Origin of the sequence: Paraburkholderia sediminicola, from assembly GCF_046030555.1 — a bacterium.
GTDB lineage: Bacteria > Pseudomonadota > Gammaproteobacteria > Burkholderiales > Burkholderiaceae > Paraburkholderia > Paraburkholderia sediminicola_E.
In genome coordinates, this window is sequence record NZ_JAQQCH010000029.1 from 1 (window position 1) to 56,609 (window position 56,609).

General features: G+C 62.3%; 52 protein-coding genes (1 of these 52 running past the window's edge). 22 read left to right on the forward strand and 30 right to left on the reverse strand.

The window, feature by feature from the left end; all coding sequences use genetic code 11:
* Nucleotides 1-331 precede the first annotated feature (331 nt).
* Nucleotides 332-2,146 carry an alpha,alpha-trehalase TreF gene (gene treF, locus PQQ52_RS29725; RefSeq protein ID WP_408219551.1) on the forward strand — a complete coding sequence of 605 codons (1,815 nt, stop codon included), beginning with the start codon at nucleotides 332-334 and terminating at the stop codon, nucleotides 2,144-2,146.
* A gap of 126 nt (nucleotides 2,147-2,272) precedes the next feature.
* Here treF and PQQ52_RS29730 read toward each other — a convergent pair whose 3' ends face one another.
* The 5 genes from PQQ52_RS29730 to PQQ52_RS29750 all read right to left on the reverse strand — a co-directional run bounded on the left by PQQ52_RS29730 (nucleotide 2,273) and on the right by PQQ52_RS29750 (nucleotide 6,956).
* Entirely contained in the window at nucleotides 2,273-3,169 is an 897-nt protein-coding gene (locus tag PQQ52_RS29730) for a MipA/OmpV family protein (protein ID WP_408219554.1), read from the reverse strand.
* Nucleotides 3,170-3,604: 435 nt separating this feature from the next.
* Nucleotides 3,605-4,348: a peptide-methionine (S)-S-oxide reductase MsrA gene (gene msrA, locus PQQ52_RS29735; protein WP_408219557.1), complete on the reverse strand. Its 744-nt coding sequence runs from the start codon at nucleotides 4,346-4,348 to the stop codon at nucleotides 3,605-3,607.
* Nucleotides 4,349-4,367: 19 nt separating this feature from the next.
* Nucleotides 4,368-4,880 carry a peptide-methionine (R)-S-oxide reductase MsrB gene (msrB, locus tag PQQ52_RS29740; RefSeq protein WP_408219560.1) on the reverse strand — a complete coding sequence of 171 codons (513 nt, stop codon included), beginning with the start codon at nucleotides 4,878-4,880 and terminating at the stop codon, nucleotides 4,368-4,370.
* Nucleotides 4,881-5,015: 135 nt separating this feature from the next.
* Entirely contained in the window at nucleotides 5,016-5,558 is a 543-nt protein-coding gene (locus tag PQQ52_RS29745; protein ID WP_408219563.1) for an Lrp/AsnC family transcriptional regulator, read from the reverse strand.
* Between the two features lie 519 nt (nucleotides 5,559-6,077).
* Entirely contained in the window at nucleotides 6,078-6,956 is an 879-nt protein-coding gene (locus PQQ52_RS29750) for a LysR family transcriptional regulator (protein WP_408219566.1), read from the reverse strand.
* 135 nt (nucleotides 6,957-7,091) lie between these two features.
* Between PQQ52_RS29750 and PQQ52_RS29755 the strand changes: the two genes are divergently transcribed.
* Both PQQ52_RS29755 and PQQ52_RS29760 read left to right on the forward strand, forming a co-directional pair.
* Entirely contained in the window at nucleotides 7,092-7,817 is a 726-nt protein-coding gene (locus tag PQQ52_RS29755; protein ID WP_408219569.1) for a pirin family protein, read from the forward strand.
* Nucleotides 7,818-7,906: 89 nt separating this feature from the next.
* A complete protein-coding gene (locus PQQ52_RS29760; protein ID WP_408219572.1) occupies nucleotides 7,907-8,320 on the forward strand; it encodes a DoxX family protein in 414 nt (137 codons plus the stop codon).
* A 91-nt stretch (nucleotides 8,321-8,411) separates the two neighbouring features.
* Here PQQ52_RS29760 and PQQ52_RS29765 read toward each other — a convergent pair whose 3' ends face one another.
* From PQQ52_RS29765 to ahpC, 3 genes are all read right to left on the reverse strand, one after another.
* Complete coding sequence (locus tag PQQ52_RS29765) at nucleotides 8,412-9,566, reverse strand: alkane 1-monooxygenase (protein WP_408219575.1); 1,155 nt, start codon at nucleotides 9,564-9,566, stop codon at nucleotides 8,412-8,414.
* 351 nt (nucleotides 9,567-9,917) lie between these two features.
* Nucleotides 9,918-11,513, reverse strand: a complete 1,596-nt coding sequence (ahpF, locus tag PQQ52_RS29770) for an alkyl hydroperoxide reductase subunit F (protein WP_408219578.1) — start codon at nucleotides 11,511-11,513, stop codon at nucleotides 9,918-9,920.
* A 150-nt stretch (nucleotides 11,514-11,663) separates the two neighbouring features.
* Nucleotides 11,664-12,227, reverse strand: coding sequence for an alkyl hydroperoxide reductase subunit C (gene ahpC, locus PQQ52_RS29775; protein WP_408219581.1), 564 nt, complete (start codon nucleotides 12,225-12,227; stop codon nucleotides 11,664-11,666).
* Between the two features lie 435 nt (nucleotides 12,228-12,662).
* On the opposite strand from ahpC, the gene PQQ52_RS29780 reads away from it, so the two are divergent.
* The 4 genes from PQQ52_RS29780 (at nucleotide 12,663) to PQQ52_RS29795 (ending at nucleotide 16,980) form a co-directional block, all read left to right on the forward strand.
* Nucleotides 12,663-13,544: an isocitrate lyase/PEP mutase family protein gene (locus tag PQQ52_RS29780; RefSeq protein WP_408219584.1), complete on the forward strand. Its 882-nt coding sequence runs from the start codon at nucleotides 12,663-12,665 to the stop codon at nucleotides 13,542-13,544.
* 490 nt (nucleotides 13,545-14,034) lie between these two features.
* The gene (locus PQQ52_RS29785; RefSeq protein ID WP_408219587.1) at nucleotides 14,035-15,471 is read left to right on the forward strand and encodes a DHA2 family efflux MFS transporter permease subunit; all 1,437 of its coding nucleotides are present in this window, start codon (nucleotides 14,035-14,037) and stop codon (nucleotides 15,469-15,471) included.
* Between the two features lie 119 nt (nucleotides 15,472-15,590).
* Complete coding sequence (locus tag PQQ52_RS29790) at nucleotides 15,591-16,025, forward strand: GNAT family N-acetyltransferase (RefSeq protein ID WP_408219589.1); 435 nt, start codon at nucleotides 15,591-15,593, stop codon at nucleotides 16,023-16,025.
* 310 nt (nucleotides 16,026-16,335) lie between these two features.
* Nucleotides 16,336-16,980 carry a cation diffusion facilitator family transporter gene (locus PQQ52_RS29795; protein ID WP_408219592.1) on the forward strand — a complete coding sequence of 215 codons (645 nt, stop codon included), beginning with the start codon at nucleotides 16,336-16,338 and terminating at the stop codon, nucleotides 16,978-16,980.
* 8 nt (nucleotides 16,981-16,988) lie between these two features.
* Here PQQ52_RS29795 and PQQ52_RS29800 read toward each other — a convergent pair whose 3' ends face one another.
* Nucleotides 16,989-17,867: a 2OG-Fe(II) oxygenase gene (locus PQQ52_RS29800; RefSeq protein WP_408219595.1), complete on the reverse strand. Its 879-nt coding sequence runs from the start codon at nucleotides 17,865-17,867 to the stop codon at nucleotides 16,989-16,991.
* An 86-nt stretch (nucleotides 17,868-17,953) separates the two neighbouring features.
* On the reverse strand, nucleotides 17,954-18,433 hold the full coding sequence (locus tag PQQ52_RS29805; RefSeq protein WP_408219598.1) for a nuclear transport factor 2 family protein: 480 nt from the start codon (nucleotides 18,431-18,433) through the stop codon (nucleotides 17,954-17,956).
* Between the two features lie 59 nt (nucleotides 18,434-18,492).
* Between PQQ52_RS29805 and PQQ52_RS29810 the strand changes: the two genes are divergently transcribed.
* Both PQQ52_RS29810 and PQQ52_RS29815 read left to right on the forward strand, forming a co-directional pair.
* A complete protein-coding gene (locus tag PQQ52_RS29810; protein WP_408219601.1) occupies nucleotides 18,493-19,401 on the forward strand; it encodes a hypothetical protein in 909 nt (302 codons plus the stop codon).
* Nucleotides 19,402-19,541: 140 nt separating this feature from the next.
* Nucleotides 19,542-20,891 (forward strand): DUF2325 domain-containing protein, encoded by a 1,350-nt coding sequence (locus PQQ52_RS29815; RefSeq protein WP_408219604.1) that lies wholly within the window; start codon nucleotides 19,542-19,544, stop codon nucleotides 20,889-20,891.
* Between the two features lie 11 nt (nucleotides 20,892-20,902).
* Here the strand turns inward: PQQ52_RS29815 and PQQ52_RS29820 are convergent, their stop codons facing one another.
* From PQQ52_RS29820 to PQQ52_RS29830, 3 genes are read right to left on the reverse strand one after another with little or no spacing between them, the layout of a single operon-like run.
* Nucleotides 20,903-21,313: a winged helix-turn-helix domain-containing protein gene (locus tag PQQ52_RS29820; RefSeq protein WP_408219607.1), complete on the reverse strand. Its 411-nt coding sequence runs from the start codon at nucleotides 21,311-21,313 to the stop codon at nucleotides 20,903-20,905.
* Nucleotides 21,314-21,353: 40 nt separating this feature from the next.
* Entirely contained in the window at nucleotides 21,354-21,989 is a 636-nt protein-coding gene (locus tag PQQ52_RS29825) for a nitrogen fixation protein NifQ (protein WP_408219610.1), read from the reverse strand.
* Nucleotides 21,990-22,043: 54 nt separating this feature from the next.
* Nucleotides 22,044-22,532: a molybdopterin-dependent oxidoreductase gene (locus PQQ52_RS29830; protein WP_408219613.1), complete on the reverse strand. Its 489-nt coding sequence runs from the start codon at nucleotides 22,530-22,532 to the stop codon at nucleotides 22,044-22,046.
* 226 nt (nucleotides 22,533-22,758) lie between these two features.
* Between PQQ52_RS29830 and PQQ52_RS29835 the strand changes: the two genes are divergently transcribed.
* The 3 genes from PQQ52_RS29835 to PQQ52_RS29845 all read left to right on the forward strand — a co-directional run bounded on the left by PQQ52_RS29835 (nucleotide 22,759) and on the right by PQQ52_RS29845 (nucleotide 26,511).
* Complete coding sequence (locus tag PQQ52_RS29835; protein WP_408219616.1) at nucleotides 22,759-23,697, forward strand: hypothetical protein; 939 nt, start codon at nucleotides 22,759-22,761, stop codon at nucleotides 23,695-23,697.
* 83 nt (nucleotides 23,698-23,780) lie between these two features.
* Nucleotides 23,781-24,656, forward strand: a complete 876-nt coding sequence (locus PQQ52_RS29840) for an extracellular solute-binding protein (protein ID WP_408219618.1) — start codon at nucleotides 23,781-23,783, stop codon at nucleotides 24,654-24,656.
* 16 nt (nucleotides 24,657-24,672) lie between these two features.
* Nucleotides 24,673-26,511 carry an ABC transporter ATP-binding protein/permease gene (locus PQQ52_RS29845; protein ID WP_408219621.1) on the forward strand — a complete coding sequence of 613 codons (1,839 nt, stop codon included), beginning with the start codon at nucleotides 24,673-24,675 and terminating at the stop codon, nucleotides 26,509-26,511.
* A 73-nt stretch (nucleotides 26,512-26,584) separates the two neighbouring features.
* On the opposite strand, the gene PQQ52_RS29850 is transcribed toward PQQ52_RS29845, so the two are convergent.
* Together PQQ52_RS29850 and PQQ52_RS29855 are read right to left on the reverse strand one after the other, a co-directional pair.
* The gene (locus PQQ52_RS29850) at nucleotides 26,585-28,027 is read right to left on the reverse strand and encodes a nicotinate phosphoribosyltransferase (RefSeq protein WP_408219624.1); all 1,443 of its coding nucleotides are present in this window, start codon (nucleotides 28,025-28,027) and stop codon (nucleotides 26,585-26,587) included.
* A 291-nt stretch (nucleotides 28,028-28,318) separates the two neighbouring features.
* Nucleotides 28,319-28,606, reverse strand: a complete 288-nt coding sequence (locus PQQ52_RS29855; RefSeq protein ID WP_408219626.1) for a hypothetical protein — start codon at nucleotides 28,604-28,606, stop codon at nucleotides 28,319-28,321.
* A gap of 1,235 nt (nucleotides 28,607-29,841) precedes the next feature.
* Here PQQ52_RS29855 and PQQ52_RS29860 point away from each other — a divergent pair.
* From PQQ52_RS29860 to PQQ52_RS29870, 3 genes are all read left to right on the forward strand, one after another.
* On the forward strand, nucleotides 29,842-31,272 hold the full coding sequence (locus tag PQQ52_RS29860; protein ID WP_408219629.1) for a sigma 54-interacting transcriptional regulator: 1,431 nt from the start codon (nucleotides 29,842-29,844) through the stop codon (nucleotides 31,270-31,272).
* 238 nt (nucleotides 31,273-31,510) lie between these two features.
* Complete coding sequence (locus tag PQQ52_RS29865) at nucleotides 31,511-31,861, forward strand: NIPSNAP family protein (RefSeq protein WP_408219632.1); 351 nt, start codon at nucleotides 31,511-31,513, stop codon at nucleotides 31,859-31,861.
* 304 nt (nucleotides 31,862-32,165) lie between these two features.
* Nucleotides 32,166-34,832, forward strand: coding sequence for a mechanosensitive ion channel family protein (locus PQQ52_RS29870; protein ID WP_408219635.1), 2,667 nt, complete (start codon nucleotides 32,166-32,168; stop codon nucleotides 34,830-34,832).
* Here PQQ52_RS29870 and PQQ52_RS29875 read toward each other — a convergent pair.
* From PQQ52_RS29875 to PQQ52_RS29885, 3 genes are all read right to left on the reverse strand, one after another.
* Nucleotides 34,771-35,622, reverse strand: coding sequence for an alpha/beta fold hydrolase (locus tag PQQ52_RS29875; protein WP_408219638.1), 852 nt, complete (start codon nucleotides 35,620-35,622; stop codon nucleotides 34,771-34,773). The genes PQQ52_RS29870 and PQQ52_RS29875 overlap by 62 nt on opposite strands.
* Before the next feature lie 199 nt (nucleotides 35,623-35,821).
* Entirely contained in the window at nucleotides 35,822-38,110 is a 2,289-nt protein-coding gene (locus PQQ52_RS29880; RefSeq protein WP_408219641.1) for an ATP-dependent DNA helicase, read from the reverse strand.
* Nucleotides 38,107-40,092: a VRR-NUC domain-containing protein gene (locus tag PQQ52_RS29885; protein WP_408219644.1), complete on the reverse strand. Its 1,986-nt coding sequence runs from the start codon at nucleotides 40,090-40,092 to the stop codon at nucleotides 38,107-38,109. The genes PQQ52_RS29880 and PQQ52_RS29885 overlap by 4 nt, the downstream gene beginning before the upstream one ends.
* A gap of 96 nt (nucleotides 40,093-40,188) precedes the next feature.
* Here PQQ52_RS29885 and PQQ52_RS29890 point away from each other — a divergent pair, with 96 nt between their 5' ends.
* Nucleotides 40,189-40,362, forward strand: coding sequence for a hypothetical protein (locus tag PQQ52_RS29890; protein WP_408219646.1), 174 nt, complete (start codon nucleotides 40,189-40,191; stop codon nucleotides 40,360-40,362).
* Nucleotides 40,363-40,676: 314 nt separating this feature from the next.
* On the opposite strand, the gene PQQ52_RS29895 is transcribed toward PQQ52_RS29890, so the two are convergent.
* The 5 genes from PQQ52_RS29895 to PQQ52_RS29915 all read right to left on the reverse strand — a co-directional run bounded on the left by PQQ52_RS29895 (nucleotide 40,677) and on the right by PQQ52_RS29915 (nucleotide 47,755).
* Nucleotides 40,677-41,996, reverse strand: coding sequence for a c-type cytochrome (locus tag PQQ52_RS29895; RefSeq protein WP_408219649.1), 1,320 nt, complete (start codon nucleotides 41,994-41,996; stop codon nucleotides 40,677-40,679).
* 2 nt (nucleotides 41,997-41,998) lie between these two features.
* A complete protein-coding gene (locus tag PQQ52_RS29900) occupies nucleotides 41,999-43,771 on the reverse strand; it encodes a GMC family oxidoreductase (RefSeq protein ID WP_408219652.1) in 1,773 nt (590 codons plus the stop codon).
* A 153-nt stretch (nucleotides 43,772-43,924) separates the two neighbouring features.
* Nucleotides 43,925-44,629, reverse strand: a complete 705-nt coding sequence (locus PQQ52_RS29905) for a gluconate 2-dehydrogenase subunit 3 family protein (protein WP_408219654.1) — start codon at nucleotides 44,627-44,629, stop codon at nucleotides 43,925-43,927.
* A gap of 313 nt (nucleotides 44,630-44,942) precedes the next feature.
* Nucleotides 44,943-46,142, reverse strand: coding sequence for a pyridoxal phosphate-dependent aminotransferase (locus PQQ52_RS29910; RefSeq protein WP_408219656.1), 1,200 nt, complete (start codon nucleotides 46,140-46,142; stop codon nucleotides 44,943-44,945).
* Between the two features lie 137 nt (nucleotides 46,143-46,279).
* On the reverse strand, nucleotides 46,280-47,755 hold the full coding sequence (locus PQQ52_RS29915; protein ID WP_408219659.1) for an RNA polymerase factor sigma-54: 1,476 nt from the start codon (nucleotides 47,753-47,755) through the stop codon (nucleotides 46,280-46,282).
* Between the two features lie 356 nt (nucleotides 47,756-48,111).
* On the opposite strand from PQQ52_RS29915, the gene PQQ52_RS29920 reads away from it, so the two are divergent.
* A complete protein-coding gene (locus tag PQQ52_RS29920) occupies nucleotides 48,112-48,450 on the forward strand; it encodes a BON domain-containing protein (RefSeq protein ID WP_408219662.1) in 339 nt (112 codons plus the stop codon).
* Nucleotides 48,451-48,521: 71 nt separating this feature from the next.
* Here the strand turns inward: PQQ52_RS29920 and PQQ52_RS29925 are convergent, their stop codons facing one another.
* From PQQ52_RS29925 to PQQ52_RS29945, 5 genes are all read right to left on the reverse strand, one after another.
* Nucleotides 48,522-48,974, reverse strand: a complete 453-nt coding sequence (locus tag PQQ52_RS29925) for a PA2169 family four-helix-bundle protein (RefSeq protein ID WP_408219664.1) — start codon at nucleotides 48,972-48,974, stop codon at nucleotides 48,522-48,524.
* Nucleotides 48,975-49,276: 302 nt separating this feature from the next.
* A complete protein-coding gene (locus PQQ52_RS29930) occupies nucleotides 49,277-49,858 on the reverse strand; it encodes a hypothetical protein (protein ID WP_408219667.1) in 582 nt (193 codons plus the stop codon).
* 96 nt (nucleotides 49,859-49,954) lie between these two features.
* Nucleotides 49,955-50,299: a DUF1488 family protein gene (locus PQQ52_RS29935; protein WP_408219670.1), complete on the reverse strand. Its 345-nt coding sequence runs from the start codon at nucleotides 50,297-50,299 to the stop codon at nucleotides 49,955-49,957.
* Complete coding sequence (locus PQQ52_RS29940) at nucleotides 50,296-50,859, reverse strand: DUF4142 domain-containing protein (protein WP_408219673.1); 564 nt, start codon at nucleotides 50,857-50,859, stop codon at nucleotides 50,296-50,298. Before PQQ52_RS29940 ends, PQQ52_RS29935 begins: the two co-directional genes overlap by 4 nt.
* Nucleotides 50,860-51,020: 161 nt before the next feature.
* Nucleotides 51,021-51,362, reverse strand: a complete 342-nt coding sequence (locus PQQ52_RS29945) for a chemotaxis protein (RefSeq protein WP_408219675.1) — start codon at nucleotides 51,360-51,362, stop codon at nucleotides 51,021-51,023.
* Nucleotides 51,363-51,538: 176 nt separating this feature from the next.
* On the opposite strand from PQQ52_RS29945, the gene PQQ52_RS29950 reads away from it, so the two are divergent.
* Entirely contained in the window at nucleotides 51,539-52,885 is a 1,347-nt protein-coding gene (locus PQQ52_RS29950) for a DNA topoisomerase IB (RefSeq protein WP_408219747.1), read from the forward strand.
* Nucleotides 52,886-52,987: 102 nt separating this feature from the next.
* On the opposite strand, the gene PQQ52_RS29955 is transcribed toward PQQ52_RS29950, so the two are convergent.
* Together PQQ52_RS29955 and PQQ52_RS29960 are read right to left on the reverse strand one after the other, a co-directional pair.
* Nucleotides 52,988-53,257: a hypothetical protein gene (locus tag PQQ52_RS29955; protein WP_408219678.1), complete on the reverse strand. Its 270-nt coding sequence runs from the start codon at nucleotides 53,255-53,257 to the stop codon at nucleotides 52,988-52,990.
* Between the two features lie 103 nt (nucleotides 53,258-53,360).
* Nucleotides 53,361-53,660: a hypothetical protein gene (locus PQQ52_RS29960; protein ID WP_408219681.1), complete on the reverse strand. Its 300-nt coding sequence runs from the start codon at nucleotides 53,658-53,660 to the stop codon at nucleotides 53,361-53,363.
* A 352-nt stretch (nucleotides 53,661-54,012) separates the two neighbouring features.
* On the opposite strand from PQQ52_RS29960, the gene PQQ52_RS29965 reads away from it, so the two are divergent.
* From PQQ52_RS29965 to PQQ52_RS29980, 4 genes are all read left to right on the forward strand, one after another.
* Nucleotides 54,013-54,540, forward strand: a complete 528-nt coding sequence (locus PQQ52_RS29965) for a PRC-barrel domain-containing protein (RefSeq protein ID WP_408219684.1) — start codon at nucleotides 54,013-54,015, stop codon at nucleotides 54,538-54,540.
* Nucleotides 54,541-54,575: 35 nt separating this feature from the next.
* Nucleotides 54,576-54,986, forward strand: coding sequence for a DUF3175 domain-containing protein (locus PQQ52_RS29970; protein WP_408219687.1), 411 nt, complete (start codon nucleotides 54,576-54,578; stop codon nucleotides 54,984-54,986).
* Nucleotides 54,987-55,079: 93 nt separating this feature from the next.
* Nucleotides 55,080-56,399, forward strand: a complete 1,320-nt coding sequence (locus PQQ52_RS29975; protein WP_408219690.1) for a cation:proton antiporter — start codon at nucleotides 55,080-55,082, stop codon at nucleotides 56,397-56,399.
* Nucleotides 56,400-56,441: 42 nt separating this feature from the next.
* Nucleotides 56,442-56,609: the start of an FUSC family protein gene (locus tag PQQ52_RS29980; RefSeq protein ID WP_408219693.1), read on the forward strand. Its footprint extends 402 nt past the window's final position; only the first 168 of its 570 coding nucleotides appear in the window; it begins with the start codon at nucleotides 56,442-56,444; the stop codon falls past the right edge of the window.

A 56,609-nucleotide genomic window follows, 5' to 3' on the forward strand; every position in this document is an offset into this window, starting at 1 on the left:
GCTTTACACCGCTAATTCTTAAGCGGGTCCCCCGCGCAGTTGCGGTAGTGGTGCATCTGGAATCTGTGCCCTCGCACATTCAGCCCTGGTGACAAGGGCGTCATGCTTCCGGCGGCGCTGCGCGCGCCGATGCGGTACTTCAAAAAGTCGCCGTGGCGGTATTTCATAAAACATTTGTTGGGCCCTGGTCGGGTATGCGGGTCGCTTAATCTGCTCGTAGTTTGCTTGCGGCGTGCGATCGCGCGCAACTTTGGCTGGCTAGTGCGAGTCAATCCTGAGAGGAATACAACTGCCCTGCCTCTTTCTTGCCCCCCGCTCTTGCCCATAGCCGATGACCTATCCCCCTCTCTGCGCGCTCTCTCGCACTCTTTCTCGCACTACCCTCGTCGCCGCACTGCTCTGGCACGCGTCTTTCGCGGGAGCAGTTCAGCCGCTTGACGTGCCTGCCGTCGACGGTGGCGTCCCGACCGCTGCCGTGCGCGTGGCGCCACCCACGCAGGCGTCGCCCGTTGTGGCCGTGCCGCCGTCGGAGCAGTACCCGACGCTGTATCGCGATGTCGAACTCGCGCATCTCTATCCGGACAGCAAAACCTTCGCGGATATGGTGCCGCTTTCACCGCCTGCGCAAATCGCCGCCGCTTATGAGGCCGCAAAGCAGCATCCCAATTTCAGTCTCGGCGACTTCGTGAAGCGTAACTTCATCCTGCCCACGCGCACGACGAAAGCATACGTCTCCGATCCGAATCAGGATGTGGTCGGTCATATCGATACGCTCTGGAATGTCCTGCGCCGTGAGCCGGACGCAACGGCAAACCCGTGGTCGTCGCTGTTGCCTCTGCCGTATGCGTACATCGTGCCGGGCGATCGCTTCGATGAAATCTACTACTGGGATTCGTACTTCATCATGCTCGGCCTGGAACACAGCGGGCAGCATGCACTGGTCGTCGACGAACTGAAGAACTTCGCGACCTTGATCGATCGTTACGGACACATCCCGAACGGTAATCGCACCTACTATCTGAGCCGCTCGCAGCCACCTTTCTTCGCGCAAATGGTGCGCCTCGTCGCCGAGAAGGACGGCGACAGCGTCTATACGCAGTACCTGCCTGAATTGCAGCGCGAATACGCCTACTGGATGAATGGCAGCGAGGGTCTCCCCGCAGGCGAGGCGAGCCGGCATGTGGTGCGCCTCGCGGACGGGACGCTGCTCAATCGCTACTGGGACGAACGCGCAGCCCCCCGCGACGAGTCGTATCGCGAAGACGTCGTCACCGCACAACAAACACCTCAACGCGATTCCGCCGACCTGTGGCGCAATCTGCGCGCGGGCGGCGAAACCGGCTGGGATTTCAGCTCGCGATGGTTCGCGGACGGCAAGACGCTCGCAACCGTCGACGTGACCTCGCTCGTGCCCGTGGATCTGAATTGCCTGCTGGTCGATCTGGAACGCACGTTGGCGAAGGCGTACCGTCTGCGCGGCGACGTCACACGGGCGGAAAATATGGAGCAGCGTGCCGCCACGCGCGCGGACGCCATTCGGCGCGTGCTGTGGGACCCGCAATTGAAAGCGTTCGGCGACTACGACTTCGTGCATCGCACGCTCACGCACCGGCTGACCGCCGCCACGGTCTACCCGTTGTATACGGGTGTAGCCAGCCGTCAGCAGGCGAAGACCGTCGCCGCCAGCCTGCAACGCGAACTGCTGCGACCCGGCGGTCTCGCCACGACGCAAGTGAATAGCGGCCAGCAGTGGGATGCGCCGAACGGCTGGGCGCCATTGCAGTATCTGGCGGTGATCGGCTTGCGCCGCTATAGCGAACCGGCGCTCGCGCAAACCATCGCGACGCGCTGGATCAGGACCAACGTATCCTACTATCAGCACACCGGCAAACTCGTCGAGAAATATGACGTCGATGCCGCGGTGCCCGCCGTCTCCGCGGGCGGGGGTGAATATCCGTTGCAGGATGGCTTCGGTTGGACCAACGGCGTGCTGCGCGCCCTGCTCGTGCTTTATCCGCAGACAGTGCAGAGTTCACGCCCAAGCGATATTCCCGAAGGTCCTGCAGGCGTGTCGGCGGCGGCCGCTTCCGCCGCCGTGGCGCCGAAGAATACGCATCGGCTCCATGGCACACAGGTGAATCCGTAACCAACGCCTTCATCGTCTCGGCGCGAAAAAACTGGCCGCTTCACACCGGCCAGTTCCGCTGAAGCAGAAGCAACGTGGCCAGAATCGCGCGCCGGCGTCTATACCGTCAGATAGAGCGTCGCCTCATCAGAAGCGATAGTTGATGGAGATATCGGCCACACCCGTGGCCCTGCTGTGCGTAATCGGACTGTTCCCCGCACTGCCGACCAGTTGTTCGAATGCGCCGTCGGCAGTGGCAAACCAGTGCTTGTCGAACAGCCACACCATGCTGATGCCGAAGCCCACCGACTTGAAGCCCGCGCTCGCGTGATACTGCGAGTATTGCGAGTGCGCCGCCTGATTCTGATTCACACCGTACCAGCTGTTCATGTAGGTGGAGTCCGCGAGCGTCACGTTCGGACCGGCGAACCAGAAGAATTTTTTGGTGCTGCCCGGCATCGGCATATAGGCGCCCAGGTCACCGGTCCAGCCGTTCGAGCCGCCGAAATAGCGTCGTACGTCAGCGCGCAGCACGAGCGGGAAATCCTTCGACACGACGTATTCACCGGAGAGTTTGAGGCCCGGCGCCGGATTGATGTTGCCGAGGCCATTCAACTCCTCCGGATCGTCGTGACCGCGACGCCCGAGATCGTAGACGGCCGCGAGACTCGCACGCCAGTTCTGCCCTTGTGCGAAGTTGACGCCAAGGCCTTCGCCGCTCGAAAAGAAAAACAGGTCCTTGTAGCGCACGTCGACGCTCGGACCGGCCATCACGTGATATCGGTCGGAGCCCTCATAACGTGGCTGGAACGACGTCGCCGCGCCAATGCGCACCTGCCAGTCCGGAATCTCCGGCTGCCACATCTTCTGCAGCGGAATGCCCACGGAGTACTGCCATTCGCCCAACGGCGAAGGTGTTTGGGCCAAGGCCGACCCCGGCAAAATGCCGATACCGCCGATGGTCACGGCGACCAGAGAGGATGCCGCGATGCCTGTTTGTTTATTGCGAATCTTGCCGATCCGCTTTCTACGGCTATTCAACACCGAAACCTCCGTTTCTCGCGTATCGCGAAGGGGTTCATATTCTTGCCCGATGTCCACAACGGATTAGAAAACATCCGGGTGACCGCTGCATTGCAACACACGCCAAGTAAATTTTTCAGCAGCCCGCACGCATTTTCCCGGCGAAACGCATCGTTCGAACTTGATGCCTCCCCGTAAATTGGCCATTCACACGAACAGACACGTGCGAAAGATTTGCCGACGCATGCCTCTGTGCAAAATGCGGGCCTGGTCGCGTGAGGGCCGACTCGAACCGGCGTGGTGCAGGTCAGAAAAACGGAAGAATAGACTGACGGACGCCGGCAAGCGCCCCGTGGCGATGGTGACAGACAGGAGAATACAACCCCAAAATGGCAACCGGCGTCGCGCGATGCGACGCCGGCAAAGGAAGATCGCCGCCTCGCGGCGCTCGCGGTTTTACTGCGCCGCTTCGACCAGCACAGCCTTGTCGCGGTAGAGATTCGGGAACAGACGCTTCAGGTTTGCGACCTTCGGCATATCGTTGATCGCGATATACGCGGAGTTCGGATGCAGCGTCAGGTAGTTCTGATGGTAGGACTCGGCAGGATAGAAGCCCTTGAACGGCTCTGTCTTCGTGACGATCGGCGCCGGGAAGGCATGCGCCTTCTCGAGTTGCGCGATGTAACTTTGCGCGACGTGCCGCTGCGTGTCGTTCAGCGGGAATACCGCCGAACGGTATTGTGTGCCGCTGTCCGGTCCCTGGCGGTTCAACTCGGTCGGATCCTGTATCACCGAGAAGTAGACCTGCAACAGTTGCCCGTAAGTGACTTTGGTCGGGTCGAACGTGACCTGCACGGATTCTGCGTGGCCCGTTTCGCCGCCACTGACAGTCTCGTACTGCGCGGTGTCGCGCTGGCCGCCCGAATAACCCGACACCGCCTTCGTGACGCCCTTGACGTGCTGGAACACGCCCTGCACGCCCCAGAAGCAGCCGCCTGCGAACACCGCGGTTTCTTCGTGCGCGGTCGAGGCAGAGATCGGCTCGTCGAGTGCGGGCGGCGCAATGACAACCGCGGCTTCCGACGAGAACGCCACGCGCTGCGCCAGCAGCAGCGCCAGAGCGCCGAGCCCGAGCGAAAGCGCGACGGCGGCCCCGCGCGAGCGGGCCGGCTTGCCGATGATGCGTTTCTCGATGTTCATGATGTCCGTCCTGATTCGATCAACTCGTGCCGCGCGCGGCGGGTGCGAACGTTAAAGCGAGGCCATTCATGCAATAGCGCAGGCCGGTCGGCTTGGGGCCGTCGTCAAATACGTGACCCAGATGGCTGCCACAGCGCCGGCACACCACTTCGTCGCGCGTCATGCCGAACGATTTGTCGGTATGCGTGATGACCGCGTGGTCCAGCGGCTGCCAGAAACTCGGCCAGCCGGTGCCGCTATCGAATTTCGTCTTCGACGCAAACAGCGGCAATGCACAACCCGCGCACGCGAATGTGCCGGCTCGGTGCTCGTCGTTCAGCGGGCTGCTGAACGGCCGCTCCGTGCCGGCTTCGCGCAGCACGCGGTACTGCGCGTCCGAAAGCAGCTTGTGCCATTCGGCGTCGCTGTGCGCGACCTCGTAGGCCGCCGCTGTGCCCAGCTCCGCCGCGCCTGCCGTGCGCCATGCCGCGGTTCCACCGGCGAGCGACGCTGCGCCGATTAACCTGAAGAAACTCCGTCTGCTGCAAGCCATGATGATCGTCCCGGAAAGTCCGTACCGTTCACCCGTTGAGGCGCTGATGGCGCCGCCCGCGAGTGGTCTTGCCACTTAGTCGGGCGACAAGGGGATTTATGACAGCATGCGCGTCTTTTTGGGTGACGGCGGCGCTTACAGCGGAAATTTCGTGGTGGACAGGATTTCTTTGAGCACCATGAACGAGCGGATTTGCCGGACGCCGGGCAGATAAAGCAACTGCTCCGCGTGCAGACGATTGAAGCTATCGCTATCGCGCGTGCGGATCATCATGAAATAGTCGAGCTCACCGGTCACGACGTGGCATTCCATGCACCCTGCCACCTTCTGCGCCGCCTTCTCGAACTCGGCAAAGGACTCCGGCGTAGACCGATCGAGCACCACGCCGATGATGACCACCATACCCGCCCCGACCGCCTTCGGATCGATCAACGCGACGACGCCCCGAATCAGCCCCGATTCCTTGAGCCGCTCGACGCGCCGCAAACACGCTGGCGCACTCAATTTGACTTTGGCCGCAAGCGCCACATTCGAAATCGACGCATCGGTCTGCAGTTGACGCAAAATCGCGCGATCGATGCGATCGAGCGCATGAAGAGACCCGGCTTCCGCGGAGGAAATTGCGGCCGCCGCTGCGGCCTCGGTGACTGGGGCACGACGAACTTTTGTTGCGCACATAGGTATTTATTGGGCTCTTTATTAGGTCATTGACTATCAATGATTGTGAAAAGTATGCCCAACAGAATTCCTTTGCACGCCAATTTCCAGTCACGCACGCGACTTGAGGGCGTACCGACCGATCTGGTGTGCGAGGGAAAATCGATGCACGGCGTGATCCACACGATGCACAACGGCGAGCGGAACCGACGAAACCAACGAAAAACGACTAAAGCGCGCTGGTGTTAGCAGGTACCCTTCGGCGCGCGAAGCGCCGCCGGAAGCATGACGCCCTTGTCACTGACGCCGAATGTGCGAGAACACGGATTCCAGATGCACCACTACCGCCACTGCGCGAGGGCTCCGCTTAAGAATTAGCGGTTTGAGCTGCTTTCTTTTGCCTACTTTTATTTGCAGCAGGCAAAGAAAAGTAGGTGCCTGCCCCGCACAGGGACGACGCTAATAGACCAATAACAAAACAAGGAAAGGCCAAAACCATAAAAGCACAGACAAACAAGCCGCCACACAGGCAAAAAAAAATCACCCCCCCAACCCCCTCCTCAAAAACTCAACAAAACCCCGAACCGTAGCCGAACTCTGCCGATGCTGCGGATAAACAGCATAAACAGTAGCCGCCGCAGGCAAAAACTCTTCCAGAACAGCCACCAAAAACCCATCCCGAACCGCATCAGCAACAATAAAATCAGGAAGCCGAACAATCCCCAGCCCCGCCACGGCCGCATCGCGAATCAACTCCCCATTGTTAGCCCGCAGCGGCCCATGCACTTCAAACCCTTTCGACACACCATCAACAACAAAATCCCAACTCACCGCCCCGCCATGCCCGTACAACAGACATGAATGCCGCACCAGATCGGCAGGATGCAGCGGCGCCCCACGCCGCCGCACATACCCCGGACTACAACACGCCACCATCCTGACATCGGCGAGCTTCTGCGCGATCAGCGACGAATCCGGCAACGTACCGATCCGGATTGCCATATCGAACCCCTCACCAACCACGTCGACGGTCCGATCACTCAACTCCATATCGAAGCGCACATCCCCATGCTCGCGCAGGAAATTCGCCACCAACGGCGACAGATGCGTCATCCCGAACGACATCGGCGCACTGACCCGCAACAGCCCACGCGGCCCGGCTCGGCGCAGCGACATTGCCTGCTCGGCGTCTTCCACCTCGCCCAGGATGCGCCTGGCACGCTCGTAAAACTCCTGACCGAGGTCGGTCACGGCCAGCTTGCGCGTATTGCGGATCAGCAGCTGCACGCCGAGCGCCTCCTCGAGCGCCATCACGCGCCGGCTGACGAACTGCTTCGACAGCGCCAGCCGCTTTGCCGCCGCGGTGAAGTTATGGGCGTCGACCGTGGCGACGAAGATCCGCATGTCATCGAGTTGCATTTTATTGTCCACCTGACAGCGACAGTGTTTCCTATTCCTATCCGATTATAACCATCCTGATTGACCTAAACTGTCATTCATGGATCGCGGACAAACAGTTGGCCGGATCGCACAACCAGAACCAGGAGAAAGACGATGCTTGAAATCAGACATGCCAATCAACGCGGCCGCGCGGAGCACGGCTGGCTTAGCTCGCGTCATACGTTTTCCTTCGCGAACTATCATGACCCGAAGCAGAACGGTTTTTCCGACCTGCTCGTGATCAACGACGACCGTGTCGCACCGGCACAAGGTTTCGGCAAGCACCCGCACCGCGATATGGAAATTTTTTCGTACGTGCTGGAAGGCGCGCTGGAACATAAGGACACGATGGGCACCGGTTCAGTGATCGTGCCCGGTGACATCCAGTTGATGAGTGCGGGAACTGGCGTCGCACATAGCGAATACAACCATTCGAAGAGCGAGCCCGTGCACTTCATGCAAATCTGGATTGCACCGGCGCAGAAAGGCACCGCGCCGCGCTATCAGCAACGTCACTTTGGCGCGGACCAGAAGCGCGGCGGGTTGCGCCTCGTCATGTCACCGGACGGTGCGGAAGATTCGTTGTTGCTGCAACAGGATGCGCGGGTCTATGCTGGTCTTTTCGACGGTGACGAAACCGCACGCTTGGAACTGGCCAGCAATCGCTACGCTTATATCCATGTGGCGCGCGGCAGCGTCACGGTGAATGGCGTCGAACTTGGCGAAGGCGACGGCGCACGGGTCCGCGGCGAAGAAGCCCTCACCTTGACGCAGGGTCACGACGCGGAAGTGCTGGTGTTCGATTTGCGTAACATCGAAATGTCGGAGTTGTGGGCTTAAGCGGCTTAATCCTGTCGATAGCCCTGGCCGGCTTGAGCGCGGCGAACTTTGCGGCGAGCCGCTCCCTTCCTTACCTATAGAGAAAAATCATGCGCTATACGCTATTTGAAAACCAGAAAGACGCAGTCATTCTCGTGGCACGCATCCTGTTGATGGTGCTGTTCGTGATGTTCGGCTGGTCGAAGCTGATCGGCTTTTCCGGCACCGTCGCTTATATGACGTCAACCGGTGTACCGGTACCGGAGTTGTCGGCGATCATAGCCGTCGTCATGGAGTTTGTTGTCGGTATTGCGCTGGTGGTGGGCTTCTATACGCGGCCGCTCGCACTGCTGCTGGCGCTCTATACGCTGGGTACGGCGATCATCGGCCACCACTACTGGAACATGACGGGTGCGATGCAGTACGAGAACATGATCAACTTCTATAAGAACATCAGCATCATGGGCGGACTGTTACTGTTGTGCGTGACCGGCGCCGGCAAGTATTCGATTGACCGGCGTTAAGGCTGCGCCCCCGCTCTTCGATAAGGCCGACAAAGAAGCCGCCCGCCATTGGCCAGGCGGCTTTTCTTTGCGTCAAGCCAGGCCATCCACGCTAACCGGCAAACTGCGCCAACACGCGCTCACGAATTGCCGGGCGGATATTCGACTGCGCCATATTGCCCTGATAATGCGCGACCACGCGTGGGTTCATCACGTAAAACCACAGTGGCGGCACATACGCGAACATGATCATCGTCGCGTAGCCGGAGGGCAATTGCGGCGCGCCGTCGAAATGACGCAGCGCCTGATAGGAGCGCGTCGGATTCGCATGATGATCGGCGTGACGCTGCAACTGGTACAGAAACAGATTCGTCACGATGCGATTGCTGTTCCATGAGTGCTGCGGCTGGCAACGCTCATAACGGCCGCTCGCGAGTTGCTTGCGGCCGAGTCCGTAGTGCTCCAGATAATTGACCACTTCGAGCAGCGACGCGCCGTACGCCGCCTGAATCAGCAGAAACGGAATCACCGTTTTGCCGAACAGCGCGATCATCGCGCCCCACAGCACCACCGTCATGGCCCACGAGTGCAGCACTTCATTGCGCCACGTCCAGGGCGATTTGCCGAGCCGTTCGAGCCGATGCTTCTCGAGGCGCCACGCTGACGCGATGCTGCCGAACACCGTGCGCGGCAGAAAACGCCAGAACGATTCGCCGTAGCGCGCGCTCGCGGGGTCGGGTGGTGTCGCTACGCGCACATGATGTCCACGATTGTGTTCGACGAAGAAATGACCGTAGGCGACCGGCGCCAGCGTGATCTTGGCGAGCCATCGTTCGAAACCATCGGTCTTATGGCCGAGCTCGTGCGCGGTATTGATCGATACGCCGGTGGCCGCGCCGAGCGAGAGCGCAAAGCCGAGATAGTCGTACCACGTGAGCGAGTGCGTGCCGACGATCCACAGCGCGCCGACGAACGACACGTATTCGATGAAGGTGGCGAGATAGACCACGCGGCGGTAATAGCGCTCTCTTTCCAGCGTGGCGACGACGTCCTCGGGTGGATTGCTCGGGTCGTCGCCGATCAGATAGTCGAGCACGGGAATAATGCCGAACACGAAAATCGGCCCGAACCACCAGAAAATATGCCAGCCGGTCTGCAACGCCAGATTGGCCGCATGCAGCGGCAAGGTGATGGTGAGCGCACCGAGTAGCCACAAATAGCGTTTTCCGTCGACCCACCGAGCCGGGGCCACTTGCGATGTTGCCATTGTCTCCCTCCTTTTTTATGTCGCCTGGCGTCAGCAAGCTATGCGCTTGCCAGTCAGTACGCATGTCGGCGGGACCTTGCCCGACTCCCAGATTTATATGGCCTGACGGGCGTGATAGCCAAGGATTTGGCCTAGGTGGGAGGCTCCAAACAAAGGGGCCCTCGACGTGGCATTCGGGGTGGGCTTCGAGCGGGTGAATGAAACGGGTGTTTGCCACGTTGCTGCAGTGCACTTCGCGGTCGGTCGAAATCACCAGGTGGTAAAGCCCGCATTGACGCCGGGCCCGGTCCCACCACAAACAAAAACGGCGGCCCGAAGGCCGCCGTTCGCTTTCACCACCGGAACCAAAGATCAGCTAGCCGCCAACTCCGCTTCCGCTTCGTTCAACACTTCAACCTCATCGCCGTGACGGATCAGGTGATCAAATGCGGAGAGCGATGCCTTCGCGCCCTCGCCCACCGCAATCACGATCTGCTTGAACGGGACCGTGGTCACGTCGCCGGCAGCGAACACGCCGGGCACCGAGGTCGCGCCGCGTGCATCGACGACGATCTCGCCGTGCTTCGACAATTCGACCGTGCCCTTCAGCCATTCGGTGTTCGGCACAAGACCGATCTGCACGAACACGCCTTCCAGTTCGATGTTCTTCGTTTCACCCGAACGCAGGTCCTTGTAGACCAGACCGTTGACCTTCTTGCCATCGCCGGTGATTTCCGTGGTCTGTGCCTGCGTGACGATCGTCACGTTGGCGAGGCTGCGCAGCTTGCGTTGCAGCACTTCGTCAGCACGCAGTTGCGCACCGAATTCGAACAGCGTCACTTCACGCACAATACCCGCGAGATCGATCGCCGCTTCGACGCCCGAGTTGCCACCGCCGATCACCGCAACGCGCTTACCCTTGAACAGCGGACCGTCGCAGTGCGGGCAGTACGCCACGCCGTGGTTACGGTACTCGCGCTCGCCCGGCACGTTGATTTCGCGCCAGCGGGCGCCTGTCGCCAGAATGATCGTTTTTGCCTTCAGCACCGCGCCATTTGCCAGACGCACTTCGTTGATGCGCCCCGGGATCAGTGCTTCAGCGCGCTGCACGTCCATGATGTCGACTTCGTAGCTCTTCACGTGCTGTTCGAGCGCGGTGGCGAACTTCGGGCCTTCCGTTTCAGTCACGGAGACGAAGTTCTCGATCGCCAGCGTATCCAGCACCTGGCCGCCGAAGCGTTCGGCCACGACACCCGTGGCAATACCCTTGCGCGCCGAGTAAATCGCCGCAGCCGCACCAGCTGGGCCGCCGCCGACGATCAGCGTGTCGAAGACCGGCTTATTTTCCAGTTCCTTAGCCGCACGCGCACCGGCGTTGGTGTCGAGCTTCGCGAGGATCTCCTTCACGCCGCTGCGGCCCTGGCCGAACACTTCGCCGTTCATGAACATGGTGGGTACCGCCATGATCTGGCGCGCTTCGACTTCGTTCTGGAACAGCGCACCGTCGATCGCCACGTGGCGGATGCGCGGATTGATCAGCGCCATCACGTTCAGCGCCTGGACAACTTCCGGGCAGTTCTGGCATGACAGCGAAAAATACGTTTCGAATTGATAGTCGCCGTCGAGACTGCGGATCTGTTCGATCACCGCATCGTCGAGTTTGACTGGATGGCCGCCGACCTGCAAAAGCGCGAGGACGAGCGACGTGAATTCATGCCCCATCGGAATCCCGGCGAAACGGATGCCCGTCTCCTTGCCCGGCTCGCCAATCGAAAACGACGGCTTGCGCTCTTCGTCGCCCCGACGCTCGATCACGGTAACGCGTTCCGACAACGTCGCGATATCGTTCAGCAATGCCAGCAGCTCTTGCGATTTCGCACTGTCGTCGAGCGACGCGACGATCTCGATAGGCCTGCTAACCTTTTCGAGGTAGGATTTCAACTGAGTCTTGAGATTGGCGTCCAGCATGGCTTTCGATTCCGTGACGAGGGTGTTGGGTCCCAGGTGCCGCACGCATCCGGATAGGAAGCGCACAGCCCGGGGGCGTGCGAACCGCTGTAAGAAGCGGTCCGCACCGCGGTGCGCCGTAAGGCGCTTACTGCGAGGGTCGTTTAGACCTTAGATCTTGCCGATCAGGTCGAGCGACGGGGTCAGCGTTTCTGCGCCCGGCGTCCACTTGGCGGGGCAAACTTCACCCGGGTGCGACGCGACGTATTGCGCAGCTTGCACCTTGCGCAGCAGTTCGCCGGCGTCACGGCCAATACCGTTGTCGTGCACTTCGCTCAGCTTGATCTCGCCTTCCGGGTTGATCACGAACGTGCCACGCAGTGCCAGGCCTTCTTCTTCGATCAGCACGTCGAAGTTGCGCGAGATCGCCAGGGTCGGGTCAGCAATCATCGGATACTTGATCTTCTGGATCGTGTCCGACGTGTCGTGCCATGCCTTGTGCGTGAAGTGCGTATCGGTCGACACGCTGTAGATTTCGACGCCAAGCTTCTTGAATTCGTCGTAACGGTCGGCCAGGTCACCCAGCTCGGTCGGGCAAACAAACGTAAAGTCAGCCGGGTAGAAAACGAAAACCGACCACTTGCCCTTCAGGCTTTCTTCAGTGACGGTCACGAAATCGCCATTGTGATAAGCCTGTGCCTTGAACGGTTTGACTTGACTATTGATGATCGGCATTTACTGAGTCCTCTTTCGGAGTGGTTGGAAAGTGGAGTCAGTATGTCAGACGACGCTTAATAGGTAAAGCGGATTGTTTTAATGATAGTGATAGTCTATCGCTATTTAAAGCTCTGCCGGCAGCTATTGCACCGGATCGTCCCCCAATGAGCCGCCGAGATTGTGCGGCCGATTCCCAAGGCCCGCACGCGTAGCGGCGGCAATTCTATCTGAAGCAGGTTGAGAGGGAAATACCATGGCAGGAACGTCCCATGAAACGTTTCATGGAACGCTTTATGGAACGTTCCAGCATTCCTCCGGGAACCGCGCCGCGACGCCTTTTCCAGTTAAGCTGTTGATTTTTTGGCACAAATTTGAGAGTCGGCGAATGGCATGCTTCCTGCGATTCAGGTCAGCGTTCTATCGCCTACTTCACCGATCTGGAGACACATCACCATGAGCACTTCCGCTAACCGCCGCGCCGCATTCCGCGCCAGGGTCAATCAACGCCAGGGCCTGCTCGTGCCGGGCGCCTTCAACGCGATGAGCGCGCGTGTGATTGAAGACGCCGGCTTCGAGGCGATCTACATCACGGGCGCCGGCGTCACCAACATGTCGCTCGGCCTGCCTGATCTCGGCTTCATCGGACTCGCCGAAGTCGCCGAGCATTGCGCGCGGATTCGCGACGCGGTCGCGCTGCCGCTGATCGTCGACGCCGACACCGGCTTCGGCAACGCGCTAAACGTGCGCCAGACCGTGCGCGTGCTCGAGCGCAGCGGCGCCGACGTGATCCAGTTCGAAGACCAGGTCATGCCGAAGAAATGCGGCCACTTCGCCGGCAAGGAAGTGGTCAGCGCGAGCGAGATGGTCGGCAAGATCCGCGCGGCGGTCGACGCTCGCGAAGACGGCAACCTGCAGATCATGGCGCGCACCGATTCGGCTGCGGTTCACGGTATCGAAGACGCGATCGAGCGCGGCCATCGCTTCATCGAGGCCGGCGCCGACATTCTGTTTATCGAAGCGACCGAATCGCTTGCCGACATCGAGCGTTTGCCCTCGCTGTTCAACAAGCCGCAATTGATCAACATCGTGATCGGCGGCAAAACGCCGGTGCAATCGCGTGAAGCGCTCGCCAAGCTTGGCTACGGCATCGTCCTGTACGCGAACGCGGCGCTGCAAGGCGCGGTGCTCGGTATGCAACGCGCGCTCGGCACATTGAAGAGCGATGGCCGCCTCGATGAAGACGCCACCCTGGTCGCCCCGTTCAGCGAACGCCAGCGGCTCGTCAACAAACCTTTGTACGACAAGCTCGATCGCGAGTACGCGGCGAAGGACTGAGCGGCGGGACGGGCAGTGTTTCCGCTACGGCACGTGGCACTGGTGTCGCTGAGTGCCGTCGCGTGCCTCTGAGCGTGCCCCGTATGCGGGCGTGCTTAGCTGCGTGTGGCTGGGTACGGTCGCTGTCGCCGCCGTACTTTGCCGCTTACCGTCCTATGCCGCTGCCCGCCACCGTGCGTTGGCGCGCCCCGCTGCCTGCGACGAATTGTTGCGTTACGATGCAGGGTTGGCGGCCAGCGGTGCTGGCTTGAGCGCGTAGTGGCTACGCGGAATAGCCCAGGCATAACGGTCATCAGTGGGCCTTTCGCGCACGGCTCATGCTGACGCCAAACAGCCGCGACCTCGTTGCTCGTCTACGGAGGGGCGCCGGAAACACGCTTTCGAAAGGTAGTCGCAAGAACATGAAGTCAGAACAATCGCGCGCGATAGGCCAACACGCCAAAGGCGTCATCGAATCCACACGCAATGGCAAAGTGGCGAGGACAGTGCAATGACCGGCGACGCACGCAACTCGCATGTCGGCTGGCTGCCGTATATCGTCGCAGCCACCTTTTTCATGGAGTATCTCGACACTACGGTGATCGCCACTGCCTTGCCGCAGATGGCGCACTCATTCGGCGTCGGGCCAAACAGTCTGAGCCTCGGCATGACGGCTTACATGCTGGCGCTGGCGATTTTCATTCCGGTGAGCGGCTGGGTCGCCGACCGCTGCGGATCACGCACAGTGTTCTTCAGCGCAATCGGCGTGTTCACGGTGGCTTCCGTCTTGTGCGGCTTGTCGCAGAACGTCACCGAGTTTACGGCCGCGCGATTGCTGCAAGGCATGGGCGGCGCGATGATGGTGCCGGTGGGCCGTTTGATCGTGGTCCGCAACACCGAGAAAAGCCGGATGATGCAGGCGATCTCGACCATCACATGGCCGGCCATTGCCGCGCCGGTAGTCGGGCCGCCGGTGGGCGGCTTCATCACCACCTATGCGTCCTGGCGCTGGATCTTTCTGCTGAACGTGCCGTTCGGTCTCGCTGCAATGGCCGTTGCGCTCGCGCTGGTGCCGAACCTGCGCGGCACCGAACGCAAGCCGCTTGACGTCGTCGGCCTCCTGCTGAGCGCCACGACGTTGACGGCGATCCTGTACGGCGCGGAACTGGCGAGCCAGCCCGGTGAGAATCCCTGGGTGGCTGGCGCATTCATCGTCGGCGGATTGCTGATGGGCGTGGTGGCCTTCCAGCATGCGAAGCGTCACCCGCATCCGCTGATCGATGTCTCCACGCTGAAAATCCCGACTTTTTCCGTGACGGTGGTAACCGGCTCGTTCACCCGTATCGGCATTGGCGCGGTGCCGTATCTGATGCCGCTGCTGTTCCAGGTCGGCTTCGGGTTGTCGGCGTTCAAGTCGGGGCTTTTGTTACTGGCGAGCGCGCTGGGCAATCTCGGCATGAAGGCGCTGACTACGCGCATCTTGCAACGCTACGGTTTCCGGATGGTGTCGATTATCGACGTGGCGGTCGCCGGCGTATTCATCATTGCCTGCGGGCTGTTGACGCCGAATGTCCCGCTCGCGCTGGTTCTGTTCGTCGTGTTCATTTACGGCGTAGCGCGCTCGATGCAATTCTCGACGCTTGCCACCCTCGCTTACGCCGATGTCGCACAGCCGCAGATGAGCGCGGCGAGCACGCTGTGGAGCGCCGCCGCCCAGATGACGATCGGTTTGGGCATTGCCTTCGGCGCCGTCTCGCTGCGCGCGGCAGCGGTCTTCAATGGCGAGACGACCGGCCATGTTTTCACGCTGGACGATTTTCGCCTCGCGTTTCTGTTTGCCGGTCTGCTGACACTGGTGTCCGTGATCGGCTACCTGGGTCTCGCGCACGACGCCGGACAGAGCATCGGTGGCGGTTCGCGGAGCGTCGAGGACCCGGCGAAGAGTTGAGTGCAAAGCGGGCGGGATGGAAGAGTTTGACGCTGGAGTTTGACGCTGGAGTTGGAGCAGCGGCGCCGAACCGGTGCCGCATCCTTTAATTGCTTAACCAGAACAGGCGGAGACACGCGGTGCCAGCTAACGAACTGATAATTTCGAGCGACAAGGCTAACCTCGACATAGAGATGATCTACACATTCCTGTCGCAGGAAACAGCATGGGCAAAGGGCATGCCGCGCGAGACGTTCGACCGGGCGATAGCGGGGTCGCTATGCTTCGGCGCGTATATCGACGGCAGGCAGATCGCGTTTGCCCGCCTGATAACGGACCAGGCGACATTCGCCTACCTGTGCGATGTATTCGTGCTGCCGGCGTACCGCGGCAAGGGATACGCGTCAGCGCTGATGACGCACGTATTCGCCAGCCCATCTCTGACAGGCTTGCGCAGAATCGTGCTGGTAACGACAGACGCTCACCACGTCTACAAACCTCACGGTTTCAAGGAACTGACGACGCCGGAGCGCTATATGGAACTGCACAACCCGGACGTCTATAAGACGGCTTGAGCGAATCGCGGGCGACGCGTGAGCAGGCCGCAAATTGGCGACGCACCTGACAGGAGATCAATGGGCGGCGGCCAATGAGCACAATACGGATAGTTCTGAAAGGTTTGACGCGCTAGCCGCAAAAACGTCCGGCATGTCCACCTCATGCAGCCGCGGTCTCCCTGACCGCTGCCAACCATTGCAACAGTGTCATCGGCGCGCCACGTTGGACGGGTACTTTTCTGCGACAACATAACCCGTCCCCATCCGATGCCACAGCCTGCCGTGCGCAACAACGACCGCGACAGCCGCACCCCAGCAGGCGGCCGCTTTGCTTAAAGCCGCCTCCGCCAGCGCGTTGCTCAACGCCTTCCTCATGGCGATGCAGATCGCCATTGGCTTAACCGCGCATTCGGACGGGCTGTTCGCGGACGGCATCCACACCTTGAGTGACCTGGCCGCCGACAGCATCGTGCTCATCGTGCTGTTCCTCAGCGCGAAACACCCTAACGCAACGCCGCGTGACGGCGACAGCAACGTCCCGCAAGCCGCGGCATCCCTCTTCATCGCTGCGCTGTTAATCATCACGGCAGCCGAAATGCTTTGGCACAGCATCGGGCAAACGGCCACGTTGAGCGGCAACACGACGATGCAAATCTGCGCGCTCGCCGTCAGCGGGTTCGTCACGATCGCCAAGGAAACGCTGTTCCGCTACATGCGCGCCGAAGGCCGGCGCACCGGCTCTGCGATTCTGCTGGCAAGTGCATGGCATGCGCGAATGGATGCGGTGTCCGCGCTGGTCGCGACCCTGGGTGTGGCCGGCAGCATGGCGGGTCTGCCGATGCTCGACCATGTGGCTGGCGCGGCGATCGGCCTGATGATCATGCGCATGGGGTGCGTCAGCGCCCGCAGCGCATTCCAGCAACTGTCAGCCGGCACGGCAGGAAAAACCGCCGCAGGGCACGCGGCCGAATAGCGCGACCCTTAGCCGTAGGCCCGCTCGCGCATCCACTTCGTCATGATCCATTTGTCGCCGCCGAGCACCGGCGCGCCGCCGTGCAAGGTCAGCGGATCGAGTTGACGCTGGCCGTTCATATAGCGGAAATACACCGCGCCGCCTTGCCTCGCCGCGACTGACATGCCCGCTTCGGGGAAAATCGTTTCGCCGCCGTCAGACACGTCGTTCAGATAGATCACGAGGGTCGCCACCCGCTGGCCGCCCTGGGCGGTATGCACCGCGCTGCCGGCCTGATCGGGCGGGAAGTAGTCGAAATGCGGACGATATTCGCCAGTCGTGCCGTAATGCAGAATCTGCAGCCCTTCGCCGTTTTCAACCGGCCAGTTCATCAGGCTCGATATGCGGCGGTCCATCTGCTCGATGAACGCGTCTTCGCCGCGCTGGTACCAGATGCCTTCGCTGGTACGGTTGCGGATCACGTCTTCCTTGCCGGTGACGGGATTGACCGTGGTGGAACGTTTCAGCCGATGGCGCGAGCGTTCGATCATCTCGTTGCACTCGTCAGGCGACAGCACATCCGCGAACACGATTACTTGCGGCCGCTCGCAGCGCATCAACACGCGGACGTCGCGATCGTGGGCACGGATCACATTGCCGCGCGCAACAGGCGACGCGTCGTACTGATACGTTTGCGGCGCGGTGTTTGGCAGCGCCGCCTCGGTCGCTGCCGGCGACGAAACCGCGGCGTCCGCCGGGTTCATACCGAACGCCTTGTGCACTTCCGCCCGCGCGGCTTCCGTGGCGAAACCGGCTTGCACCATCGCGTCGATCATCGAGTCGATGCTGCAACCGCGCGCGACGTTGCTGCTCAGCCATGCTTCCCATGACGCATCCACTACCGGCATACCGCTCCCCGCTTATCCATGTCACGAAATACTGCATCAACTGGCCGGCTGATAGCAAGACTCGTGTATTGCCCCGGGTTGGCCTGTTAGGCGCGGCGCTGCCTGCGTCGATAGAGGTCGAGCCCTTTTCTCGCCTGCGCCCTGATTGCGCGCTGCACGAAAGGTGTCCAGCCGAGCAGCGCGCCCTTGATCCCCAAAGCCTGGCGGGCCCAACGCCAAAGGTCGAAGGTATCGCGATGTTCAGCGATGCGGCCTTCGCGAAACACGAAACGCGCATCGATGCGGTTGACCACGGTACGGCCCGTCTGACTGAATGTGTAACGGGCCACCCAGTGGGCACGGCCGTTGAGTTCGTCCGCTTCGATGCCGTCGAAGGTCAGCGAGAAGTCCTGCGCGCGTTCCACCAGCATGCGCCACATGTCGCGCGCCTCGCCGCCGCGCAACTCGCCAAATGCCGGATCGCTGAAGACCGCATCGTCGGTATAGCAGGCGGCCATCGTTTCGGCGTCGCGCTGCTGGAATGCGGTGTAAAAACGCTCGATCAGTTCGGTGTTGGGATGGCTCATTTTCTTGTGCTGTGCGTTGCCGGGTTGTGGAAACGACCCGGAAAGGAGCGCGCCGAGGTTTGAGCGCGCACGAGCAGCACAATATCGGAAAACGGGGCGGCCGGGGCGGTGAGGCCGGCCGGACGACGAACCCGTTGCCGCGGCGCTCAGGGCTGGCCGGACGGCAAACCAGCTGCCTGTACTTCGAGGGCCGGTCGGATGGCAAGGCCACTGCCGGGGTGCCAAGCCCCGGTCGGGCGGCCTCCGCTACCCTCGCGACGCCTTTCGTTATATCCTGTCGAATATCACGGTATGCTCTCGTGGAGCGCGGCGGCTCGCCCGCCGATCGCGCACGACGAAGCGAAACAAGCAAGCAGGAGCCAGCAGCGGTGCGTAGTCGACCCACATTGCGATCCACATTGTCCGACCCGGCGGGACGCGCCCCGAAAGGGCTGTCGTCGACTATCGTCGCGGTGAAGTCGGCGTCCGAACGCGGCCGCGCCGAGCTGATCCGCGATGTTGTCGATGCCTACCGGCGCCTTTACGGCAGCGTGCAGCGCTTCGTGCTGATGTTGACGGACGACCAGTTGAACTTCGCGTCGGTGGGCACTTCGGGCTCGCACTCACTGAATCAGTTGCTGTCCATCCTGGCCGAGCAGGCCAAGGCGGCAGCTTTCGTCCGACTGCGCGATCTGAAAGCGTCGATCGAAGAAGCGCGCTCGGCCGAGCAGCTTCGCGACGCGATTTTTTCGGATGCATTCAGCAACGATCTGACCGCGTTACGCAAGGTGGTGGCGGAACTCGAACGGCTCGACACTGCATTTATTGGACTGTGCGTTGGGCACGTTCTGGAGCAGCATGCACGGGCAGCCGGCGATACAGCGACAGCCGCTGGCCGGCGCACTAACGGCCGCACTATCGCTGCGGCGCCCGCTGCCGGCCGGAGCAAATCACACACTAAGCCCGTTCTCGTCCGTCCAAACGACTGATTCGTCATGGCCGCACATGAACGTTTTATTTTGCCTATCGCTATATCCTTTTGAATATACCGCCGGTAGCGCTTGCGCGGCGAGCGCGTCCAACACGCACATTCAGCCAGCCTGACGCCAGAACCGGATTCGAGGTCCTCATGCACACGCCGCCGTTTCGTCTCGCCCAGCCCCAACGTCTCAAACTGTCTGGCGACGAAGTCGCCGGCACCGGCTTGCGTGCAGCCGACCCGTGTTGCACGCAAGCCCAGGCGTCGGTCCCGAATACCAAACGGCGCGCGCGCCTCGCGGAACTCGATGGCCAACTGCACTGTTCGATTATCGGTACCTGTCTCAGCACGCATGAATTGCGCAAGCTGGTGCCTAAATTCACGGGCCTCGATCGCCGGGACGCGAGTGATCTCGAGATTCATCACTCCGCCGTCGAACTCGCGATCGATGGCGGTGCGGGCGCCAAAGCCCTGCACAAGTTGCTCGACGAGCACTATGCGCTGGCGATCCGCCGCTTCGACAAAGCCGCCGACGACGTCGAGTTGCTCAAGCTCTGGGACGAAGCGCTGAAAAACGGTGACATTCCACCCGCCTACTGGGCTTTGATGACGCATCCGTACGCGACCTTGCACGTGCGCCAGAAAGCGTTCGGCGAATTGCACATGCTGTCGCATCTGGTGGGCGCGGCGAATCGCGCGGACATCCGCAGACTGGTTGCGCTCGAAGCGGAAAACGCCGTGCTGAAAGAGAAAGTCGAGCGTCAGCAAAGCCGCCTGCAGGAGATCAGCACGCAGCGCGATGCATCGATCGCGGCGCTCAGCGAGCAGATCGCGCAACTCACCGCCCTGGCCGCGCGCCAGACGCCGACGGATCCCACCGATCTCGAAGCCGAGGTAGCACGGCTGCGTGACAGGCTTGCCGACACCGACCGGCGGGTGGCGCTGCATACGAGCCGCCGTGAGGCCGCGGAACAACGCGTGCTGCAGGAGCAAGGCGCGGCGCTCACGTTACGCAAAAGCCACGATCAGGCGTTGTCGCTTCTCAAGCTGGTGCAAAGCGAATGCGATGCGCTGGAACGCGCGACAGTGGATGCAACGGACAGCCATGGCGCGGGGACGCGGCAAGCCAGCCTCGACGGGGTGCGCGGCAAACGGATTATGTATGTGGGCGGCCGCCCCGGTTCGAATGCCGCGCTCAAGCGGCTGGTGGAGGCCGCCGGCGGCGATTTCGTGGTGCACGACGGCGGCGTGGAAGATCGCAAAGGTCTGCTTGCCGCTGCGTTGCCGGGCGCGGATATCGTCGTGTTCCCGGTCGACTGCGTCGATCACGATTCGATGAATACGCTCAAGCGGGTTTGCGAACGCCATCAGATCGGCTATTACCCGTTGCGCACGGCGAGCGTGGCGAGCTTTGTCGAATTGATGGACCGCCTGCGTCCTGAGCATCTTGCCCAGTTGGGCAGTCCGCCACCATCGGCGTTTTGCCTGCGCCACGGTTAAAACTCAAGCGCTCAGGAGCGGATCATCCTGGTCAACTCGGCGAGCTGTTTCGCGCAGCTTCGTTGCGCCTCTACTTCGACATCGCGGTACAGACGAATGATGTTTTCGCCGACCGCCGTCAGCGTACAGCCGCCGCCGCTTTGACCGCCCTGCTCCGAGTGCGTGGCAGGTGCTTTGAGCGAGCGGTTCAGCTCGTCGATCAGCAGCCATGCGCGCCGGTACGACATGCCGAGACTGCGCGCCGCAGCGGAGATCGAGCCGTATTCGCGCACGGCTTCGAGCAGTTCGACTTTGCCCGGCCCAAGCGCGACCGCATCGCCGCTACGGATGCGCAGTCTGAAGCGCACTTCGGGCCGCGGTTTCGCGGATTTTGTCGCGGGTGCTGGTTTGGTTTTCGCGGTATCGGCCATGCGCGAAAGCATACACGAACCGCCTCGCGCTGCCACCCTGGCTGAATGGCCTTCAGGGGTGGTCCGGGAAGCAATGCCCGTAGTCTTCGCAGCCCGGGCAACCTGGAGCCGGACCGGGCTGAAGCCCTAATGAAAGCGCGCGTTGCTGGGCGAGGAATTTCTTCCAGCGCAGATTGCCGACATTCAGCACGACGAGCGAGGGGAAGTAACGCGTCAGCATCCATGTGACTTCTTCGCGACCCGCAAGACCGAGGTCGCGCCACAGGTGATCCGGCCGCAAGCATGCGTGAGCGATGATCGAAGCGAGGCAGCGAGCGTCGTTCGGGGCGACGGCCGGACTGGAATACGTGAGCAGCAGCGCGTGTAACGTTTCGACGAATTCCGCGTGTTCGCTGGTCTCGACGGGCGGCATTGAAGACGAAGGCACAGGCACGGACGCGAGCACAAAATGCCGCTCCAGTAGCGCGCGCCACGCCTGCTGGGACAAACCGGATAGCGCGAGTTCATGGCGCACGTCGCGCGCGGCAATCAGTCTGGCGAACAGTTGAGTATCGGGCGACGCCGCATCCGTGGCCGCGGCCAGCCACTTTGCCGTGCACTCGGCAACCTGCGTATCGAGCGACGCAAGCAACGGCTCCGGGCCGGGCGCGGCAACATCCGCAACAGGCGAAAGCGGTTCGTCAGACATGGCGGCAACGCGATGATGAACAGTCAACCATGTTACGCCTGTCGCACGAATCGCTTACGCCAAAGGCTTCAAAACATGCGCCTCGATACGCGCGAGACGTTTGACATGGCGTGGTGCGGGCAGGATGTCCGAACCAGAAAACAGAATCGGAGCACCGTCCCCGGCATCGAGCGCACGGCCACCGCATTCGTACGCGACCAGCACATTGTCGCCAATCGGCGTATTGAACAGTTCATGCCACGAGAACGTCACGACGTAACCATCGTGCCCCACCGCCACGAACACGGTGCGCTTGAACTCACCCGGTATCTCGTTCGGCAGGCCCGCTTCCGAAATCAGGGTCGTCAACCGCACGCCGCGATACGGCTCGACGCTGCGGATAAAACGGTTCGTCGTGTAGCAGCGCAGATCAAACGGCGTGGCCAGCACGCTTTCGTAACCCTTGAGCCGCGCGAGGTCAAAAGACAACGGGCGTTGGAACCGTCCGCTCAGGACGAGCGCGCCATCGACGGCAGGCGCGGCAATCACATTCACACTATCCATCTGCGCTTATCTCCAGCATTCATGCCTGAGCGGCTTGTTCACACGTTATGTCCGTGTGTATATTACGCTGCGATGGCCGTCGCAGCGCGAAAATGCATCGATACGCACTATATCGCCAGGCATATCGACCACTGAGCCGACATCATCCACACCTAAAAAAATTCACGGCTCGCATCGACAAGCCGGCTTCGCGGCCGGCCTTCAATCCGGCCGCTCAGGAGATCACATGCGCTTTTCAACCACACTCTCGCCTGCTCTGCTACGCACCACCCGCCTCGCCCTCGTCAGTTGTGGTTTGATCGCCTTGCTGGCGGGCTGCGGTGGCGATGACGTCACGGCGGTGCCACAACGCATCGCCGTCAGCGCTTCGCCGAACGGCATCGCGGTGCGTGCGGCGGATGGCGCCGTCTTCATCACCGACGATCAAACCAACGGCGTGCTTTCCTCACCCGACGGTCACGCCTTCTCGCATTACGCCACCGTGCCGGTCGTGGCCGGCCAGGCGAACAGCCTGAGCCAGTTGAGCTTCGCCGACGCCGGCACGCTGATGATCGAACGCTTCGGCTTCGGCACCGCGAGCGCAGTGTTCGGCATCACGGGCGTGGACGCGATTACGCCGCTGAGCGGTCCCAATCCGGCACGACGCCGCCTCGGGCTCATCTCGATCGGCTCGAATCGCTTGCTGTCCACGTGGTTTGTCAAAAACGGCAGCGCGCCGCCACAAGGCGGCCTGAGCCTCATCACCTACGATCCGAACGCCCACACGGCAGTGGAGCGCGATCTGTTGACGGGTCTTGGCAAGCCGGTCGGCGTTGCCGTGTCGGGCGACACCGTGTACGTCTCCGATCAGGCGAACAACACCATCGTCAAATCGAGTCTGAGCGCGCTGCTCGGCGGATCGCAGGCGGTGGCGCCGAGCGCAACGCTCACGCAGATCAACAGCCCCGACCTCATGGCAGTCGACGCGAGCGGCACGCTCTACGCCAAGTGCAATGCCACCGGCCTCTGCCGGATCGCGCCGGACGGCACGGTCAGCGTGCTTGCAAACGACTTTCAGGACGCTCGCGGTGTGGCCGTGGACGCACCGCGGCATCAGCTGTACGCCATCGACCGCGCCGGCAGTGCGAGCGGCACCAGCTACGTGCGAATTTTCCCGCTCAATTGACCACATGGCGAGCGCAGCGACGCACAACGCAATGCGATGACGTCGTAATATAGCGCTCTTAATAACGTATCGGGGTTAATCGCATGATTCGCAAGCTCCTTGCCTCTTTCGTGGTCGCCGCCGGCGTGGTGACGGCCGCGCCCGCCTTCGCGCAGGACAACACAGTCAACGTGCTGTACGCAGGCTCGCTCGTCAATCTGATGGAACGCAGCGTGGGGCCGGCTTTTGAAAAGGCCACCGGCCAGCAGTTCCGCGGCTATGCGGCAGGCTCGAACAAGATCGCTAACGAAATCAAGGGCAAGCTGCGCCGCGGCGACGTGTTTATCAGCGCGAGCCCGAAGGTGAACACCAGCCTGATGGGCGAGGCGAACGGCGACCATGTCACGTGGTATGTGAGCTTCGCCGAATCGCCGCTGATGATCGGCTACAACCCGCAAAGCAAATTCGCGGCTGATTTCAAGAGCAAGCGCTGGGACCAGGTGTTGCAGGAGCCGGGCATCCGGATCGGCCGTACCGATCCGAAGCTCGATCCGAAGGGCGCATTCACCGTCGAGATGGTGACGAAGGCCGCGTCGCTTTACCAGCAGCCGGACCTCGTCGAGAAGACGCTGGGCGACGCGGAAAATCCCGCGCAGGTTTTGCCTGAAGAAACGCTGGTGGGCCGCCTGCAATCCGGCCAGCTCGACGGCGGCTTTTTCTATTCGACCGAAACGTCCGACCTGAAGATTCCGGCGATCCGTCCGGCGCCCGAATTGCAGGCCAAAGCGAGCTACACGCTGACGATTCTCAACGACGCACCGAATCGTGTGGGCGCGAGCAGCTTCGTCGACTTCCTGCTGAGCGCGCAAGGGCGCGCGCTTCTCAAGCAACACGGCGTGGACGTGATCAAACCCACCGTGAGCGGCAACGTGCAAGCGATGCCACCTTCGGTACAAGCCGTGATCGACGCCGCGCAGTAAGGTGGTGAACCAGCCGGTGAAACGGTCCACCGCGCGACCGCTGCTGTGGCTGGCGGCGCTGCTTGCCGTCTATCTGTGCGCCCCGTTTATCGCGAGCGTGCCGCAACTCGGCGCGGCCGACTGGCCGAATGTCGACTGGCACGCAACGTGGTCGGCGGTCGGCGTATCGGCGGCAAGCGCCAGCGTGGCCTCGCTGGTGATTCTGCTGGGCGGCGTGCCGCTCGGCTATTTTCTCGCGCGCTCGAACTCGCGCAGGGTGGCGCTGCTCGGCTTCGTCGTGCAGTTGCCGCTCGCCTTGCCGCCGCTCACCAGCGGCGTGCTGCTGCTGTTTCTGCTCGGCCCCTATAGCTGGGTCGGCCGGTTCACCGGCGGGGCGCTGACGGATTCGTTTGCCGGCATCGTGCTCGCGGAAACCTTCGTGGCCGCGCCCTTCCTGATCATCGCCGCGAAATCCGCGTTTGCGGCCGTGGACCCCGTGCTCGACGACGTGGCCGCGACGCTCGGTCATCATGCGGGCAGCCGCTTTTTCCGCGTCATGCTGCCCGTTGCATGGCCGGCGATTCGCGCGGGACTCGCGCTCGCGTGGTTGCGTGCATTCGGCGAATTCGGCGCGACCGTGATGGTGGCCTATCACCCGTATTCGCTGCCGGTGTACACGTACGTCGTCTTCGGTGGCCAAGGGCTGCCGGCGATGATGCCCCTGCTTCTGCCGACGCTCGCGATTGCGATTGTCTGCGCGGCGCTGTCGATTTATAGCCTTCGGCAGAAAGCTTCGCTCGAACAAACCGAAAACGGCGATGACGCGCTGGAACCCGGCACGGATCTAACGGCAAGCCGCGGCGAGATTTCCGATCTTCGTCTCGCCTTTCATCTGCAGCGCCGCCTGGGCGCGTTCGAACTCGACATAGCGTGGACGCCGGCGACGCGGCGGCTTGCGATCATCGGGCCGTCGGGCTCGGGCAAATCGCTGGCATTGCGGCTGATTGCAGGGCTCGAATCCAACGCATCCTGTTCCGTTCGGCTCGGCGCCACCGACTTGAGCGCACTGCCGCCCGAGCGCCGTCAGATCGGCTATATGCCGCAAGACTTCGGGCTGTTTCCGCACATGACGGTCGCACAGCAACTCGCGTTTCCCGTCGACGCCGACGCGGCCAGCGCGCGTTACTGGCTCGATCATCTCGGCCTCGCGCAACTGATTGCACGCTTGCCGCATCAATTGTCGTTCGGTCAGCGGCAACGCGTGGCGCTGGCGCGGGCGCTCACGCGTCATAGCGAATTGTTGCTGTTCGACGAGCCGTTCGCGGCACTCGATACACCGCGGCGACGTCGTTTGCAGCAGTCGCTGCGGGCACTGCAGCGCGAGATTGCGGCGGTGACGATTATCGTCACGCACGACCCCGACGAAGCGGCGCTGCTCGCCGACGAGGTGCTGGTCGTGGAACAGGGCCGCGTGCTGCAGGCCGGTTTCATCGATGCGGTATTCGAACGGCCGGCTTCGATGCGGGTTGCCGAACTGCTTGGCTTGCACAATGTCGGCGAAGGCTTGATGACGGTGCCTGGGCATGTTGAGATTGGCAATGGCCTGGCGATCGCAACGGGCGAGGCCGGCTTGGCCATTCCAGCCGGGCAACGGGTAATGTGGCGCATCTCGTCTCACGCCGTGACGATTTCACCCGATGGCGCTCATGCCGGCGTGGTCGACGCGGTGGAATTACGGCGCGGTGAGCGGTATGTCCGCCTGAATATCGCGGGCGTGCGGTTCGATATCGCGAACGAAGATACCGGGCTGCGGGAAGGCGGTGCTTGCCGGATTGATGTCGATGCCGCCGGGGTTTCGGTCTGGAACGTGACCTAATACGTTTGTTCTGGCGCTTGCAGCAGTGGCGGCTCTGCCATGCCGCCACCCCCTGCCTGCACCGAACACCCCGCTAACCCTCACCCGCGTGAGCCCGCTTCCTGACTTCAGAAAACGCAACATCGACCAGCAATTTGCCGGAATCGAAAACAGTGACGAGCGCGTCGTCCCAATCCTTTTCTACGGTGCGGTCATCCCACGCCACCGGCAGCGTCACCGTCCGATACTCGCCTGTGTGGCGATTCACCAGCAAGGTCAGCCGCCCTTTCATCGATCGCTTGCCGGCATCCGTGACCGGGTCCTTATGGACGTCGTGCCATTCATCCCCAAGCCGGATGGCCGAACATTTCATGGCGAACCGCTGCGTATCGCGATTGATCTGCTGCAGCAACGCACCGCCCATGCCGAACACGATGTTGTCCGCTGCAAAGCCGGCCTCATCCATGCCGGCCAGGATCGCCTCGATTGAATCCGGATTCACGCCGTCACCCTGAATCACGCGGACATTATTGAGCACGCGCCGCCCCTTGCCGTTCACCGTCGAACCGAACGATGCATCGAGCGCCCGCATGGTCTGCAGGACAATCGTCAGCGGATCGCCTGAATCAGGCCGGATCACCAGCGTGCCGCCGGAATCGAGCACCGCCTGCTTCAACTCCGTGCCCCATACCTGGAGCGCGGCGAACAGGTCGTAGGAATCGGATACCACCGAAACGATCGCCCCCGGCTTGCCGAACTTCGCGATCATGTTGCGGAATGCATCCGTTTCACGCTCGCGCCCCCATGATGTGATCGTGCTGTGTTCAGCAGCCGGCACCGAAAACGCGGCCATCGGTTCGTTGTAGAAATGGTTCGCGGCCACGACGCCGAGCACCGTGTCCGAGCCCATGAAGCTGACGAGATGCGCCGAGCCGCCAATCGCCGCCGACTCCGCACTCGACACGCCGCGCGCGCCGAAATCGTGCAGCTTGAACGGCAGTTGCGTGAGGTCGTCGCTACTCTTCTCCAGATAGGCGCGGATCGTCTTGCGCAGATGCCAGCTTTGCGTCGCGACCGTAATCGGATACCACACGCGAAGCAGCATCGTTTCCAGATACGAGGCCAGCCAGAACACTTCGGGATCGTCGCATTCGACTGTGACCAGAACGTTGTGCGTGGGCACTACCGAGCCTTCCGGCACGGCGCGAATCCGCACGGGGAGATAGCCGTCATGGTGCTCGACGATGTAGTGCCAGCCAGCTTCGTTGAACGGCTCGCCATGCGCCGTGAAGAACGTCTTTGCCTGCCCGATCATCTCCACGGTGACGGGACGGCACAGATATTCCTTCAGCAGCATCTGAAGGCCGAAGAACAGCGTGCGGTCATAGCGCCCGCCACGCGACTCGATGTAGGAAAACATCGCTGACGCTTCAGGTGGATATTGCAGGTAGTGCGACGCCTTATACGAATCCGTGTTGAGGATCGGATTGGACAGGATCGACGCCATGTCGTTGAACGGGTTGGTATCGTTTTGCATGGATGATGCTGGGCTCGTGCGGCTCTCTTAAGGGTAATCGGGTGGGCTGGGTCTTGCCGCCTGCGCCGCAGGCAAAACGACACCATACACCGGCAAAACATGCCCGGCATCAGCCGACACCGCACCTTACCCCGCTGAGCCCGATACTGCCCGGCGGCGCCCTTCCCGCACCATGCGCCCAACCTGCAACGCAAACGGGCATCCGCCAACAATCGTGTTCTGAATCCCGATGTTTACGCGTATTCGGCCGCGCTGCGAACAGGCGGCCGAGTCCCCCTTGACAATCGACGTTCAGGCGTATTCGTCGGGATCGGACGAGTAGATGTCCATGCCGCGATCGTGGCATGGTTCAGGCGAAACCGGGATTTCATACACCGCGTCGCGCAACACGTCGCGCTGAATCTCGGGCTGAGCCTTGCGTTTCATCGCCTCGGCGATCACCAGCGTGAGCAGATCGGCTGACGGCGCGGCGAACAATGTACGCTGCCGCGCAAAGTGACGCCGATAGCAGAGACCGGCGCCGTGCGCTGTGGTGTGGTGGTCCAGCCGCGCTGCGGCCGGCTTGCTGATCGTTTTCATGACAACCCCCGAATGATGGGCCATTTCAAGACCATATCCAGGTAAGCCATGCCCGCGCTAATACGCGGGCATGGCGCCCGGTTCACCTCGTAGCGTGTGCCTCTCTATGGAGACTCAGGCCGTTCCTCCCCGCTTCCTCGCGCCGGCCGGTCCTGACCGTACGCTGCCCTTCCCTGTTCTGTGCGTCGCGCGCTCGCGAATTGCTCGAGTGCGGTACCTGTCGCTCCCGGCCATCAATGGCGGCCGTCAACTTCGAGTCCGTCCAGCTTGACGGAAAAAGTGGCGTGGTCAGCGCTTCACGTCGTCCGGTGACGAATGATCGATACGCCGTATCGATCATTCACCCCGTTTTTTATGACATCCGTTTTTCAGTGGCCCCGCCGCACCCTCGTAAGACACATTGGCTTCCCCGGCCGCGCTTACGAAGACAATGTTTGCCACCGGACTCCGGCTGCTGTTTCCCCGGCTTTCAGGAATCTGGCGGCAATGCATTCGCTTGTGAGTCTCCTAATGCAATGGCTGTGCCATGCGCCGCCAATCCCTTGCTCCAGCGTGATTTTTGCTGCAACGCACCTCGCCGGACGCTGCCGGATGGCACACGTTGATTCGAATTCGACACACGGCCGGTTCACCTTCCAAAGCCTTGCGGAAGGATCTACCTGTTTGTATAGCCGGCGGCACGCTTCACCGGACCACGTCCGGCCGTGCTTTGCGGCATGCACAGGTCAAATGTGCCGATGCTTCGGGCCACGAAACAGCGCTGGCGGCGGGGTGCCAAACATGTCGCAAGCTTGAGACACGGCAACTCGGCGGCGCGACATCTGTCGCACATCTGCAGCGATACGGTTTGCAACGTTATGTGGGACACCGCGCATAACCGGGCTTGACCGGCTATTTTTGAACCGCCGGCGAACGCCTCGCGACGCGAAAAACGTTTCTGAATCCATATTTGTTTGTATGGCGCTCGAAAGCACTTTCGCTTATGGTTAAGCCATGCGCCACGTAGAGCGCCTGTCTCAGGCCACCAAGGCAAAAAACGGTTTTTATGATGCGGGGATGAAATAGTCCGGCGGTTTCAGCGTTGAGCGCTGCGCTGCCACCGGTCCATTGTGTAACACCTCGCGGCTCGCGCCGCCTCTCTACGCCCTCGTCATTGCCGCTACCGTGATTTTGTCCTTACCGGTTTGTCCAGTTCGAAAAAGCAACGCTGAGAGCAGCAACGATCCGGGGGTTACATGAATACGACTTGCACGCCTGTCGATACCGAACGCACGGTTCTGTACGTATCGAACTCGCCCGATCAGGGTCTCGCCAGCTTCCTGGCAGCATCGGGCTGGCAAGCGGTGCACGCCAGAAGCACGGCAATCGCCGAGCGCATCATCGAGCGCGACAATATCAAGGTCGGGCTCGTCGAATTGCCCGGTGACTGCACGTCCCAACATTTGTCCGTCCTCGCCTCCTGCATGCGGCGCGTCGAAACCAATTGGGTCGCGCAGATCGCGCCGGGCCAGGCGGAAAACGAGCTCGTCAGCCGTTTTATCCTCGACTATTGCTTCGATTTCGTCACCCGGCCGTGGTTGAACGAGCGGCTCGTGTTCGCGCTTGGTCACGCGCATGGGCTGTCGAGCCTGCGGCACACGCCGGTCGCACCGGCGCCCTCGCTCGGCCGGCACGGCATGGTCGGGCAATGCGAAGCGATGCAGCAGCTGTACCGTCGCATCGACAAATGCAGCGTGACCGATGCACCGGTGTTCGTCGCCGGCGAATCGGGCACCGGCAAGGAACTGACCGCCCGTGCGATTCATGAGCGCTCGCCGCGCGCCGGCCGCGCGTTTATCGCAATCAATTGCGCGGCCATTCCGCCGAGCCTGTTGCAAGCGGAATTGTTCGGCCACGAGCGCGGCGCTTTTACCGGCGCGTTGCAACGCAAGATCGGCCGGATCGAAAGCGCTAACGAGGGCACCCTGTTTCTGGATGAAATCGGCGACATGCCGCACGAATGCCAGGCAGTCCTGTTGCGCTTTTTGCAGGAAGGCACCATCGAACGGCTCGGCGGCAATGGGTCGATCAAGGTCGACGCACGGGTGATTTCGGCGACCCACGTCGATCTGGACAAGGCAGTCGAAGACGGCCGCTTCCGCTCCGACCTGTATCACCGCCTGTGCGTGCTGCGTCTCGTCGAGCCGCCGTTGCGCGAGCGCGGCGGCGACATCAAGCTGCTCGCCAACTACGCACTCAGCATGTACCGGCAGGACGGCGCGCGTAAATTGCGCGGGCTGTCGAGCGACGCGATCGTCGCCATGTCGAACTATCCGTGGCCGGGCAACGTGCGCGAGTTGATCAACTGCGTACGCCGCGCCGTGGTGATGAGTGAAGGTCGTTTTATCACGGCAAGCGACCTCGGCTTGCCGGAAACCGACAACGGGCCGGCCGTCACACTGGCGGAGATCCGCAGCAAGGCCGAAAAGGACGCCATCGAGCATGCGTTGCAGCGGCACGGCTACAAATTGTCCGAGGCCGCAGCCGAACTCGGCATTTCGCGGGCAACGCTGTATCGCCTGATGCATACGAACCGGCTGCATCAGGAGCCGGCGGCCGGGCGCGCCTCGAATACAAACGGCGGCGCGGACGGCGAGGCGGAGCGGCACGCACCATCGCTTGTTTGATCTTCCAGGCCGCCTAAGCGGTCAACCGCCGCGAACCCGCACCGATTGCCGCGGTCCGGAGCGCCAGCCATCGCAAGCGCTTACCGGATCCCCCTCTGACGATCCGCTCGCAACGGGCGCCATCGCGCTGTCGCGCTGCCTCATCGACAGTTCATCAAGCAGTGAAACGTCGCGATCAACCTGCCGCCATACTGGTGCCCAGGTCCTCGGACCCTTCTTATCCGATTGAGAGCTCGCCATGACAATTACCTGCTTTATCCGTTACCAGATCGACCCCTTCCAACGCGATGCCTTTGACGAGTACGCTCGCAACTGGGGGCGCATTATTCCCCGCTGCGGCGGTCATCTGATCGGCTACTTTCTGCCCCACGAAGGGACCAACGACATTGCGTGGGGCTTGATCGCATTCGACAGCCTCGCCGCGTATGAAACGTACCGGGCGCGGCTGCGATCCGATCCCGAAGCGCGGGAAAATTTCAGACTCGCGCAGACCCGGCGCTTCATTCTGCGCGAGGAGCGCACCTTCACCGAAGTCGTCGAAGGCACGCTTGGGGTGCCGGCGACGGGCGGGATGGAAGCGACGGAATAGGCGTCACCGGGACTGGGTGTTCCCGTGGTCCGGCGTTCCGGCGCTTTCACTCTTGACGGCGCAGCCCCACGTGGCTGCGTCCGCCTCGCGGCTGAAGTATGACGGTAGATACCGCCCGTCAGGCAAGCTTTCTGCTGCCTGACGTTACAATTCAAACCGGCTGGCCGAATCCTCGCCTGACCGCCGCAAGCCGCCGCGGATGGAACTTGTACGACCCAACCCGTGTCGGTTCAGGGTCACGTCGCCGAACCGATCCACGCGTCCCGGCACCGTCGCCCGCACCCGGTACCCCGCCTTACACCCTATGCGCAAAATATTTCACGCCTGGTTTGTCCTTTTTCTCCTCCTATGCGCCTCGCCGGCCTTCGCCGCCGCGGCGCAACCCGCCGCCGCGTCCGCGGCATCCGGCGCCGCGCTTACCCTGACGCCCGAGCAGGCCCGCCAGGCCCTCAGCGTCCTCAACGATCCCAAGCGCCGCGCGCAAGTCAGCGATACGCTCCAGGCGATCGCCGCAGCGGGCGCGCTCAGCGCACCGCCCGCCTCGTCGGCCGCGGCCGCTTCGGCGCCCTCCGCGGCCAGCAGCGCCGCCGCACTCGTTCCTGCCGCGTTCAAGTCCAATGGCCTCGCCTCGCAACTGGCACGTCAGGGCGCGCATTGGGCCGTGCACCTTGGCACGTCACTGCGCAGTTCGGCCGCCGCCCTGCTCGACGTAACGTCGGTGCGTGCCTGGTGGCATTGGCAGTCGACCAACCCGCAAGCGCGCAGCGTGCTCGGCCAGGTCGTGTGGTCGCTGCTGGCGGCGCTGCTGCCCGCGTTGGTGCTCGAATGGCTCGCGCGCCGCCTGTTGCGCCGCGCATACGCAGCCCTCGCCGCGCGCCGCGAACGTGGCGATGAAGACAGCGCATCGCAAGCCGACCTGCCCGTCGACGTCGTGCCGCAACAGGCCGATACGCCGAATGCCGCACCGCCGCTGCCCGTTGCTCCCGATGCGTCGGCGCAGGCAGCGAAGCCGCCTGGCACGTCGTCGCCCATGCCCGCCACAGGCCAGGCCAGCGAAGCCAAAGGCAAACAGAAGGCCGTGCATCACTGGACGCTCCTGCAGCGTCTGCCGCGCGCGCTGCTGACGATGGTGCTGCGCCTCTTGCCGCTCGCCGTGTTCGTCGGCGCGGCGAGCGCGCTGATGTCGATCCTCATCGACGACGGCACGCCGCAGGACCGTGCGCTCGACTCGTTGATCGACATCTACGTGCTGTGCCGCGTGATCGTGATCGGCAGTGGCTTCTTTCTGCAGCCCACCGCACCGCGCCTGCGCCTGTTGCGCATGAGCGATGCGTGGGCCGTTTTCGTGCAGCGCTGGATCGTGCGGATCGTCGCCGTGGTCGGCGCCGGTTCGGCGATCGCGGAGATCGCGCAGTCGCTCGGTTTAAACGACGCGGCGCATCTCGCGCTGATGAAGGTGGTCGCGCTCGCGGGTCACATCATGATCTCGATCCTGATCCTGCGATGCTCGAAGCCGGTCGGCGAATTGATCCGCAAGCGCTTCGCCGCGCGCGAGTCGCTGCAAATGTTCGGCAATGCACTCGCCGACGCATGGGCATGGTTCGCGGCGTTCATCGTGATGGCGCTATGGTTCATCTGGGCGCTCGACGTGCAGAACGGCTATCACACCCTGCTGCATCTCGGCGGCATTACGCTCGCGATCCTGGTGGGCGCGCGGGTCGTCTCGATCGTGATTTTCGGTGCGATGGCGCGGCTTTTCCATGTACAGGGCGACGCGGAGAAGTCACTCGTGCATCAGCATGCCTATCGCTACTACCCGCTGCTGCGGCGGGTCGTCTCGTGGATCATCGGCATCGTCACCGCGCTCGCGCTGCTGCAGGTATGGGGCGTCGACGTGGGCGAACTGTTCCGGGCCGGTTCGATCGGCCATCGGCTGGCTTCCGCGCTGGTCACGATCGGCGTCGCCGCGGTGATCGCGCTGGTGGTGTGGGAAGGCGCCAACGTGTCGATCGAACGGCGGCTGGACCGCTGGACCACCAGCGGCGACCTCGTGCGCGCCGCACGTCTGCGTACCCTGCTGCCGATGCTGCGCAGCGCGCTCTTTTGTGTGATCGCGCTAGTGGTAGTGCTCACCGGCCTGAGCGAACTCGGTGTGAACATCGGGCCGCTGCTGGCGGGCGCGAGTATCTTCGGCGTGGCGCTCGGCTTCGGCTCGCAAAAGCTGGTGCAGGATTTCATCACCGGCATGTTCCTGTTGATGGAAAACGCCATGCAGGTCGGCGACTGGGTCACGCTCGCGGGCGTATCCGGTACGGTTGAATATCTGTCGATCCGCACCGTACGGCTGCGCGGCAGCGACGGTTCGCTGTACACCGTGCCGTTCAGTTCGGTCACGACGGTGAACAACACCAATCGCGGACTCGGCAATGCGGCGGTGAAGGTAAATATCGTGTTCGGCGAGGACGTCGATCTGGCGATCGCCACACTGAAGGAAATCGGCGCCGCGCTGCGCGAGGACGACAAGTTCAAGGACGGCATTCTGTCCGACTTCAGCTTCTGGGGCGTGGATGGCGTGGATGGCTCGGCGGTGACGCTGGCCGGCCAGATCCAATGCCGCGACACCGCGCGCTGGGGCGTGCAGCGCGAATTCAACCGGCGCATTCTCGACCAGTTCAGCGCGCGCGGCATCGAAATCGCGAACCCGCAACGGCATTTGCTGACGTGGGACCCGGAGAGCGTACCGGCCAGGCTCGAATCGAACGGCGCACCGAACGACGGCGCCGAGGCCACGGCGAAGGACAATCCGCCTTCAACGCCTTCAACGCCTTCAACGCCGGCCGCCGACGCCTCGCTGAAAGCGGCGGCCAGCAAGGCCGACGCGCCGGTTGAAGATCAGGTGCCCGTCGACCCTAAGCCGGCCGGTGGCCCAGGAACGCCAGCAAATCCTGGTTCAACTTCTCCGCATGAGTGAAGTACAGGCCGTGGCCGGCGCCTTCGTAGACGTTCAGTGAAGCGCCTTCGATCAGCGCCGCCGTTGGCCGCCCGGTAAGTTCGAGCGGTGCAGAGGCGTCGCGGTCGCCATGCACGACCAGCGACGGCACCCGAACACGCGCCAGTTCCGCGCGGAAATCCGTGACGGTCTGGACCCGGGCGAGTTCGAGCATGGCCTGATACGAGGTTTGCAGCATCATGCGGATCGTCCAGTCGAGCGGCGCGCGCGATGCACCCGGGCCGAAGTACGGAGCGGCATTCGCCTCGATCCAGTCGGGGAAGGACCGGCTCAGCGCGAGGCGGCCTTGTTCGAACAAGGCGGCGTCGATCCCGTTCGGGTTGTCTTCGGTTTTCAGCAGATACGGTGTGGCTGCGGGCGCGATGAACGCAATCCGGGACACGCGTTCTGTCCCATGCCGCGTCAGATAGCGCACCGCTTCGCCGCTCGCGATCGAATGCGCGACCAGCGTCACATTGCTGAGATCGAGCGTGCTCAGCACGCTGTCGAGATCGTCGGCGAGCGTGTCGAAGTCGTAGCCGCGCCCCGGATCGCTTGAACGGCCGTGGCCGCGACGGTCGTAAGCGATGCAACGGTAGCCGAGGCGCGACAGCGGCTCCATCTGATAGGCCCACATGTCGGAATTCAGCGTCCAGCCGGACAGGAATACGAGCGGTGCGCCGTGTCCCCAATCGCGGTAGAAAAGGCGCGTATGGTCGGCGGTACGGATGAGGTTGGGGTCGTCGGTGAGATGCGGTGCGGTTGCGTTCATGGGAGCCTCTTTACCTTGGGTCGAAATCGTTGTGCCGTGCCGCCACTTTGCCTGGCGGTGGTAGGCAGGTCGATTACCTGGGAGGTAAAGATTTGGGCTGACGATCTGTCGATAAACCGCTTTTTTGCTTTTGCCGATTGCAACGGCTTACCGTGCCGGTCTATCGCTTCGGCTTATTGCCTCGGTTTATTGCTTCGGCTTATTGCACCTGCCACCAGCGCGGCAATAACCGCTGCACTTCCGGCCGCCGGTAGCGGTCGTCGATCAGATGCACCACACCCTGGTCCTGCTCTGTGCGAATGACCCGTCCCGCAGCCTGCACGACCTTCTGCAAGCCCGGATACAGATACATGTAGTCGTAGCCGCTGCCGAACTTCGCGTCCATGGTGCGACGCATCTGCTCGTTGACGTCGTTCATTTGCGGCAAGCCGAGCGTTGCGATAAAGGCACCGATCAGCTGCTGACCGACCAGATCGATGCCCTCGGAGAATGCGCCGCCCAACACCGCGAAGCCCACGCCCTGGTTCATGGTGCGAAAGCGCGCGAGGAACGCGTCGCGCGCCGCCTCGTCCATACCCTGTTCCTGCGCCCATACCGGCAGGCCCGGATGACGCTCGCGCATCAGCGCCACCACCTGCTGCAGATACTCGAAGCTGCTCAGGAACCCGAGATAGTTGCCCGGCTGCACCGCGTACTGCCTCGCGATCAGATCGACGATGGGCACGAGCGAGCGTTCGCGATCACGCCAGCGCGTCGATACATTGCCGGCCACACGCACCTCCAGCTGCTCGGCACGGAACGGCCCTTCGACATCCAGCCAGGTTGTCTGCTCGGGCAGACCGAGCGTGTCGCGATAGAAATGATGCGGATTGAGCGTGCCGGAGAACAACACCGTGGTGCGCGCGGCGGCATAGCGGCCCGCGAGGAATGGCGCCGGGATCACGTTGCGCACGCACAGGGTGGCGTTGCGCTTGTCGCGTGGCGCGTAGCGGTCTGCGCTGAGTGTGATGTCGAAAATCGAATGCTCGCCGAATTGCTCAGCCAGCGCGACGAAATGCATGGCATCGAAGAAAAATCGCAGCGACGCTTCGTCGATTGAAAGCGGTGCTTCGGCGAGTTGATCCGTCACCGCGCCAATCAGATTCTGTGCGGCCGAAAGCAGCTTGGCCGGCACGTCGGCATAGACCTGATACGTGTCGGTCTGTGCGCGCCTAACGGCGTTCCACTCGCGCTGAAGCCGTTCAAGCGGTTTCTTCAATGTTGCCGGCGCGGTTTTGCGGGCGAGCCGGAACGTCGACTGATCGAGCGACGCGCTGTACATGCGCCGTGCCCGGTCGAGCAGGTTGTGCGCCTCGTCGACCAGCACGCCGACGCGCCACTGATTGATCTGCGTGAGCGCGTACAGCATCGCGCTGCTGTCGTAGTAGTAGTTGTAGTCGCCGACCACCACGTCGGACCAGCGCGCCAGTTCCTGCGCGAGGTAGTACGGGCAGACATCGTGTTCGAGGGCCGCTTCGCGTACCGACGCGCGGTCGAGCCTCGGTCCGGCCAATGCCGCACTGCGAGCCGCGTCGAGCCGGTCGTAGAAGCCGCGCGCGAGCGGACAGGATTCGCCGTTGCAGGCCTTGTCGGGATGCTCGCAGGCCTTGTCGCGCGCGATCAGTTCCAGCGTTCTGAGCGGCAATCTTTCCGGCAGTCGTTCAACCGACGGCGCGGCGCTTTGATGAAGCGTTTCGATTGCATCGAGGGCAAGCGCGCGGCCTGGCGTTTTCGCGGTGAGGAAGAACACGCGATCGATCTGATCCGACGCGCACGCCTTGAGCAGCGGAAAAATCGTCGCCAGCGTCTTGCCGATGCCAGTGGGCGCCTGCGCCATCAACGGCTTGCCGTCACGCGCCGCGCGATACACGGACACCGCCAGTTCGCGCTGCCCACTACGGAACTGGCCGTGCGGAAACTGCAAGGCACTGAGTGCGGTATTACGCGCGGCGCGATGTGCCTCTTCCTGCACGGCCCAATCGAGAAAGCACTCGCATTGCTCGACGAAGAAAATCCCCAGCTCACGCGCGGTGTGCGTTTCGGTCAGCACCGTTTCCTTCTGAGTGCCGATATCGTAGTACACCAGCGCGACCGTCAATTCGGCGAGCTCGCGGGCGCGGCATAGCAGATGGCCGTACACGAGCGCCTGCGCCCAATGCAGCGCGCGGTGATTGGCGGGCATCCGGTCGAGCGCGCCACGATGGGTTTTGACCTCTTCCAACTGGTTGGCGGCCGGGTCGTAGCCATCAGCCCGGCCACGCACGGTCAAGCCGCGATGCGTGCCCGTCAGCGTGATCTCGGTTTCGTAGCCGTTCGCGCGCCGCCCGGCGACCGTCACATGGCCGGCCATGCCCTCCAGCGAGGTGGGTGCGGGCGTGAAGCGCAGATCCAGATCGCCGCGTCGCGCGGTGAATTCACACATCGCCCGCACGGCGACCACGTAGGTCATGGGGTGGCCTCTTTTACAACCACTGTGGTGACCTTTTCTGCGGTCTCATTCGGAGCCGCTGTGGTGACATTTTCTGCGGTCTCATTCGGAGCCGCTGTGGTGACATTTTCGGCGGTCTCTTTCGGAGCCGCTGCGGTGACATTTTCTGCGGTCTCATTCGGAGCCGCTGTGGTGACATCTGTCACCGCCTCTGGCGTCGTCCCATTCGTGCCTCCCGCCACCACCATCGCTACGTCAGACACGTCGGCATCGTCATCCGCCCATCGCACGTCGAGCACGCGCACCGGCATACCGTGCTGCGCGCAATATGCGAGCCAGCGGATCTGGTTGTCCTGCAAACGGTCGCCGGGACCTTTTACTTCGATCAACTCGTAACCGCGCTCGGCCGGCCAGAAACGGATCAGGTCCGGCAGGCCCGAACGGTTGCCGCGGATGTCGCGCAGCAGACGCTCGAACCATAGCTTCAGATGCGCGGCAGGCAGGCAATCGAGTGCCAGGGCGACGAGTTCCGGCGTCAGCAAGCCCCAGAACACGAACGGCGATTGCACACCTTCCTTGCTTTGCAAATGCCGCAGAATCGTCTCGCGATAGGCACCGCTGTCGAGTTGCGCAAGACATGCGGCGAATTGTTCGGCGCGGCGCGCATGAAAATCCGGGGCATGCAGATCGGCCGGCCCGCGCTGGAACGGGTGGAAAAACGCGCCTGGCAGCGCCGCGAACACCGGCTCCCAGCACAGCAAGCCGAACAGCGAGTTGATCAGCGCGTTTTCGACGTAATGAACCGGCGCCGAGTCGCAAGTCAAATGGTCGCGGGCGACGTATTCGACTGATTGCGGCGCCTCAGGCCGCGGCAACACCAGTGTGCTGCGCGCGACCGGCCGTGCGGCAGGCACACGCGCCACCGGCTCGCCACGCTTGCGCTGCAAACGAGGCAACATGCGGGCGACGCGCTGCGCTTCCTCTTCACTTTCAGGCGTGGCAGCGGCTTGCGAAGCAAGGGCGAAGGCTTCGTCGAATCGTTCGCTGCGTTCCAGCACACGCAAGCGCCGATGGCGCGCACCGGGCCACGCGCAGCGCTCATAGACGGCGAGCGCCGCCGGCCAGTTCTGTTGACGCTCGCCATGCTGGCCGATACGAAACAGCAGTTTCGCGCGACGCGTTTCGAGCCAGGGGTTCGAGGTTTCGATCGCAGCGATCGCGGCCACAAGCGCGTCGATCGCCTCAGCTTCCGCTTCTGTGTCTCCTGTGGGCAACCAGTCGAGCGCGTCGCGGCACGCATGCAACGCAAGGTAGACATCGACGTCCACGCGCTGCTGAAACGCGCGCGACGACGAAGCGAATGCGACCTTCTCGTACTGGAACACGCCGAGATCGGCAAGCACGAACTCTGACCAGTCCTGCTGCAGATTGCCGAAGAACATCAGCCGCAGACGCTCGCAAAGCGGCGCGATGACGACGTGAAAGACGCGATCGGTGGTTTGGCTGTGCCATGTGGACAACGGATGCGCAAGGGGGGCTTGTTCGTCGCCCTCGCCCTCGCCTTCACGTTCGTAAAACGGCCGCAGCGTTTCCAGCAGATCCGGTTTGCGTAAGCCCTTCGCGCCGGGGATCAAAGCGATCGCGTCCGCAAAGATCAGCAGCAACTCGGGGCGCGTGGTGAGCGCGAACAGATCGTCAAGCGTCAGACCCGGCTCGGCATCGACCCAGCCGAGCGCCGCCAGAGGCGCAACTGCCACAAAGGGGCAACCGATCTCGTCATAAGAAAGACGGCTGGCACGGAACAGCGTGCCCTTGCGCATCAGCATGCGAACCAGCAAGGCGCGCGACGGCTGCGGCAAAGCGGCGAAATCGCGCAGGAAGCCGTGCTCGTGCGCGTCCAGCAGATCGTCGTAACGCTCGGCGAGCCACGCCAGCGCACGCTCGAAGTTCAGCAGGTAATAAGGGACATCAGAGCGGATGTCTGACGAAGCATCTGTCGCCACGGGTTATCACGAAACCTGTATGTTTATACAGTGATGATATCAAAGTTCGCGGCTGCATCGGCCGGTACGCCGGCGATCTCGCATGCGAATGTCATCGTGGCATCTCATCTACCGCGGCAATCCGTGCTGGCGGATGCGGCGGATGAGTCATCCAGTTCGGCCGCCGCGCACATCTGGCTGAACGTGGCGACGATGGCGAGGAGCAAGGCCATCGCCAACATGGCGGCCGCCATGGATCCTGCCACCAGTGATTGGCGCAACGAGAGGTAGAAGCGAAGGCCCATGTGCGTGGTTCCCGGCTGCGAGTCGATATACGTCGATATCCGATTGTCCAGATTAAGACGAACTCGGCGAACGATTCTTGACGCAAGCATCGACTACGTCAACCGAAAACTGGCTGCAACGCGCGCCTCTCCCGCGCCGCATCGTTTCATTGGGGGAAACGAAAACAAACCGAAACGTTAAAGAAAGCCGGCGCCAGTCAAAGACCCCTTTGAAGGCGCCGCGTCACAACCTGAGCGCACGGTCTCGCGAAGTACGCTCCCAACTCTTACTACCTTGTCGTATAACCCGCGTTGGAAAAATTAGTGAGCCGACGCGGTAGCGGTCATCGTCACAACCGGCCGGGCACCGAGCGACGCTCGCGCCTTGCCGGCCTGTTCGGCCGTAACAGCGTCCGCCGCATTGCCCCAGCTATTGCGCACATAAGTTGCCACCGCCGCGACCTCGGCATCGGACAGCTTCCAGCTGAAGTTGGGCATTGCCGCCCCAGTCGGATTGCTTTCGGTCACCGCCCCACGGCTGCCGATCAGGATTGTCCGCAACAGGTTCGCAGGGTTAGGCTGCTGAACGCCGGCGCTTGCACTCAGCGACGACACCATCGCCGGCACGCCCGCGCCGTTCGATCGATGGCAAGCCGCACAGTTGTTCAGGAACACCTGATGCCCCAGACGCATCGACTCACCGCCGGCGTCGAGCGCTGCAGGCGCAGCCTTATCCGAGCCCGGGAAGCTCTTCAGATAGACGCCGATCGCCCGCAAATCCGCCTGCGTCAAATACTGCGTCGAATTGGTAACGGCCTCGGCCATCGGCCCCGACGCCACCGAGCGATCATTGCCGCCGTTCTTCAGATAGGCCGCGATATCGTCAACCGACCAGCCACCCAGCCCCACATGCGCATTGCTGGTGATCTCCGGTGCATACCAGCCTTGCAACTCACCGCCCTGCAACGCAGCACCGTCGCCGCCCAGGAAGTTCTTCGGCGTATGGCAGGACGCGCAGTGCCCGAGTCCTTGCACCAGATACGCACCGCGATTCCACTCTACCGATTGCTTCGGATCGGCCTTGAACGGGGTTTTGTCGAAGAACAGCAGATTCCAGCCAAACATCAGCAAGCGGATGTTGAACGGAAACGGCAACTGGTTGGCGTCGACCTTGTTGCTCACCGCGGGCACCGTGTCCAGATAGGCCTTGATGTCACGCAGATCCTGATCGCTCACCTTCGCGTACGCGGTGTATGGCATCGCCGGATAGAGATATTCGCCGTGCTTGCCGACACCCTGCTTCACCGCGCGGATGAACTCGGACTCGCTCCAGTCGCCGATACCGGTTTGCTTGTCCGGCGTGATATTGCTGGCGACGATCTTGCCAAACGGTGTGTCGATCGCGAGGCCGCCCGCGAACGGCTGGCCGCCCTGGGCTGTGTGACACGCAATACAGTCGCCGGTACGCGCCAGATAGCGGCCGCGCTCGACCGCCTCGGCAGCCGGGCCAGCGGCCGCCGCAGCGCCATGCACCGCCCGCGCCGGCGCATCCTGGGCCACCGCGCGATGCTGCACGCCGATCCACGCGGCCGCGCTCGCACAGGCAAGCGCCACGATCCCCAACAAAGATTTTGTGCGCATGCTCAGGTCCTCACCAGCGGGCCAGGTGACTTCAGGTACTGCGTTCTGATCGCCTCGGCGGCCCACAGCGTGAGCGCGGCGACGGTGCCGGTCGGGTTGTAGCCGCCGTTGTTGGCGAATGCCGATGCGCCGACCACGAAGGTGTTGTGCACGTCCCAGCTCTGCAAGTAGCGGTTCAACGCGCTCGTCTTCGGATCGTCGCCCATCACGGCGCCGCCAGTGGTGTGCGAGGACAGATTGTCCATGGGCGAAAACGGCTTCGCGGTGGGCTCGGAGCGCACCACGGTTTTCGCGCCCATCGCATGACCGATTTCCTCGGAGCGGTCAGCCATGAATTTCGCCGAGCGCTTGTCGTTCTCGTTCCAGTCGAAGGTCACGCGCAGCAGCGGCCGGCCAAAGCGATCCTTGTAGGTCGGATCGAGATCGAGGAACACGTCGCGATGCGGGTAGCTGTTACCCATGCAATAAATCGAGTTGTAGTTCTGATAACTCTCTTTGTAGGCCTTCTTCCAGGCGCTGCCCCAACGCGGTGTGCCGGGCGGCACGCCATTGGCGAGACCGATCGGGCGGCCGTTGGTGGAATGCACGAGCGCCACGCCACCGCCGATGAAATCGTGGTTGCTGTGATCGAAGTTGTCGCCGTTGAAGTCATCGACGGCTTGCGCGAGCGCGCCCGCGCCGATGAACGGATTCAGCCGCTGACCTTCGAAGAAAATCGATGCGCCCGCAATCGTCTGATACGCGTAATTGCGCCCCACCACCCCTTCGCCGCGAGCATGATCGTAGGGTTGGCCGATGCCCGAAAGCAGCATCAGGCGTACGTTGTCCATCTGATACGCGGCGATCACGACGATGTCCGCCGGCTGTTCCCACTCGTTGTTGTTCTCGTCGACGAAGGTCACACCCGTGGCGGTTTTCCTGTCGTCGGCCAGATTCACGCGCAGCACTTCCGCCTGCGGGATGACGCTGAAGTTCTTACGCTGCATCAGCGCCGGCATGATGCACGCCTGCGGACTGCTCTTCGACCAGTTGCCACAGCCGAAGAACTCGCAATATCCGCAGTACGTGCACGGCGCCATATGCACGCCGAGCGGATTCACGTACGCACCCGAGGTGTTGCCCGCGGGCACCGCGAATGGATGCAGGCCGAGATCGCGGGTGGCCTTGTCGAACATCATGGCGACTTGCGTGCGTTCTAGCGGCGGCAGCGGATAGTCGCGCGAACGCGGACCCTCAAATGGATTGCCGCCCGGCTGGATCTTGCCCTGAATGTTGCCCGCGCGGCCCGAGGTGCCGGCGAGCCGTTCGAACTTGTCGTAATACGCCTCCAGGTCGCCATAGGTCACCCCCCAGTCCTGCACGGTCAAACCGTCGAGCAGCTTGTTCGCGCCGTAGCGTTCAACGGTATGGCTCTTCGTGATGAAGTCGGTGGGCAGAAAACGCCACGTCATGCCGTTCCAGTGCGTGCCCGCGCCGCCCACGCCAATACCGAACTGGTAGGTGTTCCAGTCGCGCAGCGGCAGCGCCGTTTGCTCGACGGTATTGCGAAACGTGAGCGTTTCGATTGCCGGCGGCTGCATCAGCGAGCGGCGTGTCGCGAAACGCAGTTCATCGGTGTCGATGGTGGTCGGGAAGTCACTTGACGTGTCGCGCCACGCGCCACGTTCGATCGCCACCACGTTCAGGCCCGCCTGGGTCAATTCGTTGGCCATCAGGGAACCTGACCAGCCGAGTCCGACGATGACCGCGTCCACTTTGGCGCGTTTCTGTGCCATCCAGATTCTCCAGGTTTCAATGATCAATGCGCGGGCGCGCGGTCTTGCCGTTCGCGCTCGCAACGCACGGCGTGCGCCATGCTGTGGGAACCGCGCCGCCTGTTTGCGACGCGTTTGAGTATTGCGTTCTCGTGGGCATTCTTCTGCCGCGAATCAGCTCTTGCTGCCTATCAGGCTGATTGGAATCACCTTGAGGTCTTCACCGCGCCGGCCGATCACGTCGCGAAAGTCGTACTGCGCGCCGGGAAAGCCGAGCATTTTCCAGCCCGCCATCTCCTTGTTGCCGCCGTAGACCGGATCGGCAAAGAAGCCTTCGCGGACGTTCTGCAGCATCATGTTGAAGAAGGCTGCGCCGTCGACGTTGTCGAACTTGAGCTGCCCGGCTTCGATCTGCTGAAGCAAGGTGTCCTGCTGTGCGGCGTCAAGCGCGTGAAACGGCTTGCCTTGCGCGCTCTGACAATGCTGCGCGAGCGAGTTCAGGCCGGCGCGATAGCGCTCGGCCGGGGTCTGGCTGAACTGCGGCCCTTGCTGCGGGGTGCCGGGCGTGACCGGGCCGCTGCGGTATTGCGTCGTCGCGCGGCCGAAGTCGCCGCTCAATTGCCGGTCGATAAACACGGCGCAACCGGCTTCACGTCCGCCGATGCTCAGTTCATCAGCGGGAATCAGACGATCGGCAATCGCCTCGACAGTTGATGCCTCTTCCGCGGTGAAGAAGGTCCAGCCGCCTGCCACGACCGGCTGCGGCAAGACCGCGGGGTCTTTGCTCCATGGCATGCCGCCAAAAATCACCTTCACTTTCGCGACTGCCACACCGGCGACCAGCATCAGCATCGACGAAAGGAATTTCCGTCTCGACATATCGAACTCCTTGGACAAACTCCGTTACGAACAACGGTGCGGGCCTTATTTTAACTAAATAGTTAGTATGCTGCGAGCGCACGTGTATTCTCACACGTGAAATTCGCTCTTGCAATGGATGTGACAATGCCGCGGAAGCCGTGTGGCAAGGGCCTGACGGAGTCCGGATGTTCTGAGTAAATCAGACGCGCAGGTGAATTACAACCCTGATTTCAGGTGCCGATGCGTGATTGGACACCCGGGAGTGGACACCTCGCGCCGGCTCGAAGCCGGGCGCGAGGAATGCGTAAAGGCTCTGTTTGAGGCCGAAGCGCTAGGCTGCCGGCAATGCCTGATTACGTACCTGCAATCCGCCGACGAACGTGGCAATCCGTTCGCACGCATCGATCAGGCTCGCTTCGTCCACCACGAAGCCCAGCCGCACGAAGCCATTCGCCGTCTCGCCGAATGCGCTGGCGTCGAGCAGCGACACACCGTGCGCGCGAAACAGTTGCCAGGTGAAATCGACCGTATCGAGGCCCGTTCCGCTGACGTCGACCATCATGAACATGCCGGCTTCCGGCAGCAGGCAACGCAAACCCGGCACGCGGTGCAGGCGCTCGAATACGACGTCGCGGCGACGCCGGTAGATCTCGCGCATTTCAGCGACGATCGGTGCCTTGCTCTGCAAGGCCGTTAATGCGGCCTGCTGGATGAAGCCCGGCAAGCCATAGAGCATGGCCAGCGCGAGCCGACCCATATGCTCAATGAGTATGGCGGGCCCAATCGCCCAGCCCACACGCCAACCCGCCATTGCATGCGATTTCGACAGACTGCCGAGCGTCACCGTGCGCTCCGCCATGCCAGGCAACGTCGCGATGCTCACGTGCTCGCGTTCGAATGTGAGATCCGCATAGACTTCGTCGGACAGCACCCATAGGTCATGCTCGTTGGCCAGCCGCGCGATGCGCTCGAGGTCGGCACGCGGCATCACTACGCCTGTCGGATTACAGGGGGTAGCAAAAAAAATCGCCCGGGTGCGTGGCGTGACGGCCGCTTCGAGCGCGTCGCAGTCGAGGTGAAACGCCCGCGCAGAATCGACCGGCACAGGCACGAGCGTAGCGCCCGCAGCGCGCACGCAGGCCTCGTACGTGAGATACATCGGCTCAGGAACGATCACTTCGTCGCCCGCTTCCAGCAGGCATAGCGACGTGGCGAACACGCCGTTCTGGGCACCCGCCGTCAGGATCACGTTAGCCGCGCTCGCGGCGCAGCCGGCGGTGCGGGTGTGTTCTTCGGCAATCGCCGCACGCAGCGGCTCACGCCCGGACACGGCACTGTAATGTGTATCGCCGCTGCGTAACGCCTCGATGGCGCGCTCGACGATCGGCGTGGGCGTAGCGAAGTCGGGGTCGCCGACGCTCAGCACGATCACGTCTTCGCCATTGGCGAGCGCTTGTTGCGCGACACGATGGATTTCCCACGCCGACGTGCGCTTGCCTTGCAAACGCTCGACCAGATTCGAGTACTTCATTGACTCACCCCGTTTCGACTTGAGCCGCCAATGTAATGGGGCGCGCGCGAAACGTCCAGATACGAAAAAGGGTCATGCGAGCACTCAGTCTCGCATGACCCTTCGATAAAGCTTCGTTCAGATCGGTTGAAGTACGCTTAAACCTGGCGGCGCAGCTCCGCCGGCGGCACTTTCATCAGATGGCGGTATTTCGCTACCGTGCGCCGTGCCACCAGCACACCCTGATCCGCGAGCATCTTCGCGAGCGTCACATCAGACAGTGGATCGCGCGTGTTTTCCGCCGCGATCATTTCCTTGAGCAAGGCGCGCACGGCAGCGGCCGAACAGGTGCCGCCGCTTTCCGTGCCGAGCTCTCGCGGGAAGAAGTGCTTGAACTCGAAGATGCCGCGCGGCGTGGCCATATATTTGTTGCCGGTCGCACGCGAAATGGTGGATTCATGCAGACCGAGTTCTTCAGCCACATCGCGCAGCACCATCGGCTTGAGCGCAATTTCGCCGTACTGGAAAAAGGCCTTCTGATGCGCGACGATGCATTCGGCCACGCGTTGAATCGTATCGAAGCGCTGCTGCGCATTGCGGATCAGCCAGCGCGCTTCCTGCAATTGTTGCGCGAGCGGCGAGCGGCTTGTGCCGGCCGACTGCGCGAACAGCTCCGCATACATGCGATGGATGCGAGCGCGCGGCTGCACGGCCGGATTGATCGTCACGACCCACTTGTTGCGCACCTGACGCACGATCACGTCCGGCACCACGTAGTTGTCTTCGGTACGGCCATAGCTGTTGCCCGGCTTCGGGTCGAGCTTGCGCACCAGCGCGCAGGCCACCCGCAATTCCTCGGCGCTGCAGCCGATCTGCTTTTGCAACTCAGCCTGTTCGCGGCGTGCAAGGCGTTCGAGATGATGGTCGACGATCTGCCGCGCCACCTCGCGTCCCGGCGTGTCCGCGGGCAAGGCGTTGACCTGCAGCGACAGACACTCGGACAGCGTGCGCGCACCAAGGCCCGGACGATCAAGCGATTGCACGAGACGCAGCGCCACCAGCAATTCTTCTTCGGTCAATTCAGGTTCGAGGTCGACGCTATCCGCAAGATCGGAGAGTTCCTGACGCAGATAGCCGTCATCGTCGAGGGCCTCGACGATGAAGCGGGCCACCGCGCGGTCACGGTCGTCGAGTCGGTACAACCGCAGCGAGTCATGCAACTGCTCGCGCAACGTGGGTTGGGAACGCGCCCATTCGGCGGGATCGCTGCCGTCAGAGTCGCCGTTCTGGCGCGTCGAACTGCGGCTGCTGTAGTCGCCCGAAAAGTCGCCGGGCATGTCATCCTGCTCCGCGCTCTCCGTCGTGCCGCTGGCTTCGGACTGCACCGGTTCGGCTTCGGCCGTGGCGACCGCGTCAGTGGCCGGCGTCGCACCTGTATCGTCGCCGGGTGAAGCGGTGGCGAGCGCGACGTCTTCCGTGTCCGACGAGTCGTACTCGAGGAACGGATTGGTGTCGAGCGCGGTACGCAACTCCTGCTGGAACTCCAGAGACGACAACTGCAACAGACGCACCGATTGCTGCAGACGTGGTGTGAGGGCGAGAGACTGCCTTGTGCGTAGTTCAATTGAAGGCATTGTAGAGAGGTCCCGTTAATCACTGAGAAATGGTTCGTGACCTCTACAGAGCAACTGTCATACCAGGTCGCCCAATGCCCTGTTTTTTCTAAGTTTTGCTCTTTCAGGCCCGCCGATTGCACAGTGGGCGCGCCCCATTTTTACAAGGACCCGGCAATTTCCGGTCGCACACCTTTCGGGCCGCCGGACAGCACGCCGCGCCTGCCCACCCCTCTATTCTTCAGCCCAAATGCATGGGCCGTAACGGCTTTTCCGATGTCGGGGACACCCGCACGGTGGGCCGGGCACGCGACTTGCGGACCAATCATCTTGAGGTAACAACGCAGTAATTTTCATCAACACCGAAAGGAGAAACCATGAAGACCATCCAACTCTTGAAGACCGCGGGCAGCATCGCTTGCGTCGCATTTGCACTGAACGCTACGGCACAAACTAGCGCTTCGGCCCCGTCGGCAGCGTCCGAAACCATCGGCCAGCACGTCGACGACGGCACCATCACCACCAAAGCCAAAGCCGAATTGCTTAGCGCGAAGAACGTCAAGTCGACCCATATCCACGTGAAGACCCGCAAGGGCGTGGTGTGGCTCACGGGTTCGGTGCCCTCTGCAGACGACAAGGCAGCCGCCGGAGAAGTCGTGAAGGGTGTCGATGGCGTTTCGAGCGTGAAGAACCACCTGAAGGTCACAGCAGAATAAGACCGGGCAATCCACAATCCAGACCGGCGCTCTTACGAGCGCCGTCTGGATACTTACTAGCCTACTGCCAATTAACGCCCGGTCGCAGCGTACTGATCGCGCAGATCGCGTATGCGATCATGGTTTTGCAGCACGCCTTGATATTGACGCTCGACGATAACGCGTACATCCGCCGGCAATTCCTTTTCGAGCGCATCGTGATAGCGCTTCTTCGCGACGTCTTCGCCCTTTTCGCATTCGGCCAGGATCTCGTGGTCGCTGCGATCCGTCACGGCCGATTTCACGTCGACCCAACCACGATGCAGCGCACCGCTCACGCTGCCGCCCGTTTCGGGCTTACCGCCCAAAGCTTGAACCGCGTCCTGCAATTCACGCGCACCACGCGTGCAGTCTTCGGCTCGCGTCAGAAACAGCGTCTTCAGCTGCGCGTCATGCGCGTCTTCTGCTGCTTTGCGAAAGCCCTTTTCGCCATCCTTCGACGTCTCGACCAGATCGTTCAGCACGGAAACAACGTTCGTAGCCATTCAATACCTCCAGGGGTTTCGTTGATTGTGGAATCCGTTGCTACGCACTTCCATGCAGCAACAGGGTTCCTCTTTCCATACGCATGAGCCATGCCCGGCACACCGGCCGTCGATACCCTCGTCGATACCCTGTCTGGCCGCGGTGGCAAGCATGGACAAGCGGCCGCAATCTTGCCGACGCGCGTAAAAGTTGCCCGCCCTGGTTTCGACCGGCTGAATGCAAAACGGCCCGACATGTGTTGGGCCGTTCTGTTATTCACCGCGTCTACGCTCAAACGAAAAAACGAAAGCGCTCACCTTACTTAAGCATGCTTCTCACTGAATTCGTTGAGCGGTTCAGGCGTTTTGAGCGGATCGAAGTCGGCCCAGCGCCCCTGCTGCCAGCGCCCGCTCGCGCGTTCAATCGCCAGCCCTCCTGCTTCGCGCAATACGCGAGCAGCGTCGAATTGATTGTCGGGGCACACATGCACGGCAACCAGTACGCCGGAATCGCGCACTTCCTGATGAAATGGCAAATGGTGGCCGGTTTTTGCGCCTTCGCGAGTGCGCGCCATCGCCCCGACCAATGAGCCGACGTACGCGCCGACGCCGGCCGCGATCAGCGAGACGAGAATAGGTGCCGAAAACGCCGCAAATATCGCGACGCCGACCACGGCACCGACTACCGCGCCGATGGTGACGCCCATTCCTGCGCCTTTCGGCGCGTCCCTCGCGCCCGCGTCGGTGCCGACATCGCCGCCGATCGGATAACGCGCGTGCTGGCCGCGCGGATTGACAAAGAACAACGTGACGTCTTCTTCGACGAAACCTGCGTTAAAGAGCTTTTTCGCCGCGTCTTCAGCGGCGGGGAAAGTCGTAAACCGTGCTGCGACGATGAGTGACATGAGGCCTCCTTGCATCGTTGAATCGCGTTTTGCGGATCGTGCCGCCGAACAGCGCCGCGCTGAACGTTGCGCGCAGGCGGCAGGCATGCGCCCGGACTACGCGGTGGTGCCGCGATCGGGCTCCATGCCTTCCACTCTGAACAGTCCACTATGCAACACTACGCCATCGCCGCCGTTCTGGTCGAGTGCTTCCGCGCAAACCGAGCGGATGCGGTTTCGGCCCTTGTCGAAGGCGGCCATCAGGGTCGATTCCAGCGCGGAATCGGCGCCGAAATGATCTTCCAGCGCCTCTGCCGTGATCGCGCACTCAACCGCTTCGCCGTCGACACGCGCCATGAAGCGCACGGTCAGATTCGCTCCGTCGAAGGCAGGCTGGTCGTCGGAAAAAGTGATGTGCATAAGGGAATCCTCATAGGCCGGCCGCGGCAGGATCGCGTTCATGACGAACCCTTCATTGAGCCGGCAAGTTGCTGCGCCATTGCGAGGTGATGTTTGATGGTCGGCAGTGCATGCGTGGCCGCCGCCTTCAGCTGTGAATCGGTGCCGCTCTGGCTTTCCTGCTGAAACAGGTCGACCGCTCGCTGATGCGCTTCCACACCGATCTGCTCGACGTAGGCCTGATCGAATTCACGGCCCTTGAGCGTTTGCAGTTTGCCGACCAGCGCGGAATCGGCGGACGGAGCCGTGTTAAGCCCCTTCTTCGCGGCGAGTGCGGCCATTCCGCGCGACAGTTTCGTATGGTCCGTGATCATTTGCTGCGCGAATTTCTTGACGTGCGGATCGCTCGAATTCTTGAGCGCAACTTTGCTTGCCGCGATTTCAGTGGCGTCGGACTGTGAGGCGTCCTGCACGAACTGCTGGTCGGCAGGCGAGAGTTGAGTGCCGCTCACCGGTGCATCGCTCGCGGGTGCGTCACTGGCTTGAGCGTATGCAGGGCCGATCGACGCTGCGCCAAGCCCCAACGCAACGGTCATCACGTGTAGGGAATACCGGAATTTCATACATTTTCTCCCTGGTGAACATAGCCATCGAAGCGAACTGAACAACGAGGCACAGCATTTCAGAACAACGCCTGCGCGCCTCGGCAGTTGAGTTCGCTGAGGCAGCCTTGCGCCTGCTATGTCCCTTTATAGCAAAAGGCGTGCCTATGTGCGACTGCCGCCTAGCGACCCTCCGGATCTTCGTCGAGACCATCGTCATCGGCGGCCAGCGGATCGACGATTCGGTCGGGTTCAATATCAGCGCTCTCGACCAGCGTCGAGTCGCCGTCGGCGGCGGCCCGCTCGCCGGTACCAGCGCGATCGGTATCGCTGCCGAGCTCGGTATCGCCCGTTTCGAGCGCGTGGTTGTCCAGTTCGGAATCGACATCGAATTCGTGACGCTTCGCGCCGGCGACGTCGCTGCCGCTATCGGACGAATCGCTCGGGCCGAGCGCACCGGTCGTGCCTGAGGTTTGTTTGACGATCTGTTGCGGCTCTTCATCGGGGTTCAGCGTGCTACTCATGGTGCTCTCCTTGGTTTATCCAGTACCCACCATGAGCATTCGCAAGGACCGTTCCGCTCGCGCTTCACGCAGTACGTCTCACGCAATACGCCACGCCCGGCGCCAGGCATTGCCTTTGCTTGCAGGCGAACACCGGCGCAAACCGCGCGGCGTGCTTGAAACTTCTACCTGCGACGATGGCTGCCACGACTCACTCCACCAAACGCGGTACTGAGCGACCTGAGCGCGCTGACAGCAAAGCCGCGCAAGCAGCCGCGCTTGCCGCCATGCCGCCGGGCTTGCGCCACGCCGACGACAGCAAACCCGGCTACACCCGCAAGCGTGAAAAAGACGGTTTCATTTATGTGGACCAGACCGGCAAGCGCATCGACGACAAAGAGGAAATCAAGCGCATCAATGCGCTCGCCATTCCGCCCGCTTATGAGGACGTCTGGATCTGTCCCGACGCACGTGGCCATATCCAGGCGACGGGCCGCGATGCACGCGGTCGCAAGCAATACCGGTATCACCCACGTTGGCGCGAGACACGCGACGCCGACAAGTACGAACGTATGGCCGAATTCGGCCGTGCGCTGCCGAAGATCCGCGCACGCGTGGCACGTGATCTGAAATTGCCTGGCATGCCATACGATAAGGTCCTCGCCGCGATCGTGCAGTTGCTCGATACCACGTTGATTCGCATCGGCAGCGTGGAATATGCGCGCGATAACCAGTCGTACGGTTTGACGACGCTGCGCAAGAAACATATGAAGATCGAAGCCGGCCAACTGCGCTTCAGGTTTCGCGGCAAGAGCGGGATCGAGCATGACGTGACTGTGGACAATCCGCGTGTCAAACGCATCGTGCGCCGCTGCGCCGAACTGCCCGGCCATGACCTTTTCCAGTATCTCGATGACGACGGCACGCGCCGCACGGTCGGTTCGGCCGACATCAACGATTACCTGCGCCGTGCAAGTGATGCCGATTTCACCGCGAAGGACTATCGAACCTGGGCCGGCAGCGTCTTTGCGTTGGCCGCACTCAGACGCTTGATGTGCAGCAACGCGGCGGAAGCGCGCCGCCATATCGTGGCAACCGTCAAGGATGTGGCCGCATTACTGCGCAATACACCGGCGGTTTGCCGGCGCTGCTACATCCATCCGGCAGTCATCAGCGCGTTCGAAGCCGATGAGCTGCAGAGCGTCCCGGCCGGCCAGGCGCGCCGTGGATTGAGAGTGGATGAAGTGGCATTTGCCGCGTTGCTCGCGCATGCGGAGAAACGTGCGATGAAACTGGCACGCAAGGCCGGCGCCAAAGGCCGCAAGGTGCGCGAGACGGTGGTGACGGACAGTATCAATGGCTCGCTGACCAGCTTGCTAAAAAAATCCCGGGTGGCGCGAAAAAAAGCCGCTGAAAAGACGGATGTCAAGGCGGGTACGCGGACCTCCAGGCGCCCGGTCACATCACGCGAGGTCGCTGCATCGCGTAGCGCCAAACAGGCCACTCGCCAGGCAAAACTGGCGGCGCCGAAGGAGATGACCTGAAGTCGCCGCATCAGGATTCATCCGTTGGTGGAATCCTGGTGCGGCTGTCTTGCCTTCTGCCATGCAAATGCCTGCTCGATTGTTCGGATCGACCGTTTGATCTTATTGGCTAGCGCCGGAGGCTGATGCGGCAGCACCCGGTGTACTCGCCGCGTCGGCGGCAGCTGCCGCGCCACTACTCGTATCTGCAGTGCTACCCGTAGCCGCGTTACCGTTCATCACGCCACTGCTGGCCAGTGCGGAGCTGGCGGCCGTGGACGTGTCCGTGCTGCTGTTATCGGCGCGTTTGCAACCGGCGGCCGCGGTCAATAACACCACCGCCGCCGCGATTAGCGCCTGATTACCCACGCTTTGTCTGGATAGTTGTTTCATCTCGTTTCTCCCTCATCGGTCAGGCGAAGCCGCGACTGCATCCATGCGAGCGCGGATTCGCCGCCATCGTTGGTGTTCATCGTGGTGGTGTTCACCGCCGCTGCTATTTGCCCTTAGTATCGCTGCTTGCGTCCGCACCCGGCATGTTGGTCGTATCGCTCATCGGTTTTTTCGTCTTGGTCTTCGACTTCGACGTGTGATGCATGGTCGACGAGCCACCAGTCATTGCCCCCGACGCGGCATCGCCCCCCGTCGTCGGCCCCGCGGTTGCCGCACCATGTGCGTTGCCCGAGCCGCCGGATCCGTTGCCGCCTCCGTTACCGTTGCCACCGCCCGACTGCGCAAACACGGCGCCCGACATGGCGACGAGTGCCGTTACCAGCAATGCTCTTGAATATTTCATAGAAATCTCCACAGGTGAATGGGTTGTGCAAGCCGCTCGCAGCGTGAAATTGCCACGCTCCATCGAGCAATCCGGAATTCATCGACACGCCCGGACCGGCTAACCCGGATTTCTCGTGCTCGCTGCTACCCAAATAGCGCAGCAAGGGCTATGCCTCGCGATGCATTTCTCCATGCAGATGAAATAGTTTCAAACGACCAGCACCCTTTACGTGCCGCTCGGGCGAACGGCCAGAAGAAGCACTGCGCAAGCACTGCGGTTCTGCCACGCCACAGCGTTTGCGACTCCACCAGATCCGAGGAACGCCGGTTGCTCAGTTCTGCGTACATCGAACCAGTAAGGGAGAACCATCATGCTTAACCAGACACAGACCCCTGGCAGAATGCGCCAGGACCAGGGCGCGCGTATCGTCGGCAAGGACAGCATGACCGCAGACGGTCCCGGCCCGGACGTGATGGCCGCAGCCACCCTCGACGGCAACAAGGTCATCAGCAGCGACGGTGAGGACATCGGCAAGGTCAAGGACATCATGCTCGACGTCGGCTCGGGTCGCATTGCGTATGTGGTGTTGTCGAGCGGCGGCTTTCTTGGCATCGGCGACAAATTGCTGGCGATTCCGTGGAGTGCACTGACACTCGATACAAAACAGAAGTGCTTCGTCCTCGACATGACAGCCGAACGCGTGAAAAACGCCCCGGGATTCGATAAGGATCACTGGCCGGCGATGGCCGACCAGACCTGGGCCACGTCCGTGCATCAGTACTACGGCAGCGAGCCCTATTGGGGGCGTGACCGGTACGATCGACGCGACGATCTGGGCGTCGGCGACATTCCGCCGGGTTCTTCGGATGCGCCGGAAGCCGGTGGCGTGAAGTTGTAATCCACGCGAACACGACGCGATAAGGAGGCGGCATCATGGCCACCCGAAAAACCGCCGCCAAATCGAAGCGCCCAGTTGCGGGCGGCAAATCAGGACGCCCACCGCGTCAGCGGCATGCCCAGGCGCATGCCGCGCATCGCGCGAAAACCGCAGGCGGAAGCAGCGCAAAGCATCCAGAAAAGTGGTCGCATCACGTGATGGAAACCAGCGACGCGATGGATATCGAACACGATATTTTCAAAACTGGCAGTGCGGAGTCGATCGCGAAATCGCTGAAACAGTCGTCGACGCATAGCCGCCGTCGCAAAGGCTCGCCGTTCCAGTCGGCCATGTCGATGCTGAACTTCTATATCAATCGCGCCGGCAGGAATCTGCCGAAGACGCGCCGCGACACCTTGCAACAGGCCAAACGCAAATTACGTGAGGCGTTCGGCCGCGCGCCTTGAAGTGACCCAGGTGACGTGGATGATGCGTTCGGGCGTGTTCCCTTCAACCAGCCGCGCATGCACAGTCCGCATGCCGGCCCCAACCGGATGCTCATGCACGAAACTCTCTGGTTTCTCATCGTCGGCGCCGTGCTCGTTTTCATGGGCGTGGCGGCGACGACATTCCGGCGCCTGCCCGTTAGCGCCGCCATGTTCTACCTCGCGATCGGCTACGCGCTCGGGCCATCCGGTGTGAACCTGTTGCGCCTCGATATCGTCGTCGATGCGCATCTGCTGCGAATCATCACCGAAGTCGCGCTGCTGGTCTCCCTGTTCGCTATCGGCCTGCGCTTGCGGCTCGGCGTACTCGAAAAGCTCTGGACCGTGCCACTGCGGCTCGGCTTCCTCGCCATGCTGGCGACCATTCCGCTGCTCACGCTATTCGGCGTGTATGCATTACATCTTGGCTGGGGGCCGGCCTTGCTGCTCGCGGCGATCCTCGCGCCCACCGATCCGGTGCTGGCGCATGACGTCCAGGTGCACAACCCCGGCGATCACGACCTGCTGCGCTTCGCGCTCTCCGGCGAAGGCGGCCTGAACGACGGCATTGCGCTGCCCTTCGCGCTGCTCGGCCTCGCGATCTGCGCGGCGCCCGCCGCACAAGCCGGCGACGTGCTGACTTTCAGGCTCGCCGGCAGCATCGTATGGGGCGTGGTCGGCGCGATCGCGATTGGCGGCCTGCTCGGCTGGGTCACGACGCATGCGGTCACCTGGTTGCGTACGCGCTACGCGCAGGCGCTTGGTCTCGAGGGCTTCTTCGCATTGGGACTGATCGAACTCTCGTTCGGCACCGCACAACTTGCGCATACCTATGGCTTTCTGGCGGTGTTCGCGGCGGGTGTCGCAATGCGCCGCGTCGAACATCGCGCGAGCGGCGGCGTTTCAGCGCGCAAAGCGATCGGCACAGTCGATTCCGAAGACGTCGAGGCCACCGCGGCGAATCCGAGCAAAGCGCATGCGTATATGACAGAGTCGGTGATGGGCTTCACGATCGAGCTCGAACGCATCGCCGAGGTCGCGGTGATGGCGATGGTCGGCAATGTGCTCGCCACGCTGCACGCGCCCCTTATTACGTGGCAAACAGTGGCGCTCACGGTGGCGCTGTTCGTCTTCGTGCGGCCGGTATCGGTGGAGTTGTCACTGCTGGGGTCGAGCGCGACGCCAGCACAGCGGCGTTTGATGAGCTGGTTCGGCATCCGCGGCATCGGCTCGTTTTACTACCTGGCGTACGCGCTCGAACAGGGCGCGGCGTCCGACGTCGTGCCACTGGTGCCGCTCGTGCTAGCCGTGGTCGCGGCTTCGGTCGTCATTCATGGTGTCTCGGCTACGCCTCTGATGAACTGGTATCACAGGCTGCGCAGCGGCCAACGCTAGAATACGAGTCCTTCATGCTGCAACAGGGCTCTTCCCCATTCGATGACCGCTCCCAACGATTCAAGACGTGCAGCGCGGACAAGTGCCGCCGACTCGCTGTTCGCGTTTCTCAAGTCGCTGCCGCTGGGCGACCGGCTGATCGAAGGCGGCGTGATGGCCGCGCAGGCGGTGGCCGGCGCCAGCCTTGCTTTCGCGATCGGCCGCTGGCTG

Coding starts and splice junctions, on each gene's coding strand:
- PQQ52_RS29855 (WP_408219626.1), bottom strand. CDS start 28,606: ATGAAAACGATCAGCAAGCCGGCCGCAGCGCGGCTGGACCACCACACC.
- PQQ52_RS29920 (WP_408219662.1), top strand. CDS start 48,112: ATGAAGACCATCCAACTCTTGAAGACCGCGGGCAGCATCGCTTGCGTC.
- PQQ52_RS29765 (WP_408219575.1), bottom strand. CDS start 9,566: ATGGCAACATCGCAAGTGGCCCCGGCTCGGTGGGTCGACGGAAAACGC.
- PQQ52_RS29880 (WP_408219641.1), bottom strand. CDS start 38,110: ATGACCTACGTGGTCGCCGTGCGGGCGATGTGTGAATTCACCGCGCGA.
- PQQ52_RS29785 (WP_408219587.1), top strand. CDS start 14,035: ATGACCGGCGACGCACGCAACTCGCATGTCGGCTGGCTGCCGTATATC.
- PQQ52_RS29760 (WP_408219572.1), top strand. CDS start 7,907: ATGCGCTATACGCTATTTGAAAACCAGAAAGACGCAGTCATTCTCGTG.
- PQQ52_RS29875 (WP_408219638.1), bottom strand. CDS start 35,622: ATGAACGCAACCGCACCGCATCTCACCGACGACCCCAACCTCATCCGT.
- PQQ52_RS29835 (WP_408219616.1), top strand. CDS start 22,759: ATGCGCTTTTCAACCACACTCTCGCCTGCTCTGCTACGCACCACCCGC.
- PQQ52_RS29830 (WP_408219613.1), bottom strand. CDS start 22,532: ATGGATAGTGTGAATGTGATTGCCGCGCCTGCCGTCGATGGCGCGCTC.
- PQQ52_RS29940 (WP_408219673.1), bottom strand. CDS start 50,859: ATGAAATTCCGGTATTCCCTACACGTGATGACCGTTGCGTTGGGGCTT.
- PQQ52_RS29950 (WP_408219747.1), top strand. CDS start 51,539: ATGGCTGCCACGACTCACTCCACCAAACGCGGTACTGAGCGACCTGAG.
- PQQ52_RS29935 (WP_408219670.1), bottom strand. CDS start 50,299: ATGAACGCGATCCTGCCGCGGCCGGCCTATGAGGATTCCCTTATGCAC.
- PQQ52_RS29755 (WP_408219569.1), top strand. CDS start 7,092: ATGCTTGAAATCAGACATGCCAATCAACGCGGCCGCGCGGAGCACGGC.
- PQQ52_RS29970 (WP_408219687.1), top strand. CDS start 54,576: ATGGCCACCCGAAAAACCGCCGCCAAATCGAAGCGCCCAGTTGCGGGC.
- PQQ52_RS29955 (WP_408219678.1), bottom strand. CDS start 53,257: ATGAAACAACTATCCAGACAAAGCGTGGGTAATCAGGCGCTAATCGCG.
- msrA (WP_408219557.1), bottom strand. CDS start 4,348: ATGAACATCGAGAAACGCATCATCGGCAAGCCGGCCCGCTCGCGCGGG.
- PQQ52_RS29960 (WP_408219681.1), bottom strand. CDS start 53,660: ATGAAATATTCAAGAGCATTGCTGGTAACGGCACTCGTCGCCATGTCG.
- PQQ52_RS29910 (WP_408219656.1), bottom strand. CDS start 46,142: ATGAAGTACTCGAATCTGGTCGAGCGTTTGCAAGGCAAGCGCACGTCG.
- PQQ52_RS29870 (WP_408219635.1), top strand. CDS start 32,166: ATGCGCAAAATATTTCACGCCTGGTTTGTCCTTTTTCTCCTCCTATGC.
- PQQ52_RS29905 (WP_408219654.1), bottom strand. CDS start 44,629: ATGTCGAGACGGAAATTCCTTTCGTCGATGCTGATGCTGGTCGCCGGT.
- PQQ52_RS29840 (WP_408219618.1), top strand. CDS start 23,781: ATGATTCGCAAGCTCCTTGCCTCTTTCGTGGTCGCCGCCGGCGTGGTG.
- PQQ52_RS29860 (WP_408219629.1), top strand. CDS start 29,842: ATGAATACGACTTGCACGCCTGTCGATACCGAACGCACGGTTCTGTAC.
- PQQ52_RS29925 (WP_408219664.1), bottom strand. CDS start 48,974: ATGGCTACGAACGTTGTTTCCGTGCTGAACGATCTGGTCGAGACGTCG.
- PQQ52_RS29825 (WP_408219610.1), bottom strand. CDS start 21,989: ATGTCTGACGAACCGCTTTCGCCTGTTGCGGATGTTGCCGCGCCCGGC.
- PQQ52_RS29800 (WP_408219595.1), bottom strand. CDS start 17,867: ATGCCGGTAGTGGATGCGTCATGGGAAGCATGGCTGAGCAGCAACGTC.
- PQQ52_RS29945 (WP_408219675.1), bottom strand. CDS start 51,362: ATGAGTAGCACGCTGAACCCCGATGAAGAGCCGCAACAGATCGTCAAA.
- PQQ52_RS29805 (WP_408219598.1), bottom strand. CDS start 18,433: ATGAGCCATCCCAACACCGAACTGATCGAGCGTTTTTACACCGCATTC.
- PQQ52_RS29815 (WP_408219604.1), top strand. CDS start 19,542: ATGCACACGCCGCCGTTTCGTCTCGCCCAGCCCCAACGTCTCAAACTG.
- PQQ52_RS29750 (WP_408219566.1), bottom strand. CDS start 6,956: ATGCAACTCGATGACATGCGGATCTTCGTCGCCACGGTCGACGCCCAT.
- PQQ52_RS29820 (WP_408219607.1), bottom strand. CDS start 21,313: ATGCTTTCGCGCATGGCCGATACCGCGAAAACCAAACCAGCACCCGCG.
- PQQ52_RS29900 (WP_408219652.1), bottom strand. CDS start 43,771: ATGGCACAGAAACGCGCCAAAGTGGACGCGGTCATCGTCGGACTCGGC.
- treF (WP_408219551.1), top strand. CDS start 332: ATGACCTATCCCCCTCTCTGCGCGCTCTCTCGCACTCTTTCTCGCACT.
- ahpC (WP_408219581.1), bottom strand. CDS start 12,227: ATGCCGATCATCAATAGTCAAGTCAAACCGTTCAAGGCACAGGCTTAT.
- ahpF (WP_408219578.1), bottom strand. CDS start 11,513: ATGCTGGACGCCAATCTCAAGACTCAGTTGAAATCCTACCTCGAAAAG.
- PQQ52_RS29865 (WP_408219632.1), top strand. CDS start 31,511: ATGACAATTACCTGCTTTATCCGTTACCAGATCGACCCCTTCCAACGC.
- PQQ52_RS29915 (WP_408219659.1), bottom strand. CDS start 47,755: ATGCCTTCAATTGAACTACGCACAAGGCAGTCTCTCGCCCTCACACCA.
- PQQ52_RS29850 (WP_408219624.1), bottom strand. CDS start 28,027: ATGCAAAACGATACCAACCCGTTCAACGACATGGCGTCGATCCTGTCC.
- PQQ52_RS29895 (WP_408219649.1), bottom strand. CDS start 41,996: ATGCGCACAAAATCTTTGTTGGGGATCGTGGCGCTTGCCTGTGCGAGC.
- PQQ52_RS29930 (WP_408219667.1), bottom strand. CDS start 49,858: ATGTCACTCATCGTCGCAGCACGGTTTACGACTTTCCCCGCCGCTGAA.
- PQQ52_RS29780 (WP_408219584.1), top strand. CDS start 12,663: ATGAGCACTTCCGCTAACCGCCGCGCCGCATTCCGCGCCAGGGTCAAT.
- PQQ52_RS29965 (WP_408219684.1), top strand. CDS start 54,013: ATGCTTAACCAGACACAGACCCCTGGCAGAATGCGCCAGGACCAGGGC.
- msrB (WP_408219560.1), bottom strand. CDS start 4,880: ATGGCTTGCAGCAGACGGAGTTTCTTCAGGTTAATCGGCGCAGCGTCG.
- PQQ52_RS29745 (WP_408219563.1), bottom strand. CDS start 5,558: ATGTGCGCAACAAAAGTTCGTCGTGCCCCAGTCACCGAGGCCGCAGCG.
- PQQ52_RS29975 (WP_408219690.1), top strand. CDS start 55,080: ATGCACGAAACTCTCTGGTTTCTCATCGTCGGCGCCGTGCTCGTTTTC.